The following is a 56007-nucleotide window of genomic DNA, read 5'->3' as shown; positions in this document are numbered from 1 at the left end:
TCAGCAGACGAACATCCTGACCCTGGTGCGAAAAGCGCCCGGTCAGGCCAAAATATTTGCGATCGGCCACAAGATTGATGCCTTGGGCGTGGGCGATACGCTCAACAAAAAGGGCCCCCGCGTTATGCCGGGTCTGTTCGTATTCGGCGCCTGGATTTCCCAGGCCAACGATCAGTTTAATGGCAGTCACGACAGGGGCCCTTCCTTTGGAGTTGTGGATAACATCGCCAGACCAGCGTGCGGCGAAAGTGGACAACATTACATCATTTACTCAAGAGTAAACGCCGCGTTATCGCCCGCTTTCTCGCTACGTTTCGGTCCGCGATGTTTCCTCAAGCTCCTTCGTTACAGAGCGTATTACTCTGCAGCGGGTTCTTCAGCTTCATCTTCAGCTACAACACGTGGCGCGTGGACGTTGGCAACAGCCTTGTCGTCGTTGTGAGCCAGTGCAACGAACTCAACGCCTTTAGGCGCCTTGAGGTCGGAGAGGTGAATGATGGTGCCGATTTCAGCGTTCGACAGGTCGACTTCGATGAACTCAGGCAGATCTTTCGGCAGGCAGCTGACTTCGATCTCGGTGGTGGTGTGGGAAACAACACCGCCTTTCTTGACCGGAGCTTCTTCACCCACAAAGTGCACAGGCACGATAGCGGTCAGTTTCTGGCCAGCTACAACGCGAACGAAGTCAGCGTGCATGATGAACTGCTTGGAAGGGTGACGCTGCATCGCTTTAACGATCACGTTCTGCTTGGCGCCATCGACGTTCAGTTCGATAACGTGGCTGTAGGCCGCTTCGTTTTCGAACAGCTTGGCGATTTCCTTGGCCAGAATGGTCACGGATTCAGCAGGCTTGTTACCACCGTAGACAACGGCTGGGATGTTGGCGGCGTGACGCAGGCGGCGGCTCGCACCTTTCCCCAGGTCAGTACGCGCTTGGGCGTTCAGAGTAAAATCGTTCATGTTGTATCTCCAAAATAGCCATCATCGAGGGGCGTTTGCGACCAGCGCCGAACTCGATATGGGCAAAAAAGCCCCGCCCCAGCGGAATGCTGGGGCGGGGCGCTTTTCGTCAGTGGATGGTCCGCAGGTCTGACCCTTAGCGGAACATCGCGCTGATCGATTCTTCGTTACTGATGCGGCGAACCGCTTCGGCAACTACCGGTGCGATATCCAGTTGACGGATACGCGAACAGGCTTGAGCTGCAGCGGACAACGGGATGGTGTTAGTCACCACCAGTTCGTCCAGCATGGAGTTCTCGATGTTTTCGATCGCTCGGCCCGACAGCACAGGGTGTGTGCAGTAGGCGAAGACTTTTGCGGCACCGTGCTCTTTCAAGGCTTTCGCCGCGTGGCACAGGGTGCCGGCGGTGTCGACCATGTCATCAACCAGAATACAGGTACGCCCTTCGACATCACCGATGATATGCATCACTTCAGAGTGATTGGCTTTCTCACGGCGTTTGTCGATGATACCGAGGTCCACGCCCAGGGATTTGGCAACCGCTCGTGCACGCACGACGCCGCCAATGTCCGGGGACACGATCATCAGGTTTTCAAAGCGCTGGTCTTCGATGTCATCCACCAGAACGGGGGAGCCGTAGATGTTATCTACTGGAATATCGAAGAATCCCTGGATCTGGTCAGCGTGCAGGTCAACCGTGAGCACACGGTCGATACCTACCACGGTCAGCATGTCAGCAACGACTTTCGCGCTGATGGCCACACGTGCGGAACGCGGACGGCGATCCTGACGGGCATAACCAAAGTAAGGGATTACAGCTGTGATTCGAGTCGCTGAGGAGCGGCGGAAGGCATCAGCCATCACGACGAGTTCCATCAGGTTATCGTTGGTCGGAGCGCAGGTCGGCTGGATAATGAAGACGTCTTTACCGCGGACATTTTCATTGATCTCGGCTGTAATTTCGCCGTCGGAGAATTTACCGACAGAGATGTCACCGAGAGGGATATGCAGCTGACGTACGACACGTCGAGCCAGATCGGGGTTGGCATTCCCCGTAAAGACCATCATCTTGGACACGCGCAGTACCTAGAGGCTGAGGGTAACCTGGATGAGTATTAGAAAATGGCAGGGGCGGCTGGATTCGAACCAACGCATGGCAGGATCAAAACCTGCTGCCTTACCGCTTGGCGACGCCCCTGTATCTGTTGCAACGAGTGCCTAACACTCGATTCCTTTTAGAGCAGATTTTGCAGCTTGCGATGCAACATCGAAACGTTGCTTCCCTTTGCTACAAACCCTGTAAGGGTCTCTGTAAGAAGGGCCGAGACTTTATCAGCTTCAGCTTTGCTTGGGAAGCCCCCAAACACACAACTTCCAGTTCCGGTTAATTTTGCTTCGGTAAATTTACCTAACAAATTCAAAGCGTTACGTACCTCTGGATAACGCCTTGCTACAACCGGTAAGCAGTCATTTCGACTGTTTCCCTTGGGAACGGGGCGCACTTTAATGGGAGAAGAGTTACGTGTCAACAACGGATCTGAAAAAATTTCTGCTGTACTTACAGATACTTGCGGCACAAGCACGAGATACCACGGCTCTTCGGGGTCTACAGGGGTCAGTTTCTCCCCCACACCCTCGGCAAATGCGGCATGCCCACGCACGAAAACCGGGACGTCGGCACCGAGCGTCAGGCCCAGCGCGGCCAGGCGATCCTGGTCCCAGCCCAGCTGCCACACGTGGTTGAGCCCGAGCAATGTCGTGGCGGCATTTGAGCTGCCGCCGCCGATGCCGCCGCCCATGGGCAGGATTTTATCGATCCAGATATCAATGCCGAGTGGGCAGCCCGATTGCTGCTGAAGATTTTTCGCCGCTTTCACGATCAGGTTGCTGTCGTGGGGCACGCCTGCAAATTCGGTGTGCAGCTTGATCACGCCATCGTCACGCACGGCGAACGTCAGTTCATCGCCGTAGTCGAGAAATTGAAACAGCGTCTGCAACTCGTGGTAGCCGTCTTCACGGCGACCAAGGATGTGCAGCATCAGATTGAGTTTGGCGGGGGAGGGCAGCGTGAGTTTTGCGACTGTCACGTTATTGCCCCAGCTTGCGCGGTTGCCAGTCCTTGATCACCAGCGTGACGTCAAGGTCGGTGCCGTGCAGTTTGATGCGCTCGGGCAGCCAGTAACCGTTCTGTTGCACGTAGCTCAGGTACTCGACCTGCCAGCCATCCTGTTCCAGGGAGGCCAGGCGACTGTCGCCATTGAGGCTCAAGCGGCTTTTGCTGTCCGGCGCCGGGAGTCCGCGCACCCACCACACCAGGTGCGAGACCGGCAGTTTCCAGCCGATCTGCTGCTCCAGCAGTTCTTCCGGGGAGGTCGCTTCGTAGCGGCCCTGGTTGGCCACTTCAAGGCTCACTTGCCCGGGGCGCCCGGTCAAGCGGGCCGCACCGCGACCCAGCGGGCCGGAGAGGCGAATATCGTAGTAATCCTGGCGCTGCAGCCAGAACAAGGTGCCGCTGCCGGAATCCTTTGGCGCGCGCACCCCGACCTTGCCTTCGATCTGCCAGCCGTCGATGCTGCTGAGCTGGTCCTTGTGCTGTTGCCATTGTGCCGGGTTGCCCTGGCCTTCAACGGATTCGCGGGAACCAAAACCCGCGCAACCGGCGAGCAGGGCGATGAAACTGAAAACGATAACGTGGCGCAAAAACATAAGCTTATAGGGTCTCGGATCCGGTCAGGCGCTTGATGGTGCTGCGCAGGATAGGGCTTTCGGGTTGTTCCTTGAGGAATTTTGCCCAGATCTGTCGCGCTTCGCGTTGCTTGCCGTTGGCCCACAACACTTCGCCCAGGTGAGCGGCGACTTCATGGTCGGGGAAGCGCTCCAGGGCCTGGCGCAGCAAGCGCTCGGCCTCGTCGAGGTTGCCCAGGCGATAATTGACCCAGCCCAGGCTGTCGAGCACGGCCGGGTCTTCCGGGTTGAGCTTGTGGGCCTGTTCGATCAGCACCTTGGCTTCAGCGTAGCGCGTGGTGCGGTCGGACAAGGTGTACCCCAGGGCGTTGAGGGCCATGGCGTTGTCCGGGTCGCGCTTGATGATCAGGCGCAGGTCTTTTTCCATCTGCGCCAGGTCATTGCGTTTTTCCGCCTGCATGGCGCGGGTGTAGAGCAGGTTCAGGTCGTCGGGGTATTGCAGCAACGCCTGTTGCAGCAATTTCCAGGCGCGTTCGCCCTGTTTGTTGGCCGACAAGGTTTCGGCCTGGATCAGGTACAGCTGGATCGCGTAGTCCGGTTCGGCATCGCGGGCGGCGGCCAGGCGTTTCTCCGCTTCATCCGTACGACCGTTGCTGATCAGGATATCGGCCTGGCGCAACTGGGCCGGCAGGTAGTCATTGCCCGGGCCGACCTGGGCGTACTCAAGCAGAGCCGCTTGTGGGTCGTTGCGCTCTTCAGCGATGCGGCCCAGGTTCAGGTGCGCCGAATCCACATGGCTTTCGCGTGCGACCAGCTCTTCCAGGTAGCCCTTGGCCTCGTCCCAGGCCTTGGCTTCCAGGCACACCAGTGCGAGGGAGTAGCGCAGTTCGTCGTCGTCCGGGTACTGCTGGACCAGGTTGGCGAACTGCACTTTGGCGTCTTCCATGCGGTCCTGCTCTACCAGCATCCGCGCATAAGTCAGGCGCAGGCGCTTGTCGTCCGGATACTTCTTGATACTTTTTTCCAGCAGCGGAATCGCTTCCTTGCCGCGGTTGAGGTTCTGCAGCAGGCGTGCGCGCAGCAGGATCGGTGCGATTTCACCGTCTTCCGGCGGGTTCTGCTCCAGCAGCTTGAGGGCGGCGTCGGCTTCATCGTCCTGTTGCAGCAACAGCGCTTTGCCGAAAATCAGCTGGCTGTTCTTCGGATGCTTTTGCAGCAGGCGGTCGAAACTCTTCATCAGGCCATTGCGCGTGTCCGGGTCGGTATCGGCAGCCGACAGCGCCAGGAAGTCGAAATGCGTGTCGCCCTTGCCCTGCAAGACTTTTTCCATGTAGACCATGGAGTCGTCATAGCGCCCGGCGCGTGCCAACTGCACGGCGGCTGCACGCTGAGCCTCAAGGTCGTCCGGGGCGTTTTTCGCCCAGATCAACGAGGCGTCCAGCGCGGCCTGGTCGGCCCCCAGGTACTCGGCGATGCGAAACGCGCGCTCCGAGATACCGGGGTCCTGAGTATTGATGGCCTGGGTGACGTAGTTGTCCAGCGCAATATCGAAGCGATTACGCTGGCCGGCCAGTTCTGCGGTCAGCAGGCTGTAGACCGTTTCTTCGCTGAACGAGGAATAAACCTTGGGCTTTTCAGGGACGGGGGTGCTGTCTTCCACCGGCTGTGCAGCGTCCGGCGGCACGGGTGCCATGGCCTGACAGCCGCTGAGGAAGACAAAAGCAAGGAGCAACGCGGAAGATCTATTCATATAGGAAGAGGACGACTAACCTGCGGTCGGATCATCATGACACAAGCCTTCGGCCAAACATAACCGGGGCACTCGGAATACGACTATTGCTGCCTTTTGCCTTTCCTTTGTAGGAGCGAGCTTGCTCGCGAAAAACCTGAGAGCGCCGCTGAGCTCCAGGCTTCCCGCGTTATCGTTGACGATTTTCGCGAGCAAGCTCGCTCCTACAGAGTGGCATTGATAGGCATAAGGTATAGGGACAATAGACGACGGTGGTTGTTCTGGATCTTTCGAAGTAGGACAATTGTCGGCTTCCCGACATCATCAGCGATATTGAATGGCCTTCCTCGCACTCGGTATTAACCACAAGACTGCCTCAGTAGACGTGCGCGAGCGCGTGGCGTTTACGCCGGAGCAGTTGGTTGAGGCCTTGCAGCAGCTCTGCCGGCTCACCGACAGTCGCGAAGCTGCGATCCTTTCGACCTGCAATCGCAGCGAGCTTTATATAGAGCAGGAGCATCTCTCGGCGGATGTCGTGCTGCGCTGGCTGGCCGATTATCACCATTTGGACCTCGACGACCTGCGCGCCAGCGCTTATGTGCATGAAGAGGATGCGGCCGTTCGTCACATGATGCGCGTGGCGGCCGGTCTCGACTCACTGGTGTTGGGTGAGCCGCAGATTCTGGGCCAGATGAAGTCAGCCTATGCCGTGGCCCGCGAGGCCGGCACCGTCGGCCCGCTGCTGGGGCGTCTGTTCCAGGCCACCTTCAATTCCGCCAAGCAAGTGCGCACCGACACGGCCATCGGCGAGAACCCGGTGTCCGTGGCGTTTGCCGCCGTCAGCCTGGCCAAGCAGATTTTCAGCGACTTGCAGCGCAGCCAGGCGCTGCTGATCGGTGCCGGCGAAACCATTACCCTGGTCGCCCGCCACCTGCATGAGCTGGGCGTGAAGCGTATTGTGGTGGCCAACCGCACGCTTGAGCGCGCGAGCATCCTCGCCGAGCAGTTCGGCGCCCATGCCGTGCTGCTGTCGGACATCCCGGCCGAACTGGTGCGCAGCGACATCGTCATCAGTTCCACCGCCAGTCAGTTGCCGATCCTGGGCAAAGGCGCGGTCGAGAGCGCGTTGAAGCTGCGCAAGCACAAGCCGATCTTTATGGTGGATATTGCCGTTCCCCGGGATATCGAGCCTGAAGTCGGCGAGTTGGACGACGTTTACCTCTATAGCGTCGATGATTTGCACGAAGTGGTCGCCGAAAATCTCAAGAGTCGCCAGGGTGCTGCCCAGGCCGCCGAGGAAATGGTCAGCATCGGCGCTGATGATTTCATGGTGCGCCTGCGCGAGCTGGCGGCGGTGGATGTGCTCAAGGCGTATCGTCAGCAGGGCGAACGCCTGCGCGATGAGGAACTGATCAAGGCCCAGCGGCTGTTGGCCAATGGCAGCAGCGCCGAGGAGGTGCTGATGCAGCTGGCCCGTGGCCTGACCAACAAGCTGCTCCACGCGCCCAGCGTACAGTTGAAAAAGCTTACCGCCGAAGGCCGCCTCGATGCGCTGGCCATGGCCCAGGAACTCTTTGCCCTCGGTGAGGGCGCGTCAGATAGCTCTTCGGATAAAAAACCGCAATGAAAGCGTCACTGCTCAATAAACTGGATGTGCTCCAGGACCGTTTCGAAGAACTGACCGCCTTGCTCGGCGATGGCGAGGTCATCTCCGATCAAAGCAAATTCCGCGCCTATTCCAAGGAGTACGCCGAAGTTGAACCGGTCGTGACCACCTACAAAGACCTGCTGAAAGTGCAGGCCGACCTCGAGGGCGCCCAGGCGCTGCTCAAGGACAACGACCCGGACATGCGCGAAATGGCCGTGGAAGAAGTGCGCGAGGCCAAGGAAAAACTCGCCGAACTGGAAGGCGACCTGCAACGGATGTTGCTGCCCAAAGACCCTAACGATGGACGCAACGTGTACCTCGAAATCCGCGCCGGCACCGGCGGCGACGAGGCGGCGATTTTCTCCGGCGACCTGTTTCGCATGTACTCGCGTTACGCCGAGCGTCGCGGCTGGCGTGTGGAAATCCTGTCCGAGAACGAAGGTGAGCACGGCGGCTATAAAGAAGTCATCGCACGGGTTGAAGGCGATAACGTCTACGGCAAGCTCAAGTTCGAGTCCGGCGCGCACCGTGTGCAACGCGTCCCGGCGACGGAGTCCCAGGGCCGTATCCACACGTCGGCCTGTACCGTGGCGGTGTTGCCCGAGCCGGACGAGCAGGAAGCGATCGAGATCAACCCGGCGGACTTGCGCGTCGATACCTACCGCTCGTCGGGCGCGGGCGGCCAGCACGTCAACAAGACCGACTCGGCGATCCGGATCACCCACTTGCCGTCGGGCATTGTGGTGGAATGCCAGGAAGAACGTTCCCAGCACAAGAACCGTGCGCGGGCGATGTCCTGGCTGTCGGCCAAGTTGAATGACCAGCAGACCAGCGCCGCCGCCAACGCGATTGCCAGCGAGCGCAAGCTGCTGGTGGGCTCGGGCGATCGCTCCGAACGCATCCGCACCTACAACTTTGCCCAGGGCCGGGTCACCGACCATCGGGTCAACCTCACCCTGTATTCCCTGGATGAAATCCTGGCCGGTGGCGTGGATGCGGTGATCGAGCCGCTGCTCGCCGAATACCAGGCCGATCAATTGGCGGCGATAGGTGAATAAATGACCATCATTGCCAGCCTGTTGCGCGCCGCCGACCTGCCCGACTCGCCCTCCGCGCGCCTGGATGCCGAGCTGTTGCTGGCCGCTGCCCTGGGCAAGTCCCGCAGCTATTTGCACACCTGGCCGGAAAAGATCGTCAGCAGCGAGCACGCCCTGACGTTTGCCGACTATCTGCAACGCCGTCGCGGCGGTGAGCCGGTGGCCTATATCCTCGGCCAGCAAGGCTTCTGGAAGCTGGACCTGGAGGTCGCGCCCCACACGCTGATCCCGCGTCCGGACACCGAGCTGCTGGTGGAAACCGCCCTGGAATTATTGCCGGCCCTGCCCGCCAAGGTCCTGGACTTGGGCACCGGCAGCGGTGCCATCGCCCTGGCCCTGGCCAGTGAGCGTGCAATGTGGCAGGTCACGGCGGTCGACCGCGTGCTGGAGGCCGTGGCCCTGGCCGAGCGCAACCGCCAGCGGCTGCACCTCAATAATGCGGTGGTGCTCAACAGCCATTGGTTCGATGCGCTGCAAGGCCATACCTATGACCTGATCATCAGCAACCCGCCGTATATCGCCGCCAACGACCCGCACCTGGCCGCAGGCGACGTGCGCTTCGAGCCGGCCAGCGCGCTGGTGGCCGGCCATGATGGGCTGGACGACCTGCGCCTGATCATCCAGCAGGCCCCGTCCCACTTGAATGCCGGCGGCCGTCTGTTGCTGGAGCATGGCTACGACCAGGCCGCTGCCGTGCGTGACCTGTTGCTCAGTGAAGGCTTTGAACAGGTGCACAGCCGTATCGACCTCGGCGGCCATGAACGTATCACCCTGGGACGCCGCCCGTGCTGAGCGACCACGAGCTGTTGCGCTACAGCCGGCAGATTCTGTTGCAGCAGGTCGACATCGACGGCCAGTTGCGCCTGAAAAACAGCCGCGCGTTGATCGTCGGCCTGGGAGGGCTGGGTGCGCCGGTCGCGCTGTACCTGGCCGCCGCCGGGGTCGGCGAGCTGCATCTGGCGGATTTCGACACGGTCGACCTGACCAACCTGCAACGCCAGATCATCCATGACACCGACAGCGTCGGGCAGACCAAGGTCGATTCGGCCCTGCGTCGGCTGAGCGCGATCAACCCCGAGGTCACACTGGTCGCCCACCGCGCCGCGCTGGATGCCGACTCATTGGCCGGGGCCGTTGCAGCGGTGGATGTGGTACTCGATTGCAGCGACAATTTTTCCACCCGCGAAGCGGTCAATGCTGCCTGCGTTGTCGCAGGTAAACCGTTGGTCAGTGGCGCGGCGATTCGCCTTGAAGGGCAGTTGTCGGTCTTCGACCCACGGCGCCCCGAAAGCCCCTGCTACCACTGCTTGTACGGGCACGGCAGCGACACCGAACTGACCTGCAGCGAAGCCGGCGTCGTCGGCCCGCTGGTGGGGCTGGTCGGCAGCCTGCAAGCGTTGGAAGCCTTGAAGCTGCTGGCCGGCTTTGGTGAGCCGCTGGTAGGGCGCTTGTTGCTGATCGATGCGCTGACCACGCGGTTTCGTGAGTTGCGGGTCAAACGCGACCCGGCTTGCAGCGTGTGCGGGACGCACCATGCTTAAGGACGCGCCCGTCGGTGTGTTCGATTCCGGGGTCGGCGGCCTGTCGGTACTGGACGAAATCCAACAGTTATTGCCCCATGAGTCACTGTTGTACGTGGCCGATTGCGGGCATATCCCCTATGGCGAGAAAACCCCGGCCTTCATTCGCGAGCGCTCGCGGCGGGTTGCCGAGTTTTTTCGCGAGCAGGGCGCCAAAGCGTTCGTGATTGCCTGTAACACTGCCACGGTTGCCGCCGTTGCCGATTTGCGCCAGGACTACCCCGATTGGCCCTTGGTCGGCATGGAGCCTGCGGTAAAACCGGCGGCTGCCGCGACGCGCAGTGGCGTGGTCGGCGTGCTGGCCACCACCGGCACCCTGCAAAGCGCCAAGTTCGCCGCCTTGCTCGACCGCTTCGCCACTGACGTGCGGGTGATTACCCAACCCTGTCCGGGCCTGGTGGAGCTGATTGAAACCGGCGACCTGAACAGCCCGGCCCTGCGCCAGTTACTGCAGGGCTACGTCGAACCGCTGCTCAGCGCCGGTTGCGACACCATCATCCTCGGCTGCACCCACTATCCCTTCCTCAAGCCACTGCTGGCGCAGATGCTGCCCGCAAGCATCATCCTGATCGACACCGGCGCCGCCGTCGCGCGCCAGCTCAAGCGTCTACTGGGTGAGCGGGACTTGCTGGCCGGCTGTGCACCTCGCCCTGCGCAGTTCTGGACCAGCGGTGATGTCAGTCACCTCAGAAATATCCTACCGACACTTTGGAAATATCCTGGAGTTGTGCGAAGCTTCGCCTCGTGAAAATTTCGTGAAATCTCGCTGAACTTCTGGCTCTACGCTGGCTTCTATTGCGAGATGGCCTGTAAATAATCAATAACTTCGTTCGCAAAGGTAGTTTCTATGAAGCGCTTGTTCTGTATGGCTGCTATTGCGGCTGTGATGGTGGGACACTCTATTACCACCCAGGCCGCCGGCCTGGAGTTCGGCCTGGGCAGCACCAGCGATTCAACGCTGACGTACCGTCTGGGCCTGACCTCCGATTGGGACAAAAGCTGGATGCAGAGCAATGTCGGTCGCCTGACAGGCTACTGGAGCGGCGCTTATACGTATTGGGAAGGTGATGACCGCGCAGGCGCCAGCAGCCTGTCGTTCTCGCCGGTGTTTGTGTATGAGTTTGCCGGTGAGTCGGTCAAACCTTACATCGAGGCCGGGATCGGGGTGGCGTTGTTCTCCCGCACCAAGCTGGAAGACAACAACATCGGCCAGTCCTTCCAGTTCGAAGACCGCCTGGGTTTCGGCCTGCGGTTTGCCGGCGGGCATGAAGTGGGTATTCGTGCCACGCACTATTCCAACGCCGGTATCAGCAGCAATAACGATGGGGTAGAGAGCTACGCGCTGCACTACACCATGCCGCTGTAAAAGCACACAGAAAAACTAATGTGGGAGGGGGCTTGCCCCCGATGGCAGAGTGTCAGCTAATAGATGTACAACTGACCCACCGCAATCGGGGGCAAGCCCCCTCCCACATTTGGATCTGGAGCTGGCCAGCCAGCTACGGTACTCATTTGAATATCAGCGGTAGACCGTGGCAATGCCTGCACGCTCTTCAAGGCATTCCGGTGCCCCCATCTCGAATTCCCGGCATATCAACGGCCGAAGCTCATAGATCGTGCACATCATCGTGTCCCGGTCCAACGCCGCACACCAGCCATCATCCAGGCGCAGCATCACTTCGCCGCCCCAGTCATCGGTGTCGATATAGCGCGGCGGCACGCCGGTGTCGGTGATCAGCATCACTTCCAGCTGGCAGCAGCAGGCCGCGCACGTCGAGCAGGTGACGGCGGGTTCAGTGATTTGGGTGTGAGGGATGTTGGTCATAGGCCGGCAGCTTCAAGCTTTAAGCGGCAAGCTGCAAGCAGAAGCCGACCGGCTTCATCTTTTAAGCGTTGTTGGAAGTCCGCCGCTTGTGGCTGCTGCTGCCAGCAGCGGGAAAACCACGGCCCAGAGCACCGCCAGCCCGGCCATTGTCGGGCCCAGGCCATAGCCGAACTGCACCCCAGCCAGTTGGCTGCCGGCGTAATACGACAGCGGTCCGCCCACTGCGCCCAATAGCGCGGCGCGCCACCAGGGGCGGGCGCTCCAGGCCAGGCAATGGCGCAAGGTGGTGCCCAGCAAGGCCCACAGCAGCATCAGCCAGAAGGGAATCAACGGCCCCGGCTCGCTGAAGTGGAAAACCCCGAGGGTGCGCAACAGCGTGTCGAGCAACGTGCCGGCGAGTGTCACGCCGATGATCAGCGCGCCTTCATCGGTCAATGAGCTGATCCACAGCAGATGGATGAGCAGTACCGCCAACCCTGCCAGCAACCACGGGCTGTCGCCGCCGAGCACAGAGGCAAACCAGCCGCATTGAAACAGCGCGGCGTTGGCCAGGGATTTAAGCATTAAAGCGCCCGAGCAACGGCGGGTTGATGGCTGCGGGCTTGGCCAGCAGCAACTGCGCGGTGCCGATCGTACGCTCCATGAAGCCGCCTTCGCAGTAGCACAGGTAGAACTCCCACAAACGCAGGAAGTACTCGTCGTAGCCAAGCTCCGCCAGGCGCCCATGGGCCCCGCGAAAGTTGTCATGCCACAGGCGCAGGGTGCGCGCGTAGTGCAGCCCGAAATCCTCCATGTGCAGCAGGTTCATGTCGGTGTCGCGGCAGACGATCTGCAGCATGTTCTGCACGCTGGGCAGGGCGCCACCGGGAAAGATGTAGCGCTGGATAAAGTCGACGCTGTTCCTGGCCTGCTCATAACGTTGTTCGCGGATGGTGATGGCTTGCAGCAGCATCAGGCCGTCGGGTTTGAGCAAGTGCGCGCACTGTTTGAAATACGTGGGCAGGAAGCGATGGCCCACCGCTTCGATCATTTCGATGGACACCAGCTTGTCGTACTTACCGGTCAGGTCGCGGTAGTCCTGCAGCAACAATGTCACCTGCTCTTGCAGGCCCGCCGCTTCGATGCGCTGCGCGGTGTAGGCGAACTGTTCCCTGGACAGGGTCGTGGTGGTGACCTTGCAACCGTAATGCTGCGCCGCGTACAGCGCCATGCTGCCCCACCCGGTGCCGATTTCCAGCAGATGGTCGGTAGGCTTGAGCGACAGTTTCTGGCAGATGCGTTCCAGCTTGTTCAGTTGCGCCTGTTCCAGGGTGTCGTCGGCGCTGAGAAATTGCGCCGCCGAATACATCATGGTCGGGTCGAGAAACTCCTGGAACAGGTCGTTGCCCAGGTCGTAATGGGCTTCGATGTTCTTTCGCGAGCCCTTGCGTGTGTTGCGGTTGAGCCAGTGCAGGCCCTGGGTGAACGGCCGCGCCAGGCGAGCCAGGCCGCCCTCCATGGCATCGAGCACCTCCAGGTTGCTGACCATCACACGCACCACGGCGGTCAGGTCCGGGCTGCTCCAGTAGCCGTGGATAAACGCTTCGCCGGCGCCGATCGAACCGTTGGCGGCCACCAGGCCCCACACCGCCGAGTCGAGGATCTGGATTTCCCCCAAAAGATGCGCTTCCCGTGCGCCGAAAACGTGTCGCTCGCCGTCCTCGACGATCACCAATTGGCCGTGGCGCAATTGGCCGAGTTGGCGCAACACGCCCTTGCGCAGCAGCGCAGCGGTCATGCCATTGACGTTCAGGCGATGGGTCTTGACCGATAAGCTAGGGGATTTCATGGCGGCGATCCTTGGTATACCCGACGGCGGTGCTGGAGGCGCCATCGGCGGCCCGGTGGGAAAAAATCGGTGTGCGTTTGAGCAACAGGCGCATGGCCTGCCAGTAAATCGCCAGGCAGGTCTTGGCGGTCATCCACGGAAAGCGCCATAGATAACGATGCAGACTGGCGCGGTTCAGGGCTTCTTTTTGCAGGCTCAAGGTGGCGTCGAAGACTTTATCCGCGCCCTGCCAATCGGCCATGTGCACGCCGAGCCTGGCGCCGGGCGGGCTGAAGCTCATGCGGTATTCCAGGTCGCGCGGCAGAAACGGCGACACATGGAACGCCTTGGCCACGGCGAAGTGCTGGTGCTCATCGGCGCCCAGTGCCTGGGCCGGCAGCACGTAGTGATAGCGCTCGCGCCACGGGGTGTTGGTGACTTCGCACAGGATCGCCGCCAGTTGCCCGTCGGCTTCGAAGCAATAGAAGAAGCTCACCGGATTGAATGCCAGTCCCCAGCTGCGCGCCTGGGTCAGCAGACAGATAGCACCCTGTGGCGTGCGTCCCAGGGCCTTGCCGACTTCATGGCGCACCGCATCGCTCAAGGACATGCCGTGGCGAGTGAACGCGCGCAGGTAGTCCTGCTGGCGAAAGCCGAAGGGCGCCAGGCGGCTGCTGCCTGCCAGGGGCGAGAGCGCGAGCACGGCGTCCTGCTCGCTGAGGTCCAGGTACAGCAGGCCGATGCGGTAGCGAAAGGCATGGGCCTTGGGCGCAAACCGGCGATGGGCGATCCAGCCGCTGTACAGGGCGCTGTTCACAGGGTTTCCCCAAACGCCTGGGCCACGCGCAGGGCGCTGACCACGCCGTCTTCATGGAAACCATTGGCCCAATAGGCGCCGCAGTAGAACGTGTTGCGCGCGCCGTGCAATTCTTCCCAGCGCGCCTGTGCGGCCACCGCCGCCAGGCTGTATTGCGGATGGGCGTAGGTGTAGCGCGCCAGGATCTTCAGCGGGTTGATCACCGATGTCTGGTTGAGGCTCACGCAAAAGGTGGTGGCGCTGTCGATGCCTTGCAGGATGTTCATGTCGTAGGTGACGGCGGCCTGCTGCTGTTGATTGCCGCCCAGCCGGTAATTCCAACTGGCCCAGGCCAGCTTGCGGTCGGGCAGCAGTCGTGTGTCGGTGTGCAGCACCACGTCGTTGTCGGCATAGGGCAGGGCGCCGAGGATCTGTTGTTCGGCCTCGCTCGGGTCGGCGAGCAATGCCAGGGCCTGGTCGCTGTGGCAGGCGAACACCACGCGGTCGAAAGTCTCGCTGCCGAGCGGGCTGTGGATAACCACGCCGTCGTCGGTGCGTTGCACGTTTTGCACCGGGCAGTTGAGGCGTATCCGTTCGCGAAAGTTGCGGGTCAAGGGCTCTATATAGCTGCTGGAGCCCCCGTCGATCACGCACCATTGCGGACGGTTGCTCACTGAAAGCAGGCCGTGGTTCTTGAAGAAGCGCACGAAGAACTGCAACGGAAAGTTGAGCATGTCGGCCAATGACATCGACCAGATCGCCGCGCCCATCGGCACGATGTAATGCCGGATAAATCGCGGGCCGTAGCCGCCGGCGTCGAGATAATCGCCCAGGGTCATGTCGGCATTGATGCGCTGCTCTTGCAGATCCAGCGGTGCCTGGCGATTAAAGCGCAGGATATCGCGCAGCATGCCCCAGAACCCCGGCGACAAAATATTGCGGCGCTGGGCAAACAGGCTGTTGAGGTTATTGCCGTTGTATTCCAACCCCGTACTTTCATCGCACACCGAAAAACTCATTTCGGTGGGTTTGAACGTGACCCCGATCTGCCCCAGCAGGCGGATAAAGTTCGGGTAGGTCCAGTCGTTGAACACGATGAAACCGGTGTCCACCGCATAGCGCTTGCCTTCGACCGTCACGTTGGCGGTGTGGGTATGCCCGCCGAGGCAGTCGCCCGCTTCGAACAGTGTGATGTCATGACGACGACTGAGCAGGTAGGCGCTGGTCAGCCCGGCGATGCCGCTGCCGATAATGGCGATCTTCACAGGTCGTCCTTGTGCGGCGGCGGGCTGCGCAACATGCGTTTGCCGATGATCAGCTGCGCGCGGTTAGGCAGCTTCGACAACGGCCACAGGGCTGCGATGAACAAGGCCGGAAAGGCGATCTCCAGGGGGCGCTTTTCCAGCTTGGCAAAGATATGCCTGGCAGCCTTGTCGGCGGGCCAACTCAAGGGCATGGGGAAGTCATTGCGTTCGGTCAGCGGCGTGTCGACAAAGCCCGGGCTGATCACGGTGACGTCGATGTTCTCCGGCGACAGGCCGATGCGCAGAGACTCGAACAAATAGCGCAGCCCCGCCTTCGAAGCGCCGTAGGCTTCAGCACGGGGCATGGGCAGGTACGTCACGGCGCTGGCCACGCCCACCAGATGCGGCGTACGCCCGGCACGCAACAGCGGCAACGCCGCTTCGATGCAATAACTGCTGGCCAGGAGGTTGGTGCGCACCACGTGTTCGATGATCGACGCATCGAATTGCCTGGCGTCGACATATTCACAGGTGCCGGCGTTGAGGATCACCGTATCCAGCGAACCCCAGGCCTCGCTGATGCGCTCACCGATTTCGCGCACGGTCTGGCTGTTGGTCAAGTCGCCGGCCACCACCAGCACTTGCCCCGGATAGCGCTGGGCGAGCGCCTCCAGTGGGCCCTTTGTGCGGGAACTGAGCGCCACATGGGCGCCGCTGTTGAGCAACTCCACGGCGAGCGCTGCACCGATGCCACTGCTGGCGCCGGTCAACCAATAACGACGGGGCGGTGTCAGGCTCATCCCATTCTCCTTTTCAGCCAACTGATGACGCCGCCGAGGACCGGCAGGTGTTCATAAAGCAGAGCGCCGGCATCGAAATAATCGCGGTGTCGGTAAACCTTGTCGCGCCACATCAGGTGGGAACAACCTTGCACACTGATCAGCTCGCCGCCGTCCAGGCGCGGGTGACGAAAGTTCATGGTCCAGCGCAGGTAGCCTTCGCCTTCGGCCGTTTGGTCGAAGCCGTGGAAATCAAAGTCCAACTGGTTGACGTTGCTGTACAGCTGCGCGAAGTAGCGATGCAGCTCGGGCAGGCCGTGGACTTCATGCAGCGGGTCGGCAAACACGATGTCGTCGCTGTACAGGCTGTCGAGCAGGTGCAGATTGTGCTTGTTCAGCGTGGCAAAGGTGTGGCCGAAATGGCGCAGGAAGTCACTCATGGTCGGCCATCTCCTGACGCGAAGGCAGGCTGCGAAAGGCGGCGAGGGCACGCTCGCGGGATTTCTTCAGGTCGACAATGGCGCGCGGGTAGTCGGCCACGCCGAACAGCCCGCCGGCCGCTTCGGGGTTGTGCACTTCTTTTTTATTCAGCGCGGCCAGTTCCGGCAGCCAGTGCTTGATGAACAACCCTTCGCTGTCGAATTTTTCCGACTGGCTCAGCGGGCTGAAAATCCGGAAATACGGCGCCGAGTCGGTACCCGTCGAGGAACTCCACTGCCAGCCGCCGTTGTTGGCCGCCAGGTCGCCGTCGATCAGGTGTCGCATGAAGAAGCGCTCGCCTTCGCGCCAGTCGATCAGCAGGTTCTTGGTCAGGAACATCGCCACCACCATGCGCAGGCGGTTGTGCATCCAGCCGGTTTCCAGCAGTTGGCGCATGGCCGCATCGATGATCGGCAAACCGGTGCGCGCCTGTTGCCAGGCGGCCAGGTCCTTGGGGGCGTCGCGCCAGGCCACCGCCTCGGTTTCGGGACGGAACGCACGGTGACGGGAAACGCGCGGGTAGCCCACGAGGATGTGTTTGTAGAATTCGCGCCACAGCAGTTCGTTGATCCAGGTGATCGTGCCGATGTCACCGCTTTCGAACTCGCCCTGATTGGACTGCAACGCGGCGTGCAGACACTGGCGCGGCGACACGACCCCGGCGGCAAGGTAGGCGGACAACTGGCTGGTGCCGGGCTTGGCGGGAAAGTCGCGCTCGTCCTTGTAGTAACTGATCTGCTCATCGGCGAAGGCGTCGAGGCGCCTGCGCGCCTCGTCTTCACCGGCGGGCCAGAGAGCGCGCAAGGTTTCGCTGGGCGGCTCGAAACCTTCAACGCGGGTGGGGATGGCATCGCTTTGCAGGTCGAGCACGGCCTGGGCCTTGGGGCTTGCCACCAAAGGCGGCAAGGCGCTGTGCAGACGGGTGTAGCAGACCTTGCGGAACTGGCTGAACACTTGAAAGTAGGTGCCGGACTTGGTCAACACACTGCCCGGCTGGAAGAACAGCTGGTCGAGGTAGCTGTGGAAGGTCACGCCGTCTGCTTCCAGGGCCTGGGCCACGGCGCTGTCGCGACGGCTCTCGTGGATCCCGTATTCCTCGTTGACGTGCACCGACTCGACCTTGAGCTCCCGGCATAGCTGGCTCAATACGCCTGGCGCCTGGTCCCAGGTGTCGGCGTGGCGGATCAGCAGCGGGATGTTCACGTCTGCGAGCGCTTGCTCTAACGCGTGCAGGTTGCGCAGCCAGAAATCCACCTTGCACGGCGCATCATCGTGGGCCAGCCATTGTTGCGGGGGGATCAGGTAAATGGCCGCGACCGGGCCTCGCTGGCTGGCGGCAGTCAGGGCGGTGTTGTCATGAAGGCGCAGGTCGGTGCGCAGCCAGATCAAGTGCATTTAGACGATTCCACGCTGGATCAATATCTGGTGGGCCGCCAACGGGTCTTCGGCGACGAACAACTCGGGGATGTCACGGGTTAGTACGGCCAACTCGGCGTGGTGGATGCAGACCGCCGGTCCGGCAATCAATATCGGGCAACCAATGCCCGCCAGCAGTTTCATGAGTGCCGCGACCTGCAGCGCCTTGCTGGAATACAGCAATACGGCGCGCGGTTGCAGGTGTTCCACCGCCAGCGCCAATTCGCCGGGGGGCAGCGGCCAGTCGAACACCTCTACCGGGCAGTCGGCGCTGCTGGCCAGCCAGGCGCTGAGCCACAGGTGCGGCTCCAGGAGCAAGTCGGAGTGGTTGACCAGCAACAGCGGGGTGCCGTGGAGTTGCCGGTTGTTGTGGTAAATGCGCGCGCCGAACTTGCTGCGCAACCAGGACAGGAAAAATACCCGCTCCATCTGTGCGCCGAACTGACCCTGCCACTTCTGTTCCAGCTCGCTGAGCAGTGGCAGCATCAATTGCTCGCACAAGGTGCGTGGCGGATAGAGCGCCATGGCCTGGTTGAAGGCATCGTCGACCCGACGTTCGGCCAGCTCAGCGATGGCCGTCAGTAAGGTTTGGCGCAAGGTGTGCCATTCGTTTTCCATCGGTTCGGGGGAGGCTTGGGCGGAGTCGATCAAGCCTTTTACCTGGCTGACCGGCACGCCGCGATTGAGCCAGGTGAGGATGGCATGGATGCGTTGCACGTGGTCGGCGCTGAACAAGCGATGCCCCTTGGGCGTGCGCTGGGGCACGATCAGGCCGTAACGGCGCTCCCATGCGCGCAGGGTCACGGCATTGACGCCGGTCTGGCGCGCCACCTCGCGGATCGGCAGCCAGCCATTTTGCAGGGCTTGGGCGATGTCTTCGCCGGGTTCGTCTTGCAGGGCAACTGTCATGGTCTAGATCGCATTGCGCAGGCTGAGGTTTTCCGGGTGCGGTTGCAGGTAGGCCTGCTGCGCAATGTAGCGGTCCGGGTGTTGACGAAAGTGATGCTTGAGCAGCGTGAGCGGCACCACCAGCGGCACGATGCCTTGGCGGTACTGGCTGATGACGGTTTGCATTTCCTGTTTGTCATCGGCGCTGATCGCCTGCTTGAGGTAGCCGCTGATGTGTTGCAGCACATTGGTGTGGGTGCCACGGGTAGCGCACTTGGTCAGGCCGGTCATCAGTTCGCTGAAGTAGCAACTGGCCAATTCGTCCAGGTGGGTGTCCTTGGTCATGCTGCCCAGCAGGTGGCCGAGGCTTTTGTAATGCGCCGGGCTGTGGGCCATCAACAAGTATTTGTAGCGCGAATGGAAGGCCAGCAGGCGGTGACGCGTCAGGCCTTCGGCGAGCAATTGTTGCCAGCTGGCGTAGACGAATACGCGGGTGAGGAAGTTTTCACGCAATACCGGATCATTCAGGCGACCGTCCTCTTCCACCGGCAGGTTGGGGTGGCGCGCGCAGAACGCCTGGGCGTAGATACCGCGCCCGCCGCCATCCACCGGTGCGCCGTTCTCACGGTACACCTTGACCCGCTCCAGGCCACAGGAGGGCGACTTCTGCATAAAGATGTAGCCGCACAGGTCGGTGTGCTCGGCCGCCATCTGCTGGCCGTATTCATCCAGCGGCTGGGTCACGTTGAGTTCGCGGTGCACGGTGCCGACCGCCTGGGGGTTGGCCGGGTCGCCGACCAGGCGAATGGTTTCACGGGGAATGCCCAGGCCGATGGCGACTTCGGGGCACAGCGGCACGTAGTCGAAGTAGTCGGCCAGGGTCTGGGTGCACAGGAGGGATTGCTTATGCCCGCCGTTGAAACGCACGTTTTCGCCCAGCAGGCAGGCGCTGATGCCGATTTTGGGTTTCACGGAATGGGGCATGGGTAAACCTCTGCGAAATTCCTGTACAGTTTTTTATCCCTGTACAACTAAATCTCATCATAGATTTGATCTTGTACAAGTCAATAATTTTGTATAGGTATTTTTCGCCCGGATTTACGTCCAGCCCATTTTCCAGCGTTCAGGGTTCTGCAGGGCCTGCCATGGGAGGCGTTCGCTGCGCCGGGTCATCACCGCTTGCAGTTCGATTTCCAGCACGGTGCCTTCCTCGTCACGGAACAGCTCGGTGACGAGGAAGTGTTTTTCCTTGTTTTTCGGGGCGGTCGCGGTCCATTTCGACAGCAGCAGTTTGGCCGGATTCAAGCGGTTCATTGCAGGTGCTCGATCAACCGTCGCGCCGCCTCCTGGCCGCTGAGCCAGGCGCCTTCGACGCGCCCGGACAGGCACCAGTCGCCGCAGACGAACAGGCCCAGGTCGGCATCGGCCAGCACCCCGAACTCATGACTGCTGGACGGCCTGGCGTAGAGCCAGCGGTGGGCCAGGCTGAATGACGGCGCGGGCATGGCGCAGTGCAGCAATTCGGCGAAGGCGCCGTGCAGGTGTTCGATCACGGCTTCCCTGGGCAGGTCCAGGTGCGCCTTGCTCCAGGTGCTGGTGGCATGCAGCACCCAGGTGTCGAGGCTGACGTCACGCCCGGGTTTGCTGCGGTTGCGCGCCAGCCAGTCGAGGGCGCTGTCTTGCACGAAGCAGCCTTCCATCGGCGTATCCAGAGGCGTGTCGAAGGCCAGGGCGATGGCCCAGGTCGGCTCCATTTTCACCCCGGCCACGGCGCTCGCCAGCTTCGGTGCGGCGGCCAGCAGGGTGGTGGCCTGGGGCGCCGGCGTGGCGATGATCACATGGCTGAACGGGCCGTGACTGCCGCCATCGGCATCGAGCAGGTTCCAGTGCTGGGTACCCTGGAATACTTCGGTAATTCGGCAACCGAACTCCACCGGCAGGTCATCGAGCAGGGCGCGGGTAATGGCGCTCATGCGCGGGGTACCCACCCAGCGGATCTGTTCATCAGGGGAGGGCGTCAGCTGGCCGGCCTTGAAGTTGTACAGCTGGGGTTTCCACTGTTCGGCCCAGCCATGGCTTTGCCAGCGCTGCACCTCGTTGACGAAGCGCCGGTCGCGGGCGGTGAAATATTGAGCGCCCATGTCCAGCGCGCCGGCGTCGCTGCGCTTGCTGGACATACGGCCGCCGCTGCCGCGGCTTTTATCGAAGAGGTGTACAACGTGCCCCGCGTCTCGTAACGCTCGGGCGGCGGAGAGACCGGCAATGCCGGCACCTATGATCGCGATGGGGACAGTCATGGGAGGCCTCGTTTACCTTTGGGTACAGACTACGCCGACACCAATAGCTGTACAATATTGTTTTTTGGTATAAGTTTTGGCGTGCCTGATTGTGTGGCGTGACCTATGGTTAAGCCAACAGGCTAAACGATCGTCACGCTCGAATATCAAATCGATCCCTGCTTATAAAATAGACCAGTGAGCGGCCGCGAACGTTACATGAGGAGAGTCCCATGCATATTTTGCTGACCGGCGGTACCGGCTTGATCGGCCGTCAACTGTGCCGGCACTGGCTTGCCCAGGGCCATCGCTTGACCGTGTTGAGTCGTACCCCTGAATCCGTGGCGCGTATTTGCGGCGCGCAGGTGCTGGGCGTTGGGCGCCTGCAGGACGTGATCGGCGCGGTGGACGCGGTGGTCAACCTGGCCGGTGCGCCGATTGCCGACCGTCCCTGGACTCACAAGCGCAAGGCATTGCTGTGGAGCAGTCGCATCAGCCTGACCGAAAGTCTGCTGGCGTGGCTGGAACGCCTGGAGCAGAAACCGGCGGTGCTGATCTCGGGTTCCGCCGTGGGCTGGTATGGCGACGGCGGCGAGCGCGAACTGACTGAAGACAGCGGCCCGGTGCAGGATGATTTTCCCAGTCAGTTGTGTATCGCCTGGGAAGAAACCGCCGCGCGTGCCGAGGCCTTGGGCATTCGCGTGGTGCTGGTGCGTACCGGCCTGGTGCTGGCGGCCGAGGGCGGCTTTTTGTCGCGCCTGTTGCTGCCGTTCAAACTGGCGCTGGGCGGGCCTATCGGCAATGGCCGCCAGTGGATGCCATGGGTGCATATCCGCGATCAAATCGCCCTGATTGATTTTCTTCTGCACAAGGCTGACGCCCGTGGTCCTTATAATGCCTGCGCGCCACACCCGGTGCGCAACCGCGAGTTCGCCAAGACGCTGGGCCAGGTGCTGCACCGCCCGGCGTTCATGCCGATGCCGGCCTTTGCGCTGAAGGTTGGATTGGGCGAGTTGTCGGGTTTATTGCTTGGCGGGCAAAAGGCACTGCCTGAGCGGCTGCTGGCCGCAGGTTTCACTTTCCAGTTCACTGAATTGCGTGCGGCCCTGGACGACTTGTCCAGCCGCCTCTAAAGATAGGATGTTGCATGACCGATCACGCGTTGTTACTGGTCAACCTGGGCTCGCCAAAGTCCACTTCGGTGGCCGATGTGCGCAGCTACCTCAATCAGTTCCTGATGGACCCTTATGTCATCGACCTGCCGTGGCCGGTACGTCGCTTGCTGGTGTCGCTGATCCTGATCAAACGCCCCGAGCAGTCGGCGCATGCCTATGCGTCCATCTGGTGGGACGAAGGCTCGCCGCTGGTGGTCCTCAGCCGTCGCCTGCAGCAGCAGATGACCGCGCAATGGACCGAGGGCCCGGTAGAACTGGCGATGCGTTATGGCGAGCCATCCCTTGACACGGTGCTGACGCGCCTGGCCGCCCAGGGCATTCAGAAAGTGACGTTGGCGCCGCTGTACCCGCAGTTTGCCGACAGCACCGTGACCACGGTGATAGAAGAAGCCAGGCGCGTGGTGCGTGACAAGAAACTGAAGGTGCAATTCTCCATCCTGCAGCCGTTCTACGACCAGCCTGAGTACCTCGATGCCCTGGCCGCCAGTGTACGGCCGCATGTGGAACAGGCTTACGATCACCTGCTGTTGAGTTTCCACGGCTTGCCCGAGCGTCACCTGACCAAACTCGACCCGACCGGCCAGCATTGTTTCAAGGATGCCGATTGCTGCAAAAATGCCTCGCCTGAGGTGCTTGCCACCTGTTATCGCGCGCAATGCTTCAGCGTTGCCCGCGATGTGGCCGAGCGGTTGGGGCTGCCGGATGGCAAGTGGTCGGTGGCGTTCCAGTCGCGCCTGGGCCGCGCCAAGTGGATCGAACCCTACACCGAGGCGCGTCTTGAGGCATTGGCGCAGCAAGGCGTGAAAAAACTGCTGGTGATGTGCCCCGCGTTTGTCGCCGATTGCATCGAGACCCTGGAAGAAATCGGTGATCGCGGGCTGGAACAGTTCCGTGAGGCGGGAGGCGAGGAGTTGATATTGGTGCCGTGCTTGAACGATGACCCGCAGTGGGCGGCGGCGCTCAATACCCTCTGCGAAAGAGCGCCGGTTACGCTGTAATCACGCCTTGCGGTGATCCAATTGTGGGAGGGGCGGTGCGACGATTCGACTTGCCCCCGATGGCGGCCTCTGGGCCGACCAGGATGTTGGATCTGATCGAGTACATATCCGTTTCTGCGGTAACGGCCACTTAGGGTTCCGCCCTGACGGCGGCTCACTTTTGAAAAGCGCAAAAGTAAGCAAAACGCTCTTGCCCCACCACTCGGCACCTCGCTTAGGCTCGGTGTGCCCGAACGCAGGCTTGAATCCGTGGGCCGCCGCAATGGGCCATCCATGGCCCAGTGCGGCTAACCCGGCGTCCTGCCGGGTTACCCACGGATTCAAGCCTGCGTTCGGCCAGCGTGGTTTAACGGGGCGCCTGAGATCAAAAGCAAAAGCGCGGTGGCCTTAGAGCCGACCGGTATCATTTGCCGGTCCGCGATCCAAATGTGGGAGGGGGCTTGCCCCCGATGAGGGAGAGTCAGTAAGTACATCAGTGACTGACACATCGCCATCGGGGGCAAGCCCCCTCCCACATTTAGTCTCATGTCTGTCAGAGGTTAAGGCTCAGGCTGACGGTGAAGTTGCGCGGCTCGCCGGGGTTGACCCAGTAGCTGCTGTAGGATCGCTCGTAGTACTTCTCGTTGAACAGGTTGTTGAGGTTCAGCCCCACGGTGACATTCTCCGTCGCTTTGTAATGCGCCAGCAGATCGACGGTGTGGTAAGCCGGCAGTTCAAAACCTGTTCCCGCCTCACCGGAGCGATCACCGACATAGGTAAACGCCGCCCCCAGGTCCGAACCGCGCAATGCGCCGTCCTGGAATTGGTACACCCCCAACAGACTGCCGCTGCGTTTGGCGACGCCGAGGATACGGCTGCCGGCAGGAATGGTTTTATCGCCCTTGGTCACTTCGGCGTCGATGTAGGCCAACGCGCCGATCACGCGGATGGCGTCGGTGACCTGCCCGGTCAGTTGCAGGTCCAGGCCCTGGCTGCGCGCCTTGCCCATGGCGCGGTTGGTGTTGGTCGCCGGGTCCAGGGTCAGCACGTTTTCCTTTTCGATATGGAAGGCGGCGAGGGTGGCGCTGAGGCGGTCGTCAAACAGCTCGCTCTTGACCCCGACTTCATACCCCACACCTTCTTCGGGCTTGAAGGTCTTGCCAGCGGCATCCAGGCCGCTGTTGGGCTTGAATGAGGTGGAGGCGTTGGCGAATACCCCAACCTGCGGCGTGAGTTGATAGAGCAGGCCGGCGCGTTGGGTGAAGGCGTCGTGGGTTTGCCGGCTTTTGGCGTGGTTGCGGGTGAAGTCGTCGGTGCTCTGGTCGAAATGCTCGAAGCGCGCGCCCACCATGCCGCGCAGGCGGTCGGTAAAGACGATCTGGTCTTGCAGGTTCAGCGCATGGCTTTGGGTCTGCTCGAAGAAATCGGTACCGGTGCGCGTGCCATTGGGTTTTGGCTGGCCGTAGACCGGGTTGTAGAGATCAACGGGGTAGTTGCTGCCGCCAATGGCGGTCACTCGTTCCTTCTTGCGGTAGTCCTCGTACTCGGTGCCGATCAGTAGTTCATGCTGCCAGCTGCCAATATCGAACAGCCCGCGCAGTTCCAGTTGGGTGATGCTGTCGTGCCAGCCGGTTGAGCGCTCACGGTAGCGACGGTTGACGGTGTGACCGTCGGCGTTCAGCGCACGGCTTTCCGAAGCGTCGCCCCACAGGCTGCCTTGTTTGTAATGACTGGCCAGGCGCAGCTTCCAGGCATCATTGAGGTGATGTTCCAGCGCGGCCTGGATGCGGTTGTTGTGGTTGCGGATATTGCCGTCGTCGGGCTCGCCGAGGAACGTGGAATGGGACATGCCGGTGTCGGCGACAATGCCGCGGTCGAAGGTGGAGGCGTGGCGCACGAATTCGCTTTCCACCAGCAGAGTGGTATCCGGGTCCAGTTCCCAACTGAAGGACGGCGCGACGAACACTCGCTTGGCGTCCACGTGATCGCGAAAACTGTGGTTGTCTTCAACCGCCAGGTTCACCCGCGACAGCACGCGGCCTTCACTGTCGAGCGGCGTATTCACGTCCAGCGCGGTACGGTAGCGATCCCAACTGCCCGCGCTGGTTTGCAGCGTAGTGAAGGCTTCGGGTTGGGGTTTCTTGCTGACGATATTCACTGTGCCGCCTGGATCGCCACGTCCGTACAGGCTGGCGGCCGGCCCCTTGAGCACTTCGATGCGTTCGATGTTTGCCGCGTCCGGCGTGCTCGGGTAGCCGCGATTGGCACTGAAGCCGTCCTGGTAGAACTCGGAGGTGGTGAAGCCGCGCACGCTGTATTCGTAAAGGGTCAGGCCGCCAAAATTGTTCTGCTTGGAGACGCCGCCGGCAAATTCCAGGGCGCGTTCCACACTGGTGCTGCCCAGGTCCTTAAGTACCGTGGCAGGAATCACGCTGATCGATTGCGGGATATCGCGCAGGGCGGTGTCGGTCTTGGTGGCGCTGGCGGAGCGGGTCGCGCGGTAACCCTGCACCGGGCCGGTCGCCGACTCGTAGGCGTCGGTGGTGACGCTGATGGTGTCCAGTTCCAGGGTGTTTTCTTCGGCGTAGGCAGGGTCGAGCAGCAAACCCAGGGCCAGGCCGGCCAGGGGGGCAAATTTTCGAGACGGCATGATAGAGCGTTCCAATGTCGATATTGAAACAATATAACATGTCTAATGAGAAAGATTGCTATGTCATATCAATGCACCAGCGCCCGCGAACGGGCGCGGGTGCGCTGCCGCTTATTCCTCTTCCTTCACCGGTGCCGTGGCCGGCGGCGGGCGCAGGCCGATTTCCGCCGACAGCTTGATTTCCTTGCCGTTGCGCATCACCTGGATCGCCACCTTGTCGGTCGGCTTGATCCGCGCCACCTGGTTCATCGACTTGCGGCCATCACCGGCGGGTGCGCCGTCGATGCTGAGGATCACATCGCCCAGTTGCAGGCCGGCTTTCTGCGCCGGGCCGTCGCGGAAGATCCCAGCGACCACGATGCCCGGGCGCCCGGTCAGGCCAAACGACTCGGCCAGTTCCTTGGTCAAGGGCTGGACTTCAATGCCCAGCCAGCCACGAATCACCTGGCCGTGTTCAATGATCGACTTCATCACCTCCATCGCCAGCTTCACCGGGATCGCAAAACCGATGCCCTGGGAACCGCCGGACTTGGAGAAAATCGCTGTGTTGATGCCTGTCAGGTTGCCATTGGCATCCACCAGCGCGCCGCCGGAGTTGCCGGGGTTGATCGCCGCGTCGGTCTGGATGAAGTCTTCGTAGCTGTTAAGGCCCAGTTGGTTACGCCCGGTGGCGCTGATGATGCCCATGGTCACCGTCTGGCCGACGCCGAACGGGTTGCCGATGGCCAGCGCCACGTCACCCACGCGCAGGCCGTCGGAGCGGCCGAGGGTGATCGACGGCAAATCCTTCAGGTCGATCTTCAGTACCGCAAGATCGGTTTCCGGATCGCTGCCCACCACGCGGGCCAGGGTCTCGCGGCCGTCACGCAGGGCCACCACGATCTGGTCGGCGCCGGTGGTCACGTGATTGTTGGTGAGGATGTAGCCTTCCGGGCTCATGATCACCCCGGAACCGAGGCTGGACTCCATGCGGCGCTGCTTGGGCCCGTTATCACCGAAATAGCGGCGAAACTGCGGGTCTTCGAACAGGGGATGCGCCGGCTTGTTGATCACCTTGGTGGTGTACAGGTTGACCACGGCGGGGGCGGCGATGACCACGGCGTCGGCATAGGTCACCGGGCCTTGCACCACGGTGCTGGTTTGCGGGGCCTGCTGCAGGTTCACATCCAGACTGGGCAGGCCAACCCACTGGGGATAACGCTGAATAATCAGCATCGCGATCAGCACGCCAGCCAGCAATGGCCATCCAAAAAAACGCAGTGCCTTGAGCATCAAGTAAGTCCTGACAGGTTGCAGGGGGCGCGGGAGCGCCCATAATGTCGCGCATTATACGAGGCTGTGACGCCTGCGAACCGGATATTTAGGAGTCTTTTATGGCCGTCCCCCTTACCACCCTCGTCGAGGAAGCGGACCGCTACCTTGGCAGCCTGAAAATCGCCGATTATTGCCCCAACGGCCTGCAAGTCGAGGGCCGGCCCCAGGTGATGCGCATCGTCAGCGGCGTCACCGCCAGCCAGGCCCTGCTGGACGCCGCCGTCGAAGCCCAGGCCGACCTGATCCTGGTGCACCACGGGTATTTCTGGAAGGGTGAGAACCCCTGCATCACCGGCATGAAGCAGCGTCGCCTGAAAACCTTGCTCAAGCACGACATCAGCCTGCTGGCCTACCACCTGCCCCTGGATCTGCACCCCGATGTCGGCAATAACGTGCAGCTTGCCAGGCAACTGGACATCACCGTCGAAGGCCCGCTGGACCCCGGCAACCCCAAAGTGGTTGGCCTGGTCGGCTCGCTCGCCGAGCCGCTGTCACCGCGCGACTTTGCCCGTCGCGTGCAGGACGTGATGGGCCGCGAGCCGCTGTTGATCGAAGGCAGCGAGATGATCCGCCGCGTCGGTTGGTGCACCGGGGGCGGCCAGGGCTATATCGACAATGCGATTGCCGCGGGCGTCGACCTGTTTATCAGCGGCGAGGCGTCCGAGCAGACCTTCCACAGCGCCCGCGAAAACGACATCAGTTTCATCGCCGCCGGCCATCACGCCACCGAGCGTTATGGCGTGCAGGCACTGGGCGATTACCTGGCGCGACGCTTCGCCCTGGAGCACCTGTTCATCGATTGCCCGAACCCGATCTGAGCCATACAGCGGGACTCAATGTGGGAGGGGGCTTGCCCCCGATTGCGGTGTGTCAGTCAGTCCCTATTTCACTGATCCACCGCTCTCGAGGGCAAGCCCCCTCCCACACTTGACCGCATTGCAGGCCAAACTCAGGGGTATATTCATATACCGTTTCGATCTAGTTGGCGCCCTGAATAGAAGCAGGTGCTGTGCTAGCATGCCCCGCTCGAACACGGCCCGCTGGCCGTCCACAAGATCGTTTTTCCGTGAGTAGCCATGGTCGACAAACTGACGCATCTGAAACAGCTGGAGGCGGAAAGCATCCACATCATCCGCGAGGTCGCCGCCGAGTTCGACAACCCGGTGATGCTCTACTCGATCGGTAAAGACTCCGCCGTGATGCTGCACCTGGCACGCAAGGCCTTCTTCCCGGGCAAACTGCCGTTCCCAGTGATGCACGTCGACACCCGCTGGAAATTCCAGGAGATGTACAAGTTCCGCGACAAAATGGTCGAGGAACTGGGCCTGGACCTGATCACCCACGTCAACCCGGACGGTGTGGCGCAGGGCATCAACCCCTTCACCCACGGCAGCGCCAAGCACACTGACATCATGAAGACCGAGGGCCTCAAGCAGGCCCTGGACAAGCATGGTTTCGACGCTGCCTTTGGCGGCGCGCGTCGCGATGAAGAGAAATCCCGTGCCAAAGAGCGCGTGTACTCGTTCCGCGACAGCAAGCACCGCTGGGACCCGAAAAACCAGCGCCCGGAGCTGTGGAACGTCTACAACGGCAACGTCAACAAGGGCGAGTCGATCCGTGTGTTCCCGCTGTCCAACTGGACCGAGCTGGACATCTGGCAGTACATCTACCTGGAAGGCATCCCGATCGTGCCGCTGTATTTCGCCGCCGAGCGCGATGTGATCGAGAAGAACGGCACGTTGATCATGATCGACGACGACCGCATCCTCGAGCACCTGTCCGACGAAGACAAAGCCCGCATCGTCAAAAAGAAAGTCCGTTTCCGTACCCTTGGCTGCTACCCGTTGACGGGCGCGATGGAGTCCGAAGCCGAGACGCTGACGGACATCATTCAGGAAATGCTCCTGACGCGAACTTCCGAGCGCCAGGGCCGTGTCATCGACCACGATGGCGCCGGCTCCATGGAAGATAAAAAACGTCAAGGTTATTTCTAAGGGGCTGTCATGTCGCATCAATCTGATTTGATCAGCGAGGACATCCTCGCCTACCTGGGCCAGCACGAGCGCAAGGAAATGTTGCGCTTTCTGACCTGTGGCAACGTCGACGACGGCAAGAGCACCCTGATCGGGCGCCTGCTGCACGACTCCAAGATGATCTACGAAGATCACCTGGAAGCCATCACCCGCGATTCGAAAAAATCCGGCACCACCGGTGACGACATCGACCTGGCCTTGCTGGTCGACGGCCTGCAGGCCGAGCGTGAGCAGGGCATCACCATCGATGTGGCCTACCGCTACTTCTCCACCGCCAAGCGCAAATTCATCATCGCCGACACCCCGGGCCATGAGCAGTACACCCGCAACATGGCCACCGGTGCCTCCACCTGTGACCTGGCGATCATCCTGATCGACGCCCGCTACGGCGTGCAGACCCAGACCCGTCGCCACAGCTTCATCGCCTCGCTGCTGGGTATCAAGCACATCGTGGTCGCCATCAACAAGATGGACATCAACGGCTTTGACCAAAGCGTGTTCGAGTCGATCAAGGCCGATTACCTGAAGTTCGCCGAGGGCATCGCCTTCAAGCCGAGCACCCTGGCCTTTGTGCCGATGTCGGCGCTCAAGGGCGACAACGTGGTGAACAAGAGCGAGCGTTCGCCCTGGTACACCGGCCAGTCGCTGATGGAGATCCTCGAAACCGTCGAGATCGCCAACGACCGCAACTACACCGACCTGCGTTTCCCGGTGCAGTACGTCAACCGTCCGAACCTGAACTTCCGTGGTTTTGCCGGCACCCTGGCCAGCGGCATCGTGCACAAGGGCGACGAAGTCGTGGTGCTGCCGTCGGGCAAGAGCAGCCGCGTCAAATCCATCGTCACGTTCGAGGGCGAGCTGGAGCACGCAGGTCCCGGTCAAGCGGTGACGCTGACCATGGAAGACGAGATCGATATCTCCCGTGGCGACCTGCTGGTACACGCCGACAACGTGCCGCAAGTGACCGACGCCTTCGACGCCATGCTGGTGTGGATGGCCGAGGAGCCGATGCTGCCGGGCAAGAAATACGACATCAAGCGCGCCACCAGCTATGTGCCGGGTTCCATCACCAGCATCGTGCACCGTGTGGACGTGAACACCCTGGCCGAAGGCCCGGCCAGTTCCCTGCAGTTGAACGAGATTGGCCGGGTCAAGGTCAGCCTGGACGCCGCCATCGCCCTGGACGGTTACGACAGCAACCGCACCACCGGCGCCTTTATCGTCATCGACCGTTTGACCAATGGCACCGTTGCGGCGGGCATGATCATCGCCCCGCCCGTGACCCATGGCAGCGCGGCGCAGCACGGCAAGTTGGCCCATGTGGCCACCGAGGAACGTGCCCTGCGCTTCGGCCAGCAGCCGGCCACGGTGTTGTTCAGCGGCCTGTCCGGCGCCGGCAAGAGCACCTTGGCCTATGCGGTTGAACGCAAGCTGTTCGACATGGGCCGTGCGGTGTTCGTACTGGACGGCCAGAACCTGCGTCACGACCTGAACAAAGGGCTGCCGCAGGACCGCGCCGGGCGTACCGAAAACTGGCGGCGTGCCGCTCACGTGGCGCGCCAGTTCAACGAAGCCGGCCTGCTGACCCTGGCCGCGTTCGTCGCCCCGGATGCCGAAGGCCGTGAACAGGCCAAGGCGCTGATTGGCAGCGATCGCCTGCTGACGGTGTACGTGCAAGCGTCGCCATTGGTGTGCGCCGAGCGTGATCCGCAAGGGCTGTACGCTGCCGGTGGGGATAACATCCCGGGTGAGTCGTTCCCGTACGACGTGCCATTGAATGCCGACCTGGTGATCGACACCCAGGCCCTGTCGCTGGAAGACAGCGTCAAGCAAGTGCTGGAACTGTTGCGCCAGCGCGGCGCAATCTAAACCAGTACTCGGTCAAATGTGGGAGGGGGCTTGCCCCCGATGGCGGTGTGTCAGTCAAAGGATGCAGTGACTGACACTCGGCAATCGGTGCATAGGTATCTACACAACTCAGCAGCGCCCAACCGTAACCACGATGCGAAGCGAGTCGCTCTTGACCTTGATCTTGATCTGCTTTTGATCTCAGGCGCCCCGTTAAACCACGCTGGCCGAACGCAGGCTTGAATCCGTGGGTAACCCGGCAGGACGCCGGGTTAGCCGCACTGGGCCATGGATGGCCCATTGCGGCGGCCCACGGATTCAAGCCTGCGTTCGGGCACACCGAGCCTAGGCGAGGTGCCGAGTGGTGGGGCAAGAGCGTTTTGCTTACTTTTGCGCTTTTCAAAAGTGAGCCGCCGTCAGGGCGGAACCCTAAGCAGCCGTTACCGCAGAAACGGATATGTACTCAATCTGATCCAACATCCTGGTCGGCCCAGAGGCCGCCATCGGGGGCAAGCCCCCTCCCACATTTTGACCTCGGAGCGTCAGGTAGATACGCGTTAGCCCCTCGCCACAGGTGCGGTGTCGCACCAAAATTGTGTAGATACCTATGGCAATCGGGGGCAAGCCCCCTCCCACATTTTTGATCAGTTGCGGTCTGGGAAATCGGTGTGCAGCTTGTCCAGCAAGGCATCCTTGTCTTCCCACAGCTGGTTGATCCAGCCCTGGAACGCCAACCGATACTCCCCATCCTGCTCATAATTGCTGCCAATAAACTCGGCCGGAATCCGCACTTCCTCGAACTGCACCACCACGTCCTTCACATTCCCGCACAGCAAATCCCAATACCCCGGTCGCCCGGCCGGATAGTGGATAGTCACATTCACCAGTGACTTCAATTGCTCACCCATGGCATCCAGCACAAACGCGATTCCGCCGGCCTTGGGCTTGAGCAGATAGCGAAACGGTGACTTCTGTTGCGCGTGCTTGCCTGGCGTAAACCGCGTGCCCTCGGCGAAGTTGAAGATGCCCACCGGGTTGTCGCGAAACTTCGCACAGGTTTTGCGCGTGGTTTCCAGGTCCTTGCCTTTCTTTTCCGGGTGTTTTTCCAGGTAAGCCTTGCTGTAGCGCTTCATGAATGGAAAGCCCAGGGCCCACCACGCCAGGCCAATCACCGGGACCCAGATCAGTTCCTGCTTGAGAAAGAACTTCAGCGGGCGAATCCGTCGATTGAGCACGTATTGCAGCACCATGATGTCGACCCAGCTCTGATGGTTGCTGGTGACCAGATACGAATGCTGGTAATCCAGGCCTTCGAGGCCGCTCAGGTGCCAGCGCGTGCGCCGCACCAGGTTCATCCAGCCCTTGTTGTTCGTGACCCAGGCTTCGTGGGTGTGATTCATCAACCATTCGCTGAAGCGCTTGGCGAAGGGCAGCGCCTTGAACAGCGCGACGATAAACAGGAACGAGCACAGCAGGATCGTGTTCAGTGCCAGCAGCAGGGACGCGATCACCCCACGTACGGCGGCAGGTAGAAAATCCAGCATTTAGATATCCATAGGTCGGTTGGCGGCTTGGATCGCGGTGAGGGCGATGGTGTATACGATGTCGTCCACCTGGGCGCCGCGTGGCAGGTCGTTGACCGGTTTGCGCAGGCCCTGGAGCATCGGCCCCAGGCTCACGCAATCGGCGCTGCGCTGCACGGCTTTGTAGGTGGTGTTGCCGGTGTTCAGGTCGGGGAACACGAATACCGTGGCCTTGCCGGCGACCTGGCTGTTGGGCGCCAATTGCCGGGCCACGCTTTCGTTGGCGGCGGCGTCGTATTGCAGCGGGCCGTCGATCAGCAGTGAGCTTTGCTGTTCGTGGGCGAGCAGGGTGGCCTCGCGGACTTTTTCGACTTCCTCGCCGCTGGCCGAATCGCCGCTGGAATAACTGATCATCGCCACGCGCGGGGCGATGCCGAACGCGGCCGCCGAGTCGGCGCTTTGCAAGGCAATTTCAGCCAGCTCCGCAGCGCTGGGGTGCGGGTTCATTACACAGTCGCCGTACACCAGCACCTGCTCGGGGAACAGCATGAAGAACACCGACGACACCAGGGTGCAGCCCGGCGCTGTTTTAATCAGCTGCAGGGCAGGGCGGATGGTATTGGCGGTGGAGTGGATGACGCCGGAGACCAGGCCGTCCACTTCGTCCAGGGCGAGCATCATGGTGGCGATCACCACGGTGTCTTCCAACTGCTGCTCGGCCATCGGTGCGTTCAAACTCTTGCTCTTGCGCAGTGCCACCATGGGCTCGACGTAGCGCTGGCGGATCAGGTCCGGGTCGAGAATCTCCAGGCCTTCGGGCAAATCGATGCCGTGGGCGCGAGCGACGGCTTCCACGTCCGCCGGCTTGGCCAGCAGCACGCAGCGCGCGATGCCCCGCGCCTGGCAGATCGCAGCGGCTTGCACAGTCAGCGGCTCGCTGCCTTCGGGCAACACGATGCGCTTGTTGGCGGCCTGGGCGCGCTGGATCAACTGGTAGCGGAATACCGCAGGGGACAGGCGCATTTCCCGGGGCGTGCCGCAGCGTTGGTGCAGCCAGCGTGCATCGAGGTGGCTGGCGACGAAGTCGGTGATGATCTCCGCGCGCTCGCGGTCATCGATGGGGATTTCCTTGTTGAGGCTATTAAGCTGGTTGGCGGTGTCGTAGGAACCGGTGCTCACCGACAGCACCGGCAACCCGGCCTGGAATGCACCGCGGCACAGCTCCATGATGCGCGGGTCGGGCAGGGTGTCGCTGGTCAGCAGCAGGCCGGCCAGCGGCACGCCGTTGATCGCGGCCAGGCTGACGGCGAGGATGATGTCGTCGCGATCGCCGGGTGTTACGACCAGTACGCCGGGCTTGAGCAGCTCCACGGTGTTGCGCATGGTGCGCGCGCAAATGATGATCTTGGTCATGCGCCGGGTTTCGTAGTCACCGGCATTGAGGATCTGCGCACCCATCAGGTCGGCCACGTCGCGGGTACGCGGTGCGTTGAGTTCGGGCTGGTAGGGAATGCAGCCGAGCAGGCGGAAATCACCGCTGCGCAACAACGGCGAGTGCTCCTTGAGACGCGCCGAGAACGCCTCCATGCTTTCGTCGGTGCGCACCTTGTTAAGGATCACGCCGAGTACTTTCGGGTCTTTCGGGCCGCCGAACAGTTGAGCCTGCAGTTCCACGCGACCGGACAATTCGGTGAGCACTTCGTTTTCCGGGGCCGAGACCAGGATCACTTCCGCATCCAGGCTCTTGGCCAGGTGCAGGTTGACCCGGGCCGCATAACTGGCGCTGCGGGTCGGCACCATGCCTTCGACGATCAGCACGTCCTTGCCCACGGCGGCTTGCTGGTACAGCGTGATGATTTCTTCGAGCAACTCATCCAGCTGGCCGTCGCCGAGCATGCGCTCGACATGGGCCAGGCCGAGGGGTTGGGGCGGTTTCAGGCCGTGGGTGCGCGCCACCAGTTCGGTGGAACGCTCGGGGCCGGTATCGCCAGGGTGTGGCTGGGCAATCGGTTTGAAAAAACCGACTTTCAGCCCGGCTCGTTCCAGGGTACGCACCAGCCCAAGGCTGATGGAGGTCAGGCCCACACCAAAATCGGTGGGCGCGATAAAAAAAGTCTGCATGCGAATTCTCTGGAGGTGCATGGCTGGGGTGGCGCTCTATGCTTGAGCGCCTACCGCGAATCAGGCGCCAAGGTTATCGTTATTCGTGCTGTTGCGCACACCAGCCGCAGGCAAAGGGTTGGCCTATTTTTTCAAGGCGTTGCGCGGGGTCGAGCACCCAGGCGCGCGACTGCCACGGCGGCTGGTGGCGCAGATGCTGGGTGTGGCCGCAGGACAGCTCGGCGACCCAGTGCAGGTCGTCGTCCTGGTGGAATCCGGTTATCGTCGAGACCGTTGGTCGGCCCCGTCCGTCCGGGTTCTGTTCGCTTTCGGACAAATCCTTGTTTAGACTTGTCCGTTCTTCATTCTTATGCAAAAGGTCTCGCCCCATGACGATCGCCGCTAACAAGGCTGTCTCCATCGACTATACCCTGACCAACGACGCTGGTGAGGTCATCGACAGCTCCGCCGGCGGCGCGCCGCTGGTCTACCTGCAAGGCGCGGGTAACATCATCCCAGGCCTGGAAAAGGCGCTGGAAGGCAAGGCAGTCGGTGATGAACTGACCGTTGCCGTAGAGCCTGAAGATGCCTACGGCGAATACTCCGCCGAACTGGTCAGCACTTTGAGCCGCAGCATGTTCGAAGGTGTTGATGAACTGGAAGTCGGCATGCAGTTCCACGCTTCCGCGCCGGACGGCCAAATGCAGATCGTGACCATCCGCGACCTGGACGGCGACGACGTGACCGTCGACGGCAACCACCCCCTGGCTGGCCAGCGCCTGAACTTCCAGGTGAAGATCGTTGCCATTCGCGACGCTTCTCAGGAAGAAGTGGCTCACGGTCACGTCCACGGTGAAGGCGGTCATCACCATTGATTGTGGTTTGATCAATCGGTAGCAAAAACGCCCCGACTGGTTCGGGGCGTTTTTTTTGTGCTTGAAAATATCTACCTGACACTCATGGGGTCAATGTGGGAGGGGGCTTGCCCCCGATAGCGGTGTGTCAGTCAAAGTATTTCTTACTGATACACCGCCATCGAGGGCAAGCCCCCTCCCACATTTGGATAGGTGTGCATTCCAGAAAACAAAAATGCCCCGGACCTTTCGGTACGGGGCATTTCTTAACTGTTACGCAACCTGAGGTCACGTGGCAGTTGTTACCACTTAGGCTGCAGCAGCAACGTTCAGAGCCTTGATGTGGCCATTCAGGCGGCTCTTATGACGAGCGGCCTTGTTCTTGTGGATGATGCCTTTATCGGCCATACGGTCGATAACTGGCACGGCCAGAACGTAAGCAGCTTGGGCTTTTTCAGCGTCTTTGGTGTCGATGGCTTTAACTACATTCTTGATGTAGGTACGAACCATGGAACGCAGGCTGGCGTTGTGGCTGCGACGCTTCTCAGCCTGTTTTGCACGTTTTTTGGCGGAAGGTGTGTTGGCCACCGTCGAGCTCCTCGAAAGACTTTTTAGGAAATAGCAAACAAAATAGGCCGCGAATCATGCCGATGACTTGATGGGTTGTCAAGAGCGGCTGATGCGAACTGCTGAGTGGTCGATCTGAAGAGGCGGGTGATTTATTTCCGGCGCTTGACCTGTAAACTCGCGAGCTTTGGCGCTGTGCTGTTGCAGGCGCGCAGTATCGCATAAGTAGGCGCTTTGTTCGCCTGCTCTTTATCTATAGGCGCAAACTCTTTCAATGAATCTGCTCAAATCGTTGGCTGCCGTCAGCTCTATCACGATGATCTCCCGGGTTTTGGGGTTTGTGCGTGACACCCTGCTGGCCCGCATTTTTGGCGCCAGCATGGCCACGGACGCCTTCTTCATTGCCTTTAAACTGCCCAACCTGTTGCGCCGGATTTTCGCCGAAGGCGCGTTCTCCCAGGCCTTCGTGCCGATCCTGGCCGAATACAAGACTCAACAGGGGGAGGAGGCGACCCGCACCTTTATCGCGTATGTCTCGGGCCTTCTGACACTGGTGTTGATGCTGGTGACCGTGCTCGGCATGCTCGCCGCGCCCTGGGTGATCTGGGCCACGGCTCCCGGCTTTGCCAATACCCCGGAAAAGTTCGCACTGACCACTGATCTGCTGCGCGTGACCTTTCCTTATATATTGCTGATCTCGCTGTCATCGCTTGCCGGGGCGATTCTCAATACCTGGAACCGTTTCTCGGTGCCGGCCTTCGTGCCGACGCTGCTTAACGTCAGCATGATTATCTTCGCGCTGTTCCTCACGCCGTACTTCGATCCGCCGGTGATGGCTCTGGGTTGGGCCGTCCTGGCCGGCGGCCTGGCACAACTGCTCTACCAACTGCCGCATTTGAAAAAGATCGGCATGCTGGTGCTGCCGCGCCTGAACCTCAAGGACACCGGCGTCTGGCGCGTGATGCGCAATATGTTGCCGGCGATCCTTGGTGTGTCCGTCAGTCAGATTTCCCTGATTATCAATACGGCGTTCGCATCGTTGTTGGTATCCGGTTCGGTGTCGTGGATGTACTACGCCGACCGCCTGATGGAATTGCCGTCAGGCGTGCTCGGGGTGGCCTTGGGCACCATTTTGCTGCCGACCCTGGCGCGCACCTATGCGAGCAAGGACCGCCAGGAATACTCGCGCATCCTCGACTGGGGCCTGCGCCTGTGTTTCCTGCTGGTGCTGCCGTGCTCCCTGGCCCTGGGAATCCTGGCCGAACCCTTGACGGTCTCGCTGTTTCAATACGGGCAATTCGACGCGCACGACGCCCTGATGACCCAGCATGCGCTGGTGGCGTACTCCGTGGGGTTGCTCGGCATTATCGTGATCAAGGTGCTGGCGCCGGGTTTCTATGCCCAGCAGAACATCCGCACACCGGTGAAGATCGCGATCTTCACTCTGATCGTCACGCAACTGCTCAACCTGGTGTTTATCGGCCCGCTGGCCCATGCCGGCCTGGCGCTCGCGATCAGTGCCGGTGCCTGTATCAATGCCGGCCTGCTGTTTTATCAACTGCGCAAGCAGCAGATGTACCAACCACAGCCTGGCTGGGGCGCCTTTACCCTCAAGTTGCTCGTGGCGGTCGCGGCGATGTCGGCCGTGCTGTTTGGGCTGATGCACGTGATGCCGGCCTGGGACCAGGGCCATATGCTGGAGCGCTTCATGCGCCTGGGCGTGCTGGTAGTGGCTGGCGTGGTGGTGTACTTCGGGATGTTGCTGCTGCAGGGTTTCCGCCTGCGCGATTTCAATCGCAAGTCGCTGGGGTAGAGAGTTTGCCGCGATAAAACGGCTGTTTTATCGAATCGATCCATTTGGCCTGCGCTGTTGCCTGTCGTCCGGGGCCGGGTGTGGTTATAATCGACCACTTTATGAGCAAGAAGCGCGTTATGCAGCTGGTTCGAGGTCTCCACAACCTGCGCCCCGAGCACCGGGGCTGCGTCGCCACCATTGGCAACTTTGACGGTGTTCACCGTGGCCACCAGGCTATCCTGGCCAGGCTGCGCGAGCGTGCGGTCGAGTTGGGCGTGCCCAGCTGCGTGGTGATTTTTGAGCCACAGCCGCGGGAGTTCTTCACCCCGGAAACGGCGCCGGCCCGTCTGGCCCGCCTGCGAGACAAACTGCAACTGTTGGCTGAAGAAGGCGTGGACCGCGTCCTCTGCCTGGCTTTCAACCAGCGCCTGCAAAGCCTCAGCGCCGCCGAGTTTGTCGACCGCATCCTCGTCGATGGTCTCGGCGTGCAGCATTTGGAGGTCGGCGACGACTTCCGTTTTGGTTGCGACCGGGTCGGCGATTTCGATTTCCTGCAACACGCCGGCGTCAACCAGGGTTTTACCGTCGAAGCCGCGCAAACCGTCGAACTGGACGGCCTGCGCGTGAGCAGTACCCAGGTGCGTAACGCCCTGGCGGCTGCCGACTTCGCCTTGGCCGAGCGTTTGCTCGGTCGCCCGTTCCGCATCGCCGGGCGGGTACTGCACGGCCAGAAGCTGGCGCGCCAACTGGGCACGCCAACCGCCAACGTGCAACTCAAGCGCCGTCGTGTGCCGCTGACCGGGGTTTACCTGGTGAGTGTCGACATCGACGGCCAATCGTGGCCGGGAGTCGCCAACATAGGCGTCAGGCCCACGGTTGCAGGTGATGGCAAGGCCCACCTGGAAGTTCACCTTTTGGATTTTGCCGGTGACTTGTATGACCGGCGTTTAACGGTGGTTTTCCACCAGAAGCTGCGTGAAGAGCAGCGTTTCGCCTCCCTTGAGGCGTTGAAAACGGCGATCAATGCGGATGTCGCCGCCGCCCGTGCACTAGCCGCACCTAGCGCCCATCGCTAACCGAAGAGCCTTAAATGACCGACTATAAAGCCACGCTAAACCTTCCGGACACCGCCTTCCCAATGAAGGCCGGCCTGCCACAGCGCGAACCGCAGATCCTGCAGCGCTGGGACAGTATTGGCCTGTACGGAAAGTTGCGCGAAATTGGCAAGGATCGTCCGAAATTCGTCCTGCACGACGGCCCTCCTTATGCCAACGGCACCATTCACATCGGTCACGCGCTGAACAAGATTCTCAAGGACATGATCCTGCGTTCGAAGACCCTGTCGGGCTTCGACGCGCCGTATGTCCCGGGTTGGGATTGCCACGGCCTGCCGATCGAACACAAAGTCGAAGTGACCTACGGCAAGAACCTGGGCGCGGATAAAACCCGCGAACTGTGCCGTGCCTACGCCACCGAGCAGATCGAAGGGCAGAAGTCCGAATTCATCCGCCTGGGTGTCCTGGGCGAGTGGGACAACCCTTACAAAACCATGAATTTCAAGAACGAGGCCGGTGAAATCCGCGCCCTGGCCGAAATCGTCAAGGGCGGTTTCGTGTTCAAGGGCCTCAAGCCCGTGAACTGGTGCTTCGACTGCGGCTCGGCCCTGGCCGAGGCGGAAGTCGAGTACGAAGACAAGAAGTCCTCGACCATCGACGTGGCCTTCCCGATTGCCGATGAGGCCAGGCTGGCCGAGGCCTTTGGCCTGGCATCGCTGGCCAAGCCGGCGGCCATCGTGATCTGGACCACCACGCCATGGACCATCCCTGCCAACCAGGCGCTGAACGTGCACCCCGAGTTCACCTATGCGCTGGTAGACGTTGGCGATCGCCTGCTGGTGCTGGCCGAAGAAATGGTCGAGCCGTGCCTGGCGCGTTACGAGCTGCAAGGTTCGGTGATCGCCACCACCACCGGCTCCGCGCTGGAACTGATCAACTTCCGTCATCCGTTCTACGACCGCCTGTCGCCGGTGTACCTGGCTGACTACGTCGAACTGGGTTCGGGTACTGGCATCGTTCACTGCTCGCCTGCCTACGGCGTGGACGACTTCGTGATCTGCAAGAAATACGGGCTGGTCAACGATGACATCATCAACCCGGTGCAGAGCAACGGCGTGTACGTGCCGTCGCTGGAGTTCTTCGGCGGCCAGTTCATCTTCAAGGCCGACCCTGCAATCATCGAAAAGCTGCGTGAAGTCGGTGCGCTGATGCAAACCGCCACCATCCAGCACAGCTACATGCACTGCTGGCGCCACAAGACCCCGTTGATCTACCGCGCGACCGCGCAGTGGTTTATCGGCATGGACAAAGAGCCGACCCGCGGCGAAACCCTGCGCATACGCTCGCTCAAGGCCGTCGAAGGCACCAAGTTCGTCCCGGCCTGGGGCCAGGCGCGCCTGCACTCGATGATCGCCAACCGTCCGGACTGGTGCATCTCCCGCCAGCGTAACTGGGGCGTGCCGATCCCGTTCTTCCTGAACAAGGAAAGCGGCGAACTGCACCCACGTACCGTCGAGCTCATGGAGCTCGTGGCCCAGCGCGTTGAACAGGAAGGCATCGAAGCCTGGTTCAAGATGGACGCTGCCGAGTTGCTCGGTGATGAAGCGCCGCAGTACGACAAGATCAGCGACACCCTCGACGTATGGTTCGACTCGGGCACCACCCACTGGCACGTGCTGCGCGGTTCGCACCCGATGGGCCACGAGACCGGCCCGCGTGCCGACCTGTACCTGGAAGGTTCGGACCAGCACCGTGGCTGGTTCCACTCGTCGCTGCTGACCGGTTGCGCCATCGACAACCACGCGCCGTACCGGGAACTGTTGACCCACGGCTTCACCGTCGACGAAAACGGCCGCAAGATGTCCAAGTCGTTGAAGAACGTGATCGAGCCGAAAAAGATCAACGACACCCTGGGCGCCGACATCATGCGTCTGTGGGTCGCCTCGACCGATTACTCGGGCGAGATCGCCGTCTCCGACCAGATCCTGGCCCGCAGCGCCGATGCCTACCGGCGTATCCGTAATACCGCGCGCTTCCTGCTGTCGAACCTGACCGGTTTCAACCCGGCCACCGACATCCTGCCGGCAGAGGACATGCTCGCCCTCGACCGTTGGGCCGTGGACCGCGCCCTGTTGCTGCAGCGCGAGTTGCAGGAACACTACGGCGAGTATCGCTTCTGGAATGTCTATTCCAAGATCCACAACTTCTGCGTGCAGGAGCTCGGTGGTTTCTACCTCGACATCATCAAGGACCGCCAGTACACCACCGGTGCCAACAGCAAGGCGCGCCGTTCGGCGCAGACCGCGCTGTACCACATCAGCGAAGCGCTGGTGCGCTGGATCGCACCGATCCTGGCGTTCACCGCCGACGAATTGTGGGAGTACCTGCCGGGCGAGCGTAACGAGTCCGTCATGCTCAACACCTGGTATGAAGGCTTGACCGAACTGCCGGCCGACTTCGAACTGGGTCGCGAGTATTGGGAAGGCGTGATGGCCGTGAAGGTTGCGGTGAACAAGGAGCTGGAAGTGCAGCGCGCGGCCAAGGCCGTGGGTGGCAACCTGCAAGCCGAAGTCACCCTGTTTGCCGAGGGCGGCCTGACCGCCGACCTCGCCAAGCTGAGCAACGAACTGCGCTTTGTGTTGATCACCTCCACCGCAAGCCTGGCGCCTTTCGCCCAGGCTCCGGCAGATGCCGTGGCCACCGATGTACCGGGCCTGAAGCTCAAGGTGGTCAAGTCGGCCTTCCCTAAATGCGCCCGTTGCTGGCACTGCCGTGAAGATGTCGGCGTGAACCCCGAGCATCCGGAAATCTGCGGTCGTTGCGTCGATAACATCAGCGGTGAAGGCGAGGTTCGTCACTATGCCTAACTCTGCCAGTCGTTTCGGACGTCTGGGCTGGCTCGTATTGAGCGTGCTGGTGCTGGTCATCGACCAGGTCAGCAAGGCTCATTTCGAAGGCACCCTGGAAATGTTCCAGCAGATCGTGGTGATCCCGGATTACTTCAGTTGGACCCTGGCCTACAACACCGGTGCGGCCTTCAGCTTTCTCGCTGATGGCGGTGGCTGGCAGCGCTGGTTGTTCGCGCTGATCGCCGTGGTGGTCAGTGCGGTGCTGGTGGTCTGGCTCAAGCGCCTGGGCCGGGACGACACCTGGCTGGCCATCGCGCTGGCCCTGGTGCTGGGCGGCGCGCTGGGTAACCTGTACGACCGCGTTGCCCTGGGCCACGTGATCGATTTCATCCTGGTGCATTGGCAGAACCGCCATTACTTCCCGGCGTTCAACTTTGCCGACAGCGCTATCACCGTCGGCGCAATCATGCTGGCGCTGGACATGTTCAAGAGCAAGAAAACCGGAGAGACCGTCAATGACTGATCAGGTATTGGCTGAGCAACGCATCGGCCAGAACACGGAAGTCACTTTGCATTTCGCATTGCGCCTGGAGAATGGCGACACGGTCGACAGCACCTTCGACAAAGCCCCGGCGACCTTCAAGGTCGGTGACGGTAATCTGCTGCCGGGTTTTGAAGCGGCTTTGTTCGGCTTCAAGGCCGGCGACAAGCGCAACCTGCAGATCCTGCCGGAAAACGCCTTTGGCCAGCCCAACCCGCAAAACGTGCAGATCATCCCGCGTTCGCAGTTCGAAGGCATGGAGCTGTCGGAAGGCCTGCTGGTGATCTTCAATGACGCGGCGAATACGGAATTGCCCGGCGTGGTCAAAGCCTTCGATGACACGCAAGTGACCATCGACTTCAACCACCCGTTGTCCGGCAAGACACTGACCTTTGACGTCGAGATCATCAACGTCAAGGCGCTGGTCTAAAATGTGGGAGGGGGCTTGCTCCCCTCCCACCTTTGATCTCCATTATCTGTTGAGTCAGCGTTAATATTGACTCAATGTGGCTGCAAGACACGAGGCACAGCATGCAAATCAAACTCGCCAACCCCCGTGGCTTCTGTGCCGGTGTGGACCGGGCGATCGAAATCGTCAACCGCGCCCTGGAAGTCTTCGGCCCGCCGATCTACGTGCGGCATGAAGTCGTCCACAACAAGTTCGTGGTTGAAGATCTGCGTGCTCGCGGCGCCATCTTCGTCGAAGAACTCGACCAGGTGCCTGACGATGTCATCGTTATCTTCAGCGCCCACGGCGTTTCCCAGGCCGTGCGCACCGAAGCGTCCGGCCGTGGCCTGAAAGTATTCGATGCCACATGCCCGCTGGTGACCAAGGTGCACATCGAGGTGGCGCGCTACAGCCGTGATGGACGTGAATGCATCCTGATCGGCCACGCCGGTCATCCGGAAGTCGAAGGCACCATGGGCCAGTACGACGCCAGCAATGGCGGCGCCATCTACCTGGTGGAAGACGAGAAAGACGTCGCCAACCTGCAAGTGCAGAACCCGGAGCGCTTGGCGTTCGTTACCCAGACCACCTTGTCCATGGACGACACCAGCCGCGTTATCGATGCCCTGCGCACGCGATTCCCGGCCATTGGCGGCCCACGCAAGGACGACATCTGCTACGCCACGCAAAACCGCCAGGACGCGGTCAAGCAACTGGCCGATGAGTGCGATGTGGTGCTGGTGGTCGGCAGCCCGAACAGCTCCAACTCCAATCGCTTGCGTGAGCTGGCCGAGCGCATGGCGACACCGGCGTACCTGATCGACGGCGCCGAGGATATGCAGCGTAGCTGGTTCGACGGTGTCGAGCGCATCGGCATCACGGCGGGCGCCTCGGCTCCGGAAGTCCTGGTGCGTGGCGTCATCCAGCAATTGCACGCCTGGGGGGCCACCGGCGCCGATGAGTTGGCGGGACGCGAAGAAAACATTACGTTTTCGATGCCCAAGGAACTGCGGGTGCGCTCGCTGCTCTGAACCCGGCTCGCTCAACCACGGCATAACGCCTGCTCGGTTTTGTCACTGCGCAGGCTGACGCGCCCACTTGGCGCCAGCACTATCTGATACAGGCTTTGTGCCTGCGTCGTGTCGCACACATGCACGGTGCCGGCACGAAACCCGCCGCCCGCAAACACCGGCTCCCCCAACGCGCTGAAACGTACCTGGCTGCTGACCGGGCCATTACCGGCCACCGGCACGCGCCCGCTGTCCTGTCGCTCCAATAGCACCGGATTCTCGTCATCCAGATGGCCGCGACCACTGATATCCAGGATCACCCGCCACCCTTGGCTCCAGTCTTGCCCGCGCGCATGGATGACCACTGCACGACTGCGTGCGATCGCCTCCGTGCGCGCATAACGCAGCCCGTCGGCCAGTGACCGGGCCACGCTTTGCTGCTGCTGCGATTCCAGCAAACCCTTGAAGCCGGGTATGGCCAGTTGCGCCAGAACGCCCGTGACGATCAGCCCCAGCAGTAATTCGATCAAGGTGAACCCTCGTTGTGTCATGTGCGTCCCATCCGTGGATGCGGTTGATCTTTAAGTGACAGGCATAGGTATAGCGGTTGCTCCCTGATGCTGAATGATGGCCTTTACGTCCAATGTATTTCCCTTTGTTCCGATAGCAGCAGCCGCCGAAAACCGGCGCTAGTCTTGGGGCGTACAGCAGGGTTCTGCTGTTTTTCTCCGGCCCTCGACATGGACGACGACGGTAATGCCTTTGTGCAGCAACACCTTATTTCTACGCGCAGTTCATCGACCTCAAGCCGGCATGACCCTGATCGAGGTACTGGTAGCGGTGCTGGTTCTGGCTATCGGACTGCTGGGGGCCGCGGCTCTCCAGCTCAACGCGCTCAAATACACCGACAATGCACGGATGACCAGCCAGGCCAGTTTCATTGCCTACGATATGCTCGATCGAATTCGCGCCAATGCCGGGGTCGATTACGCCTGGGCCCAAGCCGAGCGCGCGCCGCCGAGCACCTCGACCGCCAGCGTGCGTGACCTGGACTTGCACGATTTCGAAGCCAATATCGTAGGTTTTGCCGGCGAAGACGCCAAAGGTGCCGTGGCGGTCAGCGGCAATGAAGTCACTATCAGCATCACGTGGGAAGACGCCAGGTTGGAGAGCAGCCTGGGCGCGCGGCAAACCTTCACCCTGAGCAGCCGTATCGCCAGTGGGCAAGGCCGATCGCAATGAACCGTCCCGCACGTGGTTTCGGGCTGGTGGAGTTGCTGCTGGCGCTGGCCGTCGGGCTGGTGCTGATCCTTGGCGCGAGCCAGGTGCTGATCGGTACGCGGCTGACCCAGGCCAGCCAGCAGGCCGCTACGGTGCTGCAGGATGATGCGCGATTCGTGCTGAACAAGCTGGTCCAGGATATTCGCCAGGCAGGCATGCTGGGATGTTTGGCCCCGGCGTTTATCGACAACGCCCCGGCGGCCTTTGATCGGCCGATTGGCTGGCAAATGTCGGCAAGCGCAACGTCACTGACGCTGGTGACCGCCAATACCGGCGACGGTGCCGGCAAGCCAGACTGGACCGTAGTGTCCGACTGCAGGGATGCGGCACAGGCTTACGCCGGCACGCCGCCTGTGATCGCGCCCGGCCAGATTCGGTTTGCCATACGAGAACTCACCTACACCCATGAGGCGGGGCAGTTGAAAATCAGTACGCCGTCGGCACCGGCCAAGGCGGTGCTGATAGATAACGTACGGGCCTTCGAGATCAGTTTCGGGGTGGCCGCCGGGCCTGAATCGACGGACGTGGCGCGCTACGACAGCCACCCGGCCGACGCATCGTTGATCCGCAGCGTGCGCATCCGCATGACCCTGCAGGACCCGACCGGGCGCGTGAAGGATCAGGCCTATAGCGTCGTGGCCGCACTGCGCAACCGGCTGGAGTAGGGCGATGATCCTGAGTGGGGGGAGCCCTGTGCGCCAGGCGGGAATGGTATTGCTGATCAGCCTGGTCTTTCTGCTGTTGCTGTCACTGGTGGGGTTGTCATCCATGCAGGCCGCGATCTCTCAGCAGAAGGTCGCCGGTAGCCTGTGGCAACGTAATCAATCGTTCCAGACGGCCGAAAGTGGCCTGCGGCTGGGGGAGTCGGCAGTGCGCAGGGGCGGACCTGCGCTGCCACTTTGCCACTCGATCATCCACTGCGCGCCGCCCGCGGAGGCATTTTCGGTGGTTGGCCCTGGGCCAAATCCGGTCTCTGCGGTGAATTGGGTGGCGTTCAAGGACGGGGTATATGGCATTCAATCCCTGGGCGTGGGGATGGGCCAGGCGCATTTACCGCCGCTTATCCCGGCCGCGCTCTTTCGGGTGACGGCCGTGGGGCTGGGTGGCCAGTCGCGCACGGTGCTTGAGACGGTGTATGCGCGGGTGGGGGAGGGCGACGGCGCGCGGTTTCGGCGAGTCTTATGGCGGCAACTTCAATAAGGAGCAATTCAATGGGCATGGATAGCCAGGGCTTTACCCTGATCGAGCTGTTGATCGCGGTGGCGATCATCGCGTTGCTGGCCGGGATCGCTTACCCCGGATACACCGGCCAGGTAAAAAAGGTGTATCGGGTGCAAGTCGTCGCGCTGCTGAGCGAGCAGGCTCAACATCTGCAGCGTTTTTACACGCGCAACGGCACTTTTATTGATGCAGGCGGCGTCAGTACAGGCAATGATCACTATAGAATCAGCGCCGTATTGAACCCTCATGATTTTGTCTTGCTCGCCACGCCTGCCCCGCACTCAGTCATGGCGGACGACGCCTGCGGCCAATTCAGCTTGACCAGCACCGGTATGCGCAGCAATCCGGGAGCTGTGCCGCAAATGCCGCTCAAGGCATGCTGGGGGCAGTGATGAGAGTGCTGGATGAATGGGCGCCGGGCGCGCTTTTCCCTTTTTATCGGCTGGATCAAATGATGGCTAAGCAACAGCGAGTAGTGATTGTCGGCGGCGGCGTGATTGGTTTGTTGACGGCATACAACCTGGCGAACCGGGGGCAGGCCGTCATATTGCTGGAGCGCGGTGGGCTTGGGCAGGAGTCCTCATGGGCTGGCGGCGGGATTGTTTCGCCGTTGTATCCATGGCGCTATAGCCCGGCGGTGACCGCCTTGGCCCATTGGTCCCAGGATTTCTACCCGCAACTGGCACAACGGCTGTTCGCTGCGACCGGCGTCGATCCCGAGGTTCACACCACAGGTTTGTACTGGCTCGACCTGGATGACGAAGCCGATGCCCTGGCCTGGGCTGCGCGTGAGGGCAGGCCCTTGAGCAAAGTGGACGTATCGGCGGCCCATGATGCCGTTCCGGCGCTGGGCGGCGGATATTCGCAGGCGATCTTCATGGCCGATGTGGCCAATGTGCGCAACCCGCGCCTGGTCAAATCCCTCAAGGCGGCGTTGTCGGCGCTGCCCGATGTGACGATTTACGAGCAGTGCGAAGTCGATGGCTTTATTTTGCAGGGCGACACCGTGGTCGGCGTGAATACGAGCGCTGGCGCCATGACGGGTGATCAGGTCGTGCTCGCAGCGGGTGCCTGGAGCGGGGATTTGCTGGGAAAACTGGGCTTGGCACTGCCTGTTGAGCCGGTCAAGGGCCAGATGATCCTCTACAAATGCGCGTCTGACTTCTTGTCGAGCATGGTCCTGGCTAAAGGGCGCTATGCGATCCCGCGGCGGGATGGGCATATTTTGATTGGCAGCACCCTGGAGCATGAGGGATTCGACAAAACGCCGACGATAAGCGCGCTGGAAAGTCTCAAGGCCTCGGCGGTGGAACTGCTTCCCGCCCTGGCGGACGCCGAGGTGGTGGGGCACTGGGCGGGGTTGCGGCCCGGCTCGCCGGAAGGTATCCCGTATATCGGCGAGGTACCCGGCTTCAACGGCTTGTGGCTCAATTGCGGGCATTACCGCAATGGCCTGGTGCTTGCCCCGGCGTCCTGCCAGCTATTTGCCGACTTGCTGCTGGGGCATGCGCCGATCATCGACCCTGCACCTTACGCGCCCGCCGGTCGAGTCAGCGCTGGATAGACTTCGGCCCCTGCTGCAGATGCGCCTGGGTGCAATACCATTGCTGGCCCGAGCTCAGCGCCCGATCCTGCGGCACGTGCACGCCGCAATGGGCGCAACGTACCATCAAGGCGGCATTGGGTTCGCCGGTGCGCGGTTGTCTGGCGGCAGGGTTTTTGAATTTGCGCCAGAGCCATACCGCGGCGGCAATGACGGCGATCCAGAACAATAGACGAAGCATGATGGGCAGTTTCTCGGTAAGGAATGCGCCAGTTTAGCCAAGGTGGCCATGGGCGCACAGCGCAATAAATACTCGCCCATGAAAAAGGGAGCTCCTGAGAGCTCCCTTTTTGCGTTGCGTCGAACGGTCAGTCGAACACGCCGAAGGTCATGTAGCTGAACCACGAGCGGTCCTGGTTGTTACCCAGGGCTTGCGGCTCTTCTTCTTCGATCACGTCGCCGTTCTCGTCGTGCGGCTTGAGGTCCGAAGGAATCGCGTCCTTGGCGTCCTGGTACTGCTTGATCACGTCCTGGTTGGCGCGTGTTTCGCCTGGCGGCAGCGGCGGACGGGACTCGATCAGGCCCAGGGTGTACTTGCTCAGCCACGAACGGTTGTCGGCTTCGTCAACCTGAGGCACGAACTGGCCGTCTTTCAGGCTCGGGTGGTCCGGGTAGTTGAGCTTCAGGGTTTCCAGGCTGGTGGTCGCCAGCTGATCCAGGTGCAAGCGCTGGTAAGCCTCGGTCATCACGGCCAGGCCGTCACCCACGGAAGGGGTCTCCTGGAAGTTCTCCACCACATAGCGGCCACGGTTGGCAGCAGCCACGTACGCCTGACGGGTCAGGTAGTAATGGGCCACGTGGATCTCGTAGGAAGCCAGCAGGTTGCGCAGGTAGATCATGCGCTGCTTGGCGTCCGGCGAGTAGCGGCTGTTCGGGTAGCGGCTGGTCAGCTGGGCGAACTCGTTGTAGGAGTCGCGTGCCGCGCCCGGGTCGCGCTTGGTCATGTCCAGCGGCAGGAAGCGCGCCAGCAGGCCAACGTCCTGGTCGAACGAGGTCAGGCCCTTCATGTAGTAGGCGTAGTCCACGTTCGGATGCTGCGGATGCAGGCGGATAAAACGCTCGGCAGCGGACTTGGCAGCTTCCGGCTCGGCGTTCTTATAGTTGGCGTAGATCAGCTCGAGCTGGGCCTGATCGGCATAGCGTCCGAACGGATACCGCGACTCCAGTGCCTTGAGCTTAGCTGTGGCGCTGGTGTAGCTATTGTTATCCAGGTCTGTCTGAGCTTGCTGGTAAAGCTCGACTTCGCTCAGGTTTTCGTCGACGACGTCCTTGGTTGACGAGCAAGCAGCAGTCATGGCGAGGATGGCGATCAGCAGCAGGTGTTTCACTTGCATGGCGGCTTGCGTCCCTATGACGGCCGCTGTCTTGGGCGGGGCCGTCCTGTTATGATGAGCGCCCCGTTGAAAGCCTCGGGGCAAAAGACGCCGTATTTAACCACAAGCGCGCAGCCGAAACCAAAGGCTGTGCCACGCCTAGTCTGAGCATGTCCGATAAAATTGAACTTCGCGCAGAGGTGCCGTCCGAATTGGGCGGCCAACGCCTCGATCAAGTCGCCGCACAATTATTCGCTGAGCACTCGCGCTCGCGCCTTTCCGCCTGGATCAAAGACGGCCGCCTGACTGTGGATGGAGCGGTTATCCGCCCGCGAGACACAGTGCATGGCGGTGCGATTCTTGAGCTGACTGCCGAGCAGGAAGCCCAGGGAGAATGGGTCGCCCAGGACATCGAGCTGGATATCGTCTATGAAGACGATGACATCCTGGTCATCAACAAACCCGCAGGCCTGGTGGTTCACCCGGCGGCCGGGCACGCTGATGGCACCTTGCTCAATGCCCTGTTGCACCACGTGCCGGACATCATCAACGTGCCGCGCTGCGGCATCGTGCACCGTCTGGACAAGGACACCACCGGCTTGATGGTGGTGGCCAAGACCATTCAGGCGCAGACGCAACTTGTTACTCAATTGCAGAGTCGCAGCGTCAGCCGGATCTACGAATGCATCGTGATCGGCGTCGTGGTGGCCGGTGGCAAGATCAATGCACCCATTGGTCGCCACGGCCAGCAGCGCCAGCGCATGGCGGTGATGGAGGGCGGCAAGCAGGCCGTCAGCCACTATCGCGTGCTGGAGCGTTTCCGTTCCCACACCCATGTGCGGGTCAAGCTGGAAACCGGTCGAACTCACCAGATCCGCGTGCACATGGCCCACATCAACTTCCCGTTGGTCGGCGATCCGGCCTACGGTGGTCGCTTCCGCATTCCGCCAGCGGCCAGCCAGACCATGGTCGAATCGCTCAAAACGTTCCCGCGCCAGGCACTGCATGCACGCTTCCTGGAGCTGGATCATCCGACGAGCGGTAAGCGTATGAGCTGGGAATCGCCGCTTCCGGACGATCTGGTCTGGCTGTTGTCGCTGCTCAAGCAGGATCGCGAGGCGTTTGTCGGATGAGTGACTGGCTGATACCTGACTGGCCCGCGCCGTCTCAGGTCAAAGCCTGCGTCACCACCCGTGCGGGCGGCGTCAGTGTGGCGCCGTTCGACAGCCTCAACCTGGGCGACCATGTGGAGGACAGCCTTGAGGCTGTCCTCGAAAATCGTCGTCGCCTTACCGCAGCGTTCGATATCCAGCCGGCCTGGTTGCGTCAGGTCCACGGCACCACGGTGGTCGAGGCCGATCCGGGCCGGATCGCCGAAGCCGATGGCAGTTGGACCAGCACACCGGGCATCGCCTGCACCGCCATGACGGCCGATTGCCTGCCTGCATTGTTCTGCAATCGAGCGGGCACCCGTGTTGCGGCGGCTCATGCCGGTTGGCGTGGGTTGGCGGCAGGGGTGCTGGAGGCAACCTTCGGAAGCCTTGATAGCAAGCCCGCCGACGTTCTGGTCTGGCTCGGTCCGGCCATCGGCCCGCAGGCCTTTGAAGTCGGTCCCGAGGTGCGTGAAGCGTTCATGCAGCAACTGCCGGCAACTGCCCAAGCCTTTGTTCCCAGCCGTAATCCCGGCAAGTTCATGGCCGACATCTATCAACTTGCACGCCTGCGCCTTGCCGCGCGGGGTGTCACCGCTGTCTACGGTGGCGGCTACTGCACCGTGACCGACCCGCGTTTCTTTTCCTATCGACGCAGCCCGCGTACGGGCCGATTCGCCTCCCTTGTCTGGCTTGACCGCTAGACTGTCCTGATCTGTATCAACCATCCACTGCTTGAATCCCGCAGAATCCACCCCATCTATAGGGGTATCTGGCAGGTTTCTTCATTCAGGATGTGTTTGTTCATAGCTCCGGCCTGCTCAAAAGGAAGGTGACTAATGCGTATTGATCGTTTAACCAGCAAATTGCAGTTGGCCTTATCGGACTCCCAGTCCCTGGCCGTCGGTCTCGACCACCCGGCGATTGAACCGGCGCACTTGATGCAGGCGCTCCTCGAGCAGCAAGGTGGTTCTATCAAACCCTTGTTGATGCAGGTGGGCTTTGACGTCAACAGCCTGCGCAAGGAGTTGAGCAAAGAGCTCGACCAACTGCCGAAAATCCAGAATCCCACCGGCGACGTGAATATGTCGCAGGACCTGGCGCGGCTGCTGAATCAGGCCGACCGCCTGGCCCAGCAGAAAGGTGACCAGTTCATCTCCAGCGAACTGGTGCTGCTCGCCGCCATGGACGACAACAGCAAGCTCGGCAAGTTGTTGCTGGGCCAGGGCGTAAGCAAGAAAGCCCTGGAAAACGCCATCAACAACCTGCGTGGCGGCGAGGCGGTGAATGACCCCAATCACGAGGAATCGCGCCAGGCCTTGGATAAATATACCGTTGACCTGACCAAGCGCGCCGAAGAGGGCAAGCTTGACCCGGTCATCGGCCGTGACGACGAAATCCGTCGCACTATCCAAGTGCTGCAGCGTCGCACCAAGAACAACCCGGTGCTGATCGGTGAGCCTGGCGTGGGTAAAACCGCCATCGCCGAGGGCCTGGCCCAGCGCATTATCAATGGTGAAGTGCCGGACGGGCTCAAGGGCAAGCGCCTGCTGTCCCTGGACATGGGCTCGTTGATCGCCGGCGCCAAGTTCCGTGGCGAGTTCGAAGAGCGCCTGAAATCCCTGCTTAATGAATTGTCCAAGCAGGAAGGGCAGATCATTCTGTTTATCGACGAACTGCACACCATGGTCGGCGCGGGCAAGGGCGAGGGGTCCATGGATGCCGGCAACATGCTCAAGCCTGCCCTGGCGCGAGGCGAGTTGCATTGCGTCGGTGCGACCACGCTTAACGAGTACCGCCAGTACATAGAAAAGGATGCGGCGCTTGAGCGACGTTTCCAGAAGGTCCTGGTGGAAGAGCCCAGCGAAGAAGACACCATCGCCATCCTGCGTGGCCTGAAAGAGCGCTATGAGGTTCACCATAAAGTCGCGATTACCGACGGTGCAATCATTGCGGCGGCCAAGCTGAGCCATCGCTATATCACTGATCGCCAGTTGCCCGACAAGGCCATCGACCTGATCGACGAAGCGGCCAGCCGCATCCGTATGGAGATCGATTCCAAGCCGGAAGTGCTCGACCGCCTGGACCGTCGCCTGATTCAACTGAAGGTCGAATCTCAGGCGTTGAAAAAAGAAGAGGATGACGCGGCGAAGAAACGCCTGGAGAAACTCCAGGAAGAAATCGTGCGCCTGGAACGCGAGTATTCGGACCTCGAGGAAATCTGGACCTCGGAGAAAGCCGAGGTGCAGGGCTCTGCGCAGATCCAGCAGAAGATCGAGCAATCACGCCAGGAACTGGAAGCCGCGCGCCGTAAAGGCGACCTGAACCGCATGGCCGAGTTGCAGTACGGGGTGATCCCGGACCTGGAACGCAGCCTGCAGATGGTTGACCAGCATGGCCACAGCGAGAACCAGCTGTTGCGCAGCAAGGTGACCGAGGAAGAAATTGCCGAGGTGGTCTCCAAGTGGACCGGTATTCCGGTGTCGAAGATGCTTGAAGGCGAACGCGATAAGCTGCTGAAGATGGAAAGCCTGCTGCATCAGCGCGTGATCGGTCAGGAAGAGGCGGTGGTGGCGGTGTCCAACGCGGTGCGGCGTTCCCGCGCCGGGTTGTCCGACCCGAATCGCCCGAGTGGTTCGTTCATGTTCCTTGGGCCTACCGGCGTGGGTAAGACCGAGCTGTGCAAAGCCCTGGCTGAATTCCTGTTCGATACCGAAGAGGCCATGGTGCGCATCGACATGTCCGAATTCATGGAGAAACACTCGGTGGCTCGCCTGATCGGCGCCCCACCAGGCTACGTGGGCTATGAGGAGGGCGGTTACCTGACCGAAGCCGTACGGCGCAAGCCCTACTCGGTGATCCTGCTGGATGAGGTCGAGAAGGCGCACCCGGATGTGTTCAACATCCTGTTGCAAGTGCTGGAGGATGGTCGCCTGACCGACAGCCACGGACGCACGGTGGATTTTCGCAACACGGTGATCGTAATGACCTCCAACCTGGGCTCGTCGCAGATCCAGGAGCTGGTGGGCGATCGCGAGGCACAGCGGGCCGCTGTCATGGACGCGCTGACCACCCACTTCCGGCCGGAATTTATCAACCGGGTGGACGAAGTGGTGATCTTCGAGCCGTTGGCGCGGGATCAGATAGCCGGCATTACCGAGATCCAGTTGGGACGCCTGCGTGCACGTCTGGCCGAGCGCGAGCTGGCCCTGGAGCTGAGCAGCGAGGCGTTGGACAAGCTGATTGCGGTGGGTTACGACCCGGTATACGGCGCGCGGCCGTTGAAGCGTGCGATCCAGCGCTGGATCGAGAACCCGCTGGCACAGCTGATCCTGTCGGGCAGCTTTATGCCGGGCACCAGCGTCGAGGCGACGGTGGAGAACGACGAAATCGTCTTCCATTAAGCCCTGCGGCCAGTGCGATAAGAGGAGGCCCCGCATTGCGGGGCCTTTTTTTTCGATAGGGCGTTGAACTGTAAGGCAAAGGCTTGTAAAGTGCGCCCCGCAGCAACGTCAGCCCACGGGTTTCTTCTCCCCAAGAAGAAATCAGAAAGAAGCGCAAATCATTGTCTTAAAAGCAATTTAAAGGGTTGACAGGGGTTTTTAAGATTGTAGAATAGCGCGCCTCAGAGACGCTAACGTAGCGATACGGACAGGGTCGAAGAGAAGCTACACAGCGGTAAATGTTGTAGTTTGAAATATGTTGTACTTTGAAATATATAGTTCCGTGATAGCTCAGTCGGTAGAGCAAATGACTGTTAATCATTGGGTCCCAGGTTCGAGTCCTGGTCACGGAGCCAATTTCAAACCGGGGTATAGCGCAGTCCGGTAGCGCGCCTGCTTTGGGAGCAGGATGTCGGGAGTTCGAATCCCCCTACCCCGACCATATTAAAAATCCTCGTATCGAAAGATACGGGGATTTTTTTTGCCTGCGTGAAACTCAGGACCGATTGAAACACTGTGGGAGGGGCGGTGCGACGATTCGACCCGCCCCCGATTACACCAGAAGAACTACCTGTGATGCTTGCCCGCCAAACGCTATCGCAGCAACCCCGATAGCAAAATACGAAAGCTGGCGATTGCCTGTGTCGATGCCTTGTGTGGATCCGCCGCGCCAGCGATCCACAGAGAAGCATTCAACGCTGCACCATTGACCAGATAGGCAGTGGCCTGTGCATCTACCGGTTTGACCACGTTCTGGTCGATCAACGCTTGAATGCTACGCATAGTGCTGGCCAGGCAGGCGCTCTGGCTGGCCGTCCGCGCCGGATCGCCAAGGACCGCAGGGCCATCCAGCAGAACGATACGTTGAATTTCCGGGTTAAGTGCCAGCTTGATCCATTCGACACTTTCCTCGACGAACCCCTCCCAAGGCGTACTGGCCTGTTCTACAACTGCACGCAGGTGCGCAGAGGACTCTTCGTCTATCTGGGCAATAACGGCTTCCAGCAGGCCTTTCTTACCGCCGAAGTGGTGGTAGAGCGCACCGCGTGTCAGTTCGGCATCCGCTGTCAGATCCTCCATGGCGGTCTCGGCGTAGCCCTTTTCTGCAAAGGCTTTGCGGGCTGCAGCGATCAACTTGCTGCGTGTTGACGCAATCATATCCGCACGTTTTTGTCGCGCCATCAGGCTCTCCTTATCAATCACGGGTGCATTGACATGCAGTGCGTATGTTAATACATTAATTACATACACTTTGTATGTGAGTGCGGCGAAAGCTGCCCACCGGATCATTTGGTCAACCTGAGCGGGAGAAATGTAATGACAACGCTATCGAATCAGCAGGTCGTGCTGGCGGCGCGCCCGGATGGGGACCTGAAGCCATCCGATCTTCGCCTTGAAGATGTCGCAGTACCCATACCAGGCGAGCGCGAAGTTCTGCTGGAGACCATTTACCTCTCCATTGACCCCTATATGCGCTGGTGGATGAGGGCGGAAAAATCCTATAACGAGCCTATCGAGATCGACCAGGTCATCGTCGGCGCCACGGTGTCCCGGGTGAGGGAGTCCCATCATCCTGATTGGCCAGTCGGTGCGTGGGTATTGGCTTTTTCCGGGTGGAAACGCTTTGCCATTTCAGATGGCAGCGACCTGCGTCAACTTGATCCAGACCTGGCACCGCCTTCCACCGCATTGGGCGTACTGGGAATGACAGGTTTCACGGCCTATGCGGGTTTGCGCAACATTGGCAAGCCCAATCCCGGTGAAACCGTAGTGGTTGCTGCTGCGAGTTATCGCGAGCAGATTACCCATGGGTTGCATACAGCGCCGCACGCCTTGATTGACCAACTCAAGGGACGTAATTTTGGTAAAACGATTGTTCAGTTAGGCGAGCCATAACGTGTGCGCCAATGGAGTGATGGGCTGCGTAATTCTTTTTCAAAGCGTCCAGTGTTTTGAGGGGAAGCATTCAGGATGGGAAGTTGCAGATGACAGCTTGGCGGTATAGAGCGCCTTAAGGACAGCGATATGATCCGGTTAGCCGAAGC

Annotated in this window: 55 protein-coding genes, 3 tRNA genes and 1 pseudogene (2 of these 59 only partly in view); 30 read left to right on the top strand and 29 right to left on the bottom strand. The window is 61.1% G+C overall.

The annotated features are described in order from the left end of the window. The 7 genes from pth to J1G34_RS11190 form a co-directional block, all read right to left on the bottom strand. Positions 1-190: the start of an aminoacyl-tRNA hydrolase gene (gene pth, locus J1G34_RS11220; RefSeq protein ID WP_003188350.1), read on the bottom strand. 395 nt of this gene lie to the left of the window's left edge; 190 of the gene's 585 nt are visible here — the first part of the coding sequence; the start codon lies at positions 188-190; its stop codon lies off the left edge, out of view. Between the two features lie 167 nt (positions 191-357). Next, the gene (locus tag J1G34_RS11215; RefSeq protein ID WP_065888041.1) at positions 358-960 is read right to left on the bottom strand and encodes a 50S ribosomal protein L25/general stress protein Ctc; all 603 of its coding nucleotides are present in this window, start codon (positions 958-960) and stop codon (positions 358-360) included. Positions 961-1096: 136 nt separating this feature from the next. Then, a complete protein-coding gene (locus J1G34_RS11210) occupies positions 1097-2038 on the bottom strand; it encodes a ribose-phosphate pyrophosphokinase (protein ID WP_003208392.1) in 942 nt (313 codons plus the stop codon). A gap of 46 nt (positions 2039-2084) precedes the next feature. Beyond that, a tRNA-Gln gene (locus tag J1G34_RS11205) sits at positions 2085-2159 on the bottom strand. 37 nt (positions 2160-2196) lie between these two features. After that, the gene (gene ispE, locus J1G34_RS11200) at positions 2197-3000 is read right to left on the bottom strand and encodes a 4-(cytidine 5'-diphospho)-2-C-methyl-D-erythritol kinase (RefSeq protein WP_240997008.1); all 804 of its coding nucleotides are present in this window, start codon (positions 2998-3000) and stop codon (positions 2197-2199) included. Between the two features lie 49 nt (positions 3001-3049). After that, positions 3050-3667, bottom strand: coding sequence for a lipoprotein insertase outer membrane protein LolB (gene lolB / locus J1G34_RS11195; RefSeq protein WP_065891723.1), 618 nt, complete (start codon positions 3665-3667; stop codon positions 3050-3052). Positions 3668-3671: 4 nt separating this feature from the next. Next, positions 3672-5396, bottom strand: coding sequence for a tetratricopeptide repeat protein (locus tag J1G34_RS11190; protein WP_065891722.1), 1725 nt, complete (start codon positions 5394-5396; stop codon positions 3672-3674). Positions 5397-5712: 316 nt separating this feature from the next. Between J1G34_RS11190 and hemA the strand changes: the two genes are divergently transcribed. The 6 genes from hemA (at position 5713) to J1G34_RS11160 (ending at position 11066) form a co-directional block, all read left to right on the top strand. Continuing rightward, positions 5713-7002 carry a glutamyl-tRNA reductase gene (gene hemA / locus J1G34_RS11185; RefSeq protein WP_065888037.1) on the top strand — a complete coding sequence of 430 codons (1290 nt, stop codon included), beginning with the start codon at positions 5713-5715 and terminating at the stop codon, positions 7000-7002. Continuing rightward, complete coding sequence (gene prfA, locus J1G34_RS11180; RefSeq protein WP_065891721.1) at positions 6999-8081, top strand: peptide chain release factor 1; 1083 nt, start codon at positions 6999-7001, stop codon at positions 8079-8081. The genes hemA and prfA overlap by 4 nt, the downstream gene beginning before the upstream one ends. Beyond that, a complete protein-coding gene (prmC, locus tag J1G34_RS11175) occupies positions 8082-8912 on the top strand; it encodes a peptide chain release factor N(5)-glutamine methyltransferase (RefSeq protein ID WP_065935735.1) in 831 nt (276 codons plus the stop codon). Next, positions 8906-9661 (top strand): molybdopterin-synthase adenylyltransferase MoeB, encoded by a 756-nt coding sequence (locus J1G34_RS11170; protein WP_222994051.1) that lies wholly within the window; start codon positions 8906-8908, stop codon positions 9659-9661. Before prmC ends, J1G34_RS11170 begins: the two co-directional genes overlap by 7 nt. Beyond that, positions 9654-10448 (top strand): glutamate racemase, encoded by a 795-nt coding sequence (gene murI / locus J1G34_RS11165; RefSeq protein ID WP_130138562.1) that lies wholly within the window; start codon positions 9654-9656, stop codon positions 10446-10448. Before J1G34_RS11170 ends, murI begins: the two co-directional genes overlap by 8 nt. A 99-nt stretch (positions 10449-10547) precedes the next feature. Beyond that, on the top strand, positions 10548-11066 hold the full coding sequence (locus tag J1G34_RS11160; protein WP_065888032.1) for an acyloxyacyl hydrolase: 519 nt from the start codon (positions 10548-10550) through the stop codon (positions 11064-11066). Positions 11067-11219: 153 nt separating this feature from the next. On the opposite strand, the gene J1G34_RS11155 is transcribed toward J1G34_RS11160, so the two are convergent. From J1G34_RS11155 to J1G34_RS11100, 12 genes are all read right to left on the bottom strand, one after another. Then, positions 11220-11525 carry a YkgJ family cysteine cluster protein gene (locus J1G34_RS11155; RefSeq protein ID WP_065891716.1) on the bottom strand — a complete coding sequence of 102 codons (306 nt, stop codon included), beginning with the start codon at positions 11523-11525 and terminating at the stop codon, positions 11220-11222. Positions 11526-11579: 54 nt separating this feature from the next. After that, entirely contained in the window at positions 11580-12089 is a 510-nt protein-coding gene (locus J1G34_RS11150) for a DUF2878 domain-containing protein (protein WP_222994049.1), read from the bottom strand. Next, positions 12082-13353, bottom strand: a complete 1272-nt coding sequence (locus J1G34_RS11145) for an SAM-dependent methyltransferase (RefSeq protein ID WP_222994047.1) — start codon at positions 13351-13353, stop codon at positions 12082-12084. Before J1G34_RS11145 ends, J1G34_RS11150 begins: the two co-directional genes overlap by 8 nt. Beyond that, positions 13340-14149, bottom strand: coding sequence for a DUF1365 family protein (locus J1G34_RS11140; RefSeq protein WP_122462767.1), 810 nt, complete (start codon positions 14147-14149; stop codon positions 13340-13342). The genes J1G34_RS11145 and J1G34_RS11140 overlap by 14 nt, the downstream gene beginning before the upstream one ends. Further along, positions 14146-15393, bottom strand: a complete 1248-nt coding sequence (locus J1G34_RS11135) for an NAD(P)/FAD-dependent oxidoreductase (protein ID WP_222994046.1) — start codon at positions 15391-15393, stop codon at positions 14146-14148. The genes J1G34_RS11140 and J1G34_RS11135 overlap by 4 nt, the downstream gene beginning before the upstream one ends. After that, complete coding sequence (locus J1G34_RS11130) at positions 15390-16172, bottom strand: SDR family NAD(P)-dependent oxidoreductase (protein ID WP_122737628.1); 783 nt, start codon at positions 16170-16172, stop codon at positions 15390-15392. The genes J1G34_RS11135 and J1G34_RS11130 overlap by 4 nt, the downstream gene beginning before the upstream one ends. Then, complete coding sequence (locus tag J1G34_RS11125; protein WP_065935730.1) at positions 16169-16591, bottom strand: nuclear transport factor 2 family protein; 423 nt, start codon at positions 16589-16591, stop codon at positions 16169-16171. Before J1G34_RS11125 ends, J1G34_RS11130 begins: the two co-directional genes overlap by 4 nt. Next, the gene (gene phrB / locus J1G34_RS11120) at positions 16584-18026 is read right to left on the bottom strand and encodes a deoxyribodipyrimidine photo-lyase (protein WP_222994045.1); all 1443 of its coding nucleotides are present in this window, start codon (positions 18024-18026) and stop codon (positions 16584-16586) included. The genes J1G34_RS11125 and phrB overlap by 8 nt, the downstream gene beginning before the upstream one ends. Next, the gene (locus tag J1G34_RS11115) at positions 18027-18956 is read right to left on the bottom strand and encodes a MerR family transcriptional regulator (RefSeq protein WP_222994043.1); all 930 of its coding nucleotides are present in this window, start codon (positions 18954-18956) and stop codon (positions 18027-18029) included. It lies immediately after the preceding gene. 3 nt (positions 18957-18959) lie between these two features. Next, positions 18960-19919 (bottom strand): YbgA family protein, encoded by a 960-nt coding sequence (locus J1G34_RS11110; RefSeq protein ID WP_065891707.1) that lies wholly within the window; start codon positions 19917-19919, stop codon positions 18960-18962. A gap of 114 nt (positions 19920-20033) precedes the next feature. Beyond that, a complete protein-coding gene (locus J1G34_RS11105) occupies positions 20034-20249 on the bottom strand; it encodes a TIGR02450 family Trp-rich protein (RefSeq protein WP_065891706.1) in 216 nt (71 codons plus the stop codon). Beyond that, positions 20246-21232: an NAD(P)/FAD-dependent oxidoreductase gene (locus J1G34_RS11100; RefSeq protein ID WP_065891705.1), complete on the bottom strand. Its 987-nt coding sequence runs from the start codon at positions 21230-21232 to the stop codon at positions 20246-20248. Before J1G34_RS11100 ends, J1G34_RS11105 begins: the two co-directional genes overlap by 4 nt. 212 nt (positions 21233-21444) lie before the next feature. Here J1G34_RS11100 and J1G34_RS11095 point away from each other — a divergent pair, with 212 nt between their 5' ends. Together J1G34_RS11095 and hemH are read left to right on the top strand one after the other, a co-directional pair. After that, positions 21445-22344 carry a TIGR01777 family oxidoreductase gene (locus J1G34_RS11095; protein ID WP_065891704.1) on the top strand — a complete coding sequence of 300 codons (900 nt, stop codon included), beginning with the start codon at positions 21445-21447 and terminating at the stop codon, positions 22342-22344. Positions 22345-22358: 14 nt separating this feature from the next. Then, entirely contained in the window at positions 22359-23384 is a 1026-nt protein-coding gene (gene hemH, locus J1G34_RS11090) for a ferrochelatase (RefSeq protein WP_222994041.1), read from the top strand. A 532-nt stretch (positions 23385-23916) separates the two neighbouring features. Here the strand turns inward: hemH and J1G34_RS11085 are convergent. Both J1G34_RS11085 and algW read right to left on the bottom strand, forming a co-directional pair. Then, a complete protein-coding gene (locus tag J1G34_RS11085) occupies positions 23917-26013 on the bottom strand; it encodes a TonB-dependent siderophore receptor (protein ID WP_222994039.1) in 2097 nt (698 codons plus the stop codon). Between the two features lie 111 nt (positions 26014-26124). Further along, on the bottom strand, positions 26125-27285 hold the full coding sequence (gene algW, locus J1G34_RS11080; protein WP_057725862.1) for a Do family serine endopeptidase AlgW: 1161 nt from the start codon (positions 27283-27285) through the stop codon (positions 26125-26127). Positions 27286-27386: 101 nt separating this feature from the next. Between algW and J1G34_RS11075 the strand changes: the two genes are divergently transcribed. The 3 genes from J1G34_RS11075 to cysN all read left to right on the top strand — a co-directional run bounded on the left by J1G34_RS11075 (position 27387) and on the right by cysN (position 31229). Further along, on the top strand, positions 27387-28145 hold the full coding sequence (locus J1G34_RS11075; RefSeq protein WP_065891506.1) for a Nif3-like dinuclear metal center hexameric protein: 759 nt from the start codon (positions 27387-27389) through the stop codon (positions 28143-28145). A gap of 258 nt (positions 28146-28403) precedes the next feature. Next, positions 28404-29321: a sulfate adenylyltransferase subunit CysD gene (gene cysD / locus J1G34_RS11070; protein WP_222994037.1), complete on the top strand. Its 918-nt coding sequence runs from the start codon at positions 28404-28406 to the stop codon at positions 29319-29321. 9 nt (positions 29322-29330) lie between these two features. Continuing rightward, positions 29331-31229: a sulfate adenylyltransferase subunit CysN gene (cysN, locus tag J1G34_RS11065; RefSeq protein WP_065888015.1), complete on the top strand. Its 1899-nt coding sequence runs from the start codon at positions 29331-29333 to the stop codon at positions 31227-31229. 623 nt (positions 31230-31852) lie between these two features. Here cysN and J1G34_RS11060 read toward each other — a convergent pair. The 3 genes from J1G34_RS11060 to J1G34_RS11050 form a co-directional block, all read right to left on the bottom strand. Beyond that, positions 31853-32752, bottom strand: coding sequence for an acyltransferase (locus J1G34_RS11060; RefSeq protein ID WP_065888014.1), 900 nt, complete (start codon positions 32750-32752; stop codon positions 31853-31855). Then, complete coding sequence (pta, locus tag J1G34_RS11055) at positions 32753-34852, bottom strand: phosphate acetyltransferase (RefSeq protein WP_065888013.1); 2100 nt, start codon at positions 34850-34852, stop codon at positions 32753-32755. Between the two features lie 79 nt (positions 34853-34931). After that, positions 34932-35222 carry a DUF3565 domain-containing protein gene (locus tag J1G34_RS11050; protein WP_122561932.1) on the bottom strand — a complete coding sequence of 97 codons (291 nt, stop codon included), beginning with the start codon at positions 35220-35222 and terminating at the stop codon, positions 34932-34934. Here J1G34_RS11050 and J1G34_RS11045 point away from each other — a divergent pair. Then, positions 35221-35706, top strand: a complete 486-nt coding sequence (locus J1G34_RS11045) for an FKBP-type peptidyl-prolyl cis-trans isomerase (RefSeq protein WP_003171645.1) — start codon at positions 35221-35223, stop codon at positions 35704-35706. The two genes, J1G34_RS11050 and J1G34_RS11045, sit on opposite strands and share 2 nt — an antisense overlap. A gap of 288 nt (positions 35707-35994) precedes the next feature. On the opposite strand, the gene rpsT is transcribed toward J1G34_RS11045, so the two are convergent. After that, complete coding sequence (gene rpsT, locus J1G34_RS11040; protein WP_003171647.1) at positions 35995-36273, bottom strand: 30S ribosomal protein S20; 279 nt, start codon at positions 36271-36273, stop codon at positions 35995-35997. A 253-nt stretch (positions 36274-36526) separates the two neighbouring features. Between rpsT and murJ the strand changes: the two genes are divergently transcribed. From murJ to ispH, 6 genes are all read left to right on the top strand, one after another. Next, complete coding sequence (gene murJ, locus J1G34_RS11035) at positions 36527-38065, top strand: murein biosynthesis integral membrane protein MurJ (RefSeq protein ID WP_065935727.1); 1539 nt, start codon at positions 36527-36529, stop codon at positions 38063-38065. A gap of 119 nt (positions 38066-38184) precedes the next feature. Beyond that, positions 38185-39123: a bifunctional riboflavin kinase/FAD synthetase gene (ribF, locus tag J1G34_RS11030; protein WP_065888011.1), complete on the top strand. Its 939-nt coding sequence runs from the start codon at positions 38185-38187 to the stop codon at positions 39121-39123. A gap of 14 nt (positions 39124-39137) precedes the next feature. Beyond that, positions 39138-41969 carry an isoleucine--tRNA ligase gene (gene ileS, locus J1G34_RS11025; RefSeq protein WP_222994035.1) on the top strand — a complete coding sequence of 944 codons (2832 nt, stop codon included), beginning with the start codon at positions 39138-39140 and terminating at the stop codon, positions 41967-41969. Continuing rightward, positions 41962-42474 (top strand): signal peptidase II, encoded by a 513-nt coding sequence (gene lspA, locus J1G34_RS11020; RefSeq protein ID WP_065896508.1) that lies wholly within the window; start codon positions 41962-41964, stop codon positions 42472-42474. The genes ileS and lspA overlap by 8 nt, the downstream gene beginning before the upstream one ends. A 7-nt stretch (positions 42475-42481) precedes the next feature. Beyond that, positions 42482-42922, top strand: a complete 441-nt coding sequence (locus J1G34_RS11015) for an FKBP-type peptidyl-prolyl cis-trans isomerase (protein WP_170875978.1) — start codon at positions 42482-42484, stop codon at positions 42920-42922. A 101-nt stretch (positions 42923-43023) separates the two neighbouring features. Beyond that, complete coding sequence (gene ispH / locus J1G34_RS11010) at positions 43024-43971, top strand: 4-hydroxy-3-methylbut-2-enyl diphosphate reductase (protein ID WP_057725850.1); 948 nt, start codon at positions 43024-43026, stop codon at positions 43969-43971. On the opposite strand, the pseudogene J1G34_RS11005 reads toward ispH, so the two are convergent. Continuing rightward, a pseudogene (locus tag J1G34_RS11005) lies at positions 43925-44501 on the bottom strand (GspH/FimT family pseudopilin). The gene ispH and the pseudogene J1G34_RS11005 sit on opposite strands and share 47 nt — an antisense overlap. A 205-nt stretch (positions 44502-44706) precedes the next feature. Between J1G34_RS11005 and pilV the strand changes: the two are divergent. The 5 genes from pilV to thiO all read left to right on the top strand — a co-directional run bounded on the left by pilV (position 44707) and on the right by thiO (position 48016). Continuing rightward, the gene (gene pilV / locus J1G34_RS11000; RefSeq protein WP_065935724.1) at positions 44707-45192 is read left to right on the top strand and encodes a type IV pilus modification protein PilV; all 486 of its coding nucleotides are present in this window, start codon (positions 44707-44709) and stop codon (positions 45190-45192) included. Then, positions 45189-45896: a PilW family protein gene (locus J1G34_RS10995; RefSeq protein ID WP_222994025.1), complete on the top strand. Its 708-nt coding sequence runs from the start codon at positions 45189-45191 to the stop codon at positions 45894-45896. The genes pilV and J1G34_RS10995 overlap by 4 nt, the downstream gene beginning before the upstream one ends. 4 nt (positions 45897-45900) lie before the next feature. Continuing rightward, complete coding sequence (locus tag J1G34_RS10990) at positions 45901-46431, top strand: pilus assembly PilX family protein (protein WP_065891869.1); 531 nt, start codon at positions 45901-45903, stop codon at positions 46429-46431. A gap of 11 nt (positions 46432-46442) precedes the next feature. After that, positions 46443-46844 (top strand): type IV pilin protein, encoded by a 402-nt coding sequence (locus tag J1G34_RS10985; RefSeq protein WP_065891870.1) that lies wholly within the window; start codon positions 46443-46445, stop codon positions 46842-46844. Between the two features lie 62 nt (positions 46845-46906). After that, positions 46907-48016: a glycine oxidase ThiO gene (thiO, locus tag J1G34_RS10980; protein WP_065891890.1), complete on the top strand. Its 1110-nt coding sequence runs from the start codon at positions 46907-46909 to the stop codon at positions 48014-48016. Here the strand turns inward: thiO and J1G34_RS10975 are convergent. Then, complete coding sequence (locus J1G34_RS10975; protein ID WP_065888002.1) at positions 48003-48236, bottom strand: PP0621 family protein; 234 nt, start codon at positions 48234-48236, stop codon at positions 48003-48005. The genes thiO and J1G34_RS10975 overlap by 14 nt on opposite strands. Before the next feature lie 127 nt (positions 48237-48363). After that, positions 48364-49389 (bottom strand): outer membrane protein assembly factor BamD, encoded by a 1026-nt coding sequence (locus J1G34_RS10970; protein ID WP_065888001.1) that lies wholly within the window; start codon positions 49387-49389, stop codon positions 48364-48366. A 149-nt stretch (positions 49390-49538) separates the two neighbouring features. Here J1G34_RS10970 and rluD point away from each other — a divergent pair, with 149 nt between their 5' ends. The 5 genes from rluD (at position 49539) to J1G34_RS10945 (ending at position 54404) form a co-directional block, all read left to right on the top strand. Further along, positions 49539-50501: a 23S rRNA pseudouridine(1911/1915/1917) synthase RluD gene (rluD, locus tag J1G34_RS10965; RefSeq protein WP_057725842.1), complete on the top strand. Its 963-nt coding sequence runs from the start codon at positions 49539-49541 to the stop codon at positions 50499-50501. Then, positions 50498-51223: a peptidoglycan editing factor PgeF gene (gene pgeF / locus J1G34_RS10960; RefSeq protein ID WP_065935722.1), complete on the top strand. Its 726-nt coding sequence runs from the start codon at positions 50498-50500 to the stop codon at positions 51221-51223. The genes rluD and pgeF overlap by 4 nt, the downstream gene beginning before the upstream one ends. A 135-nt stretch (positions 51224-51358) precedes the next feature. After that, positions 51359-53923: an ATP-dependent chaperone ClpB gene (clpB, locus tag J1G34_RS10955; protein ID WP_065887998.1), complete on the top strand. Its 2565-nt coding sequence runs from the start codon at positions 51359-51361 to the stop codon at positions 53921-53923. A 319-nt stretch (positions 53924-54242) separates the two neighbouring features. Then, positions 54243-54318: transfer RNA gene (locus tag J1G34_RS10950), tRNA-Asn, on the top strand. A gap of 9 nt (positions 54319-54327) precedes the next feature. Beyond that, positions 54328-54404: transfer RNA gene (locus J1G34_RS10945), tRNA-Pro, on the top strand. Positions 54405-54556: 152 nt separating this feature from the next. On the opposite strand, the gene J1G34_RS10940 is transcribed toward J1G34_RS10945, so the two are convergent. Then, on the bottom strand, positions 54557-55144 hold the full coding sequence (locus J1G34_RS10940) for a TetR/AcrR family transcriptional regulator (protein ID WP_065896505.1): 588 nt from the start codon (positions 55142-55144) through the stop codon (positions 54557-54559). A 135-nt stretch (positions 55145-55279) separates the two neighbouring features. On the opposite strand from J1G34_RS10940, the gene J1G34_RS10935 reads away from it, so the two are divergent. Both J1G34_RS10935 and J1G34_RS10930 read left to right on the top strand, forming a co-directional pair. Further along, positions 55280-55858 (top strand): MDR family NADP-dependent oxidoreductase, encoded by a 579-nt coding sequence (locus J1G34_RS10935; RefSeq protein WP_222994022.1) that lies wholly within the window; start codon positions 55280-55282, stop codon positions 55856-55858. 129 nt (positions 55859-55987) lie between these two features. Continuing rightward, a protein-coding gene (locus J1G34_RS10930; protein WP_065896503.1) for a GNAT family N-acetyltransferase crosses the window boundary here: on the top strand, positions 55988-56007 show its 5' end (the start). 427 nt of this gene lie beyond the right edge of the window; 20 of the gene's 447 nt are visible here — the first part of the coding sequence; it begins with the start codon at positions 55988-55990; its stop codon lies off the right edge, out of view.

It is taken from the genome of Pseudomonas sp. Wu6, assembly GCF_019891515.1.
Classification (GTDB): Bacteria; Pseudomonadota; Gammaproteobacteria; order Pseudomonadales; family Pseudomonadaceae; genus Aquipseudomonas; species Aquipseudomonas orientalis_A.
The sequence above is the reverse complement of the archived record's forward strand: the minus strand, read 5'-3'. Positions and strand labels throughout refer to the sequence as shown.

Excerpts from the sequence above, each read along its gene's own strand:
- J1G34_RS11215 (WP_065888041.1), bottom strand. The coding sequence starts at position 960 with ATGAACGATTTTACTCTGAACGCCCAAGCGCGTACTGACCTGGGGAAA.
- ispE (WP_240997008.1), bottom strand. The coding sequence starts at position 3,000 with ATGCTGCACATCCTTGGTCGCCGTGAAGACGGCTACCACGAGTTGCAG.
- lolB (WP_065891723.1), bottom strand. The coding sequence starts at position 3,667 with ATGTTTTTGCGCCACGTTATCGTTTTCAGTTTCATCGCCCTGCTCGCC.
- J1G34_RS11190 (WP_065891722.1), bottom strand. The coding sequence starts at position 5,396 with ATGAATAGATCTTCCGCGTTGCTCCTTGCTTTTGTCTTCCTCAGCGGC.
- hemA (WP_065888037.1), top strand. The coding sequence starts at position 5,713 with ATGGCCTTCCTCGCACTCGGTATTAACCACAAGACTGCCTCAGTAGAC.
- prfA (WP_065891721.1), top strand. The coding sequence starts at position 6,999 with ATGAAAGCGTCACTGCTCAATAAACTGGATGTGCTCCAGGACCGTTTC.
- prmC (WP_065935735.1), top strand. The coding sequence starts at position 8,082 with ATGACCATCATTGCCAGCCTGTTGCGCGCCGCCGACCTGCCCGACTCG.
- murI (WP_130138562.1), top strand. The coding sequence starts at position 9,654 with ATGCTTAAGGACGCGCCCGTCGGTGTGTTCGATTCCGGGGTCGGCGGC.
- J1G34_RS11160 (WP_065888032.1), top strand. The coding sequence starts at position 10,548 with ATGAAGCGCTTGTTCTGTATGGCTGCTATTGCGGCTGTGATGGTGGGA.
- J1G34_RS11155 (WP_065891716.1), bottom strand. The coding sequence starts at position 11,525 with ATGACCAACATCCCTCACACCCAAATCACTGAACCCGCCGTCACCTGC.
- J1G34_RS11150 (WP_222994049.1), bottom strand. The coding sequence starts at position 12,089 with ATGCTTAAATCCCTGGCCAACGCCGCGCTGTTTCAATGCGGCTGGTTT.
- J1G34_RS11145 (WP_222994047.1), bottom strand. The coding sequence starts at position 13,353 with ATGAAATCCCCTAGCTTATCGGTCAAGACCCATCGCCTGAACGTCAAT.
- J1G34_RS11130 (WP_122737628.1), bottom strand. The coding sequence starts at position 16,172 with ATGAGCCTGACACCGCCCCGTCGTTATTGGTTGACCGGCGCCAGCAGT.
- J1G34_RS11125 (WP_065935730.1), bottom strand. The coding sequence starts at position 16,591 with ATGAGTGACTTCCTGCGCCATTTCGGCCACACCTTTGCCACGCTGAAC.
- phrB (WP_222994045.1), bottom strand. The coding sequence starts at position 18,026 with ATGCACTTGATCTGGCTGCGCACCGACCTGCGCCTTCATGACAACACC.
- J1G34_RS11115 (WP_222994043.1), bottom strand. The coding sequence starts at position 18,956 with ATGACAGTTGCCCTGCAAGACGAACCCGGCGAAGACATCGCCCAAGCC.
- J1G34_RS11110 (WP_065891707.1), bottom strand. The coding sequence starts at position 19,919 with ATGCCCCATTCCGTGAAACCCAAAATCGGCATCAGCGCCTGCCTGCTG.
- J1G34_RS11105 (WP_065891706.1), bottom strand. The coding sequence starts at position 20,249 with ATGAACCGCTTGAATCCGGCCAAACTGCTGCTGTCGAAATGGACCGCG.
- J1G34_RS11100 (WP_065891705.1), bottom strand. The coding sequence starts at position 21,232 with ATGACTGTCCCCATCGCGATCATAGGTGCCGGCATTGCCGGTCTCTCC.
- J1G34_RS11095 (WP_065891704.1), top strand. The coding sequence starts at position 21,445 with ATGCATATTTTGCTGACCGGCGGTACCGGCTTGATCGGCCGTCAACTG.
- hemH (WP_222994041.1), top strand. The coding sequence starts at position 22,359 with ATGACCGATCACGCGTTGTTACTGGTCAACCTGGGCTCGCCAAAGTCC.
- J1G34_RS11085 (WP_222994039.1), bottom strand. The coding sequence starts at position 26,013 with ATGCCGTCTCGAAAATTTGCCCCCCTGGCCGGCCTGGCCCTGGGTTTG.
- algW (WP_057725862.1), bottom strand. The coding sequence starts at position 27,285 with ATGCTCAAGGCACTGCGTTTTTTTGGATGGCCATTGCTGGCTGGCGTG.
- J1G34_RS11075 (WP_065891506.1), top strand. The coding sequence starts at position 27,387 with ATGGCCGTCCCCCTTACCACCCTCGTCGAGGAAGCGGACCGCTACCTT.
- cysD (WP_222994037.1), top strand. The coding sequence starts at position 28,404 with ATGGTCGACAAACTGACGCATCTGAAACAGCTGGAGGCGGAAAGCATC.
- cysN (WP_065888015.1), top strand. The coding sequence starts at position 29,331 with ATGTCGCATCAATCTGATTTGATCAGCGAGGACATCCTCGCCTACCTG.
- J1G34_RS11060 (WP_065888014.1), bottom strand. The coding sequence starts at position 32,752 with ATGCTGGATTTTCTACCTGCCGCCGTACGTGGGGTGATCGCGTCCCTG.
- pta (WP_065888013.1), bottom strand. The coding sequence starts at position 34,852 with ATGCAGACTTTTTTTATCGCGCCCACCGATTTTGGTGTGGGCCTGACC.
- J1G34_RS11045 (WP_003171645.1), top strand. The coding sequence starts at position 35,221 with ATGACGATCGCCGCTAACAAGGCTGTCTCCATCGACTATACCCTGACC.
- J1G34_RS11050 (WP_122561932.1), bottom strand. The coding sequence starts at position 35,222 with ATGGGGCGAGACCTTTTGCATAAGAATGAAGAACGGACAAGTCTAAAC.
- murJ (WP_065935727.1), top strand. The coding sequence starts at position 36,527 with ATGAATCTGCTCAAATCGTTGGCTGCCGTCAGCTCTATCACGATGATC.
- ribF (WP_065888011.1), top strand. The coding sequence starts at position 38,185 with ATGCAGCTGGTTCGAGGTCTCCACAACCTGCGCCCCGAGCACCGGGGC.
- ileS (WP_222994035.1), top strand. The coding sequence starts at position 39,138 with ATGACCGACTATAAAGCCACGCTAAACCTTCCGGACACCGCCTTCCCA.
- lspA (WP_065896508.1), top strand. The coding sequence starts at position 41,962 with ATGCCTAACTCTGCCAGTCGTTTCGGACGTCTGGGCTGGCTCGTATTG.
- ispH (WP_057725850.1), top strand. The coding sequence starts at position 43,024 with ATGCAAATCAAACTCGCCAACCCCCGTGGCTTCTGTGCCGGTGTGGAC.
- pilV (WP_065935724.1), top strand. The coding sequence starts at position 44,707 with ATGCCTTTGTGCAGCAACACCTTATTTCTACGCGCAGTTCATCGACCT.
- J1G34_RS10995 (WP_222994025.1), top strand. The coding sequence starts at position 45,189 with ATGAACCGTCCCGCACGTGGTTTCGGGCTGGTGGAGTTGCTGCTGGCG.
- J1G34_RS10990 (WP_065891869.1), top strand. The coding sequence starts at position 45,901 with ATGATCCTGAGTGGGGGGAGCCCTGTGCGCCAGGCGGGAATGGTATTG.
- J1G34_RS10985 (WP_065891870.1), top strand. The coding sequence starts at position 46,443 with ATGGGCATGGATAGCCAGGGCTTTACCCTGATCGAGCTGTTGATCGCG.
- thiO (WP_065891890.1), top strand. The coding sequence starts at position 46,907 with ATGGCTAAGCAACAGCGAGTAGTGATTGTCGGCGGCGGCGTGATTGGT.
- J1G34_RS10975 (WP_065888002.1), bottom strand. The coding sequence starts at position 48,236 with ATGCTTCGTCTATTGTTCTGGATCGCCGTCATTGCCGCCGCGGTATGG.
- J1G34_RS10970 (WP_065888001.1), bottom strand. The coding sequence starts at position 49,389 with ATGCAAGTGAAACACCTGCTGCTGATCGCCATCCTCGCCATGACTGCT.
- rluD (WP_057725842.1), top strand. The coding sequence starts at position 49,539 with ATGTCCGATAAAATTGAACTTCGCGCAGAGGTGCCGTCCGAATTGGGC.
- pgeF (WP_065935722.1), top strand. The coding sequence starts at position 50,498 with ATGAGTGACTGGCTGATACCTGACTGGCCCGCGCCGTCTCAGGTCAAA.
- clpB (WP_065887998.1), top strand. The coding sequence starts at position 51,359 with ATGCGTATTGATCGTTTAACCAGCAAATTGCAGTTGGCCTTATCGGAC.
- J1G34_RS10940 (WP_065896505.1), bottom strand. The coding sequence starts at position 55,144 with ATGGCGCGACAAAAACGTGCGGATATGATTGCGTCAACACGCAGCAAG.
- J1G34_RS10935 (WP_222994022.1), top strand. The coding sequence starts at position 55,280 with ATGACAACGCTATCGAATCAGCAGGTCGTGCTGGCGGCGCGCCCGGAT.